The following is a 57,671-nucleotide window of genomic DNA, read 5'->3' as shown; positions in this document are numbered from 1 at the left end:
GTGAGCTTAAGCCCAATATTTGAAGATCTCTGAGCACTTTTTCATCAAAACTCCCTGTCTTGTCAATCAACCTAACAAGCACTCCATAATCCTCACGTAAATCATTTGTTTTTTCGTGAATAATGATGTTGTATCCCCTATCATAGTAAAGACCAAATAAAACAATCAAAAAAATAGCAGTTGTAATCAGATAGAGTGAGAGAATTTTAATAATGACGGATTTTTCTTTGTTATCTGACATAACAATAGCCATTCCCTCTTTGATTGATAATTTTATCCTTACCAATTAAAGTGCGTAAATTTTTAATATAAACACGCAAACTCATATCGCTAGGTTCTTCATCATAATTCCACAGAACATCAAAAATTTCTTGTTGAGAAATAAATTGATTGGGTTTTTGAAGAAAAATACTTAAAAGCATAATTTCTTTTTTGGGCAAAAAAATTAATTCTCCTTCATGATAAATATTTTTTGTGCAAAATTCAAATTTTACTCCATTTCCAAAATCCTCAAAGTCTCCATTTCTATGTGCAAAATTTCTTTTAAGAAGAACATTAATGCGAAGTAAAAGTTCCTCAAGCTCGAAAGGCTTGCGGATATAATCATCACAACCACTTCCAAAACCTTGCTCTAAATCTTGCATGCTTGAAAGTGAAGTAATAAAAATTGCAGGGGTAGTCTTGCCCATATTACGAAGTTTTGTTAGCACCTCAAAACCATCGCCCCCAAAGATCATTACATCAAAAAGATAAATATCAAAATTTTGTTCATAAGCCAAATCTAAAGCCCCGGAAGCACTTTCGCAATGCCAAATTTCAAAATGATATTCGCTTAAAAATTCCATAATAATTTCTGAAAGTAAAATATCATCTTCTAAAAAAAGTATTTTATTGGACATTTTTCTTTTTTTCCCAATTCAAACTTGCATTTTTTATTTTATAATATCGCAAATATAATTAAAGTGAAGAATATGCCAATCGCAATCATTGACTATAATATCGGTAATCTTGCAAGCGTAAAAAACGCTCTTGAAGTTGTTGGTGCAAAATCCTCAGTCGAATCTAATCCTGACAGACTTTTATCCTATGACAAGCTTATTCTTCCGGGAGTGGGAGCTTTTGGAGATGCCATAGCAAGCCTTAAGACAACGGGCATGAAAGAAGCTATATTGGAATTTGTCAAAAGTGGTAAATATATACTTGGAATATGTTTAGGAATGCAACTTCTATTTGAAAAAAGTTATGAATTTGGAGAATATCAAGGTTTGGGACTCATTAAGGGTGAAGTGATTAAATTTGAAACTGCTACTTCTGCGATCAAAATCCCACATATGGGTTGGAATCAATGTCTTATCACTCCAAAAGGCGAGCAACATCATTTACTGAAAAATATAAAACAAAAAGCTTATCTTTATTTTGTTCACAGCTACCATGTATGTTGCGATAATAGAGATAATATATTAGCTGAATGCGTTTATGGATATACATTTCCGGCTATTATCGGCAAAGAAAATATACTTGGTCTGCAACCTCATCCGGAAAAATCGCATTATGATGGTCTCCAAATTTTAAAAAATTTTGCGACACTTCCGTGATTGAATTTATGACTAAGGTTTTAATAATTACTTTTAGTAGCATCAATATTACAAAATTCGCAAAGGGGAGAAAATTTCATCTCTTAAAAATATTTTCTATGAAATAATAATCCGACAAACAGAAACAAAAAAACTTAATGAAAGGTTCTTATGACTCTAACAACACTCACCACCAGACAAAAAATTACTTCTATCATTGCAGCATCTTCAGGAAATCTTGTAGAATGGTATGATTTTTATATCTATGCTTTTACTGCTCATTACTTTGCTCATCAATTTTCCCATTCCAATAATCCCACAATAGCGCTTATTTCAACATTTGCTGTGTTTGCGCTTGGGTTTTTGATGCGCCCTATTGGAAGCTGGCTCTTTGGTTCTTTAGCTGATAAAATTGGTCGTAAAAAATCTATGGTTTATTCCATTATTCTTATGGCTGCAGGATCTTTTTTGATTGCTATCTTGCCTACCAAAAATAGCGTAGGGGATGCGGCTATTATCTTTTTACTTATTGCCAGATTGATTCAAGGTCTGAGCGTGGGAGGCGAATATGGGATTGCTGCGACCTATCTTTCTGAACTTGGGAATAAAGGACGCAGAGGGTTTTATTCTTCTTTCCAATATGTTACTCTTATTGGTGGGCAACTCCTTGCGGTGTTTTCTGCTGTTATTATGGAAATGATTTTTACCCAACAAGAGCTTGGAGACTATGCTTGGAGAATACTTTTTGCAGTTGGAGGGGTTTTGGCATTGCTTTCTTTGATAGCCAGAAGAAAAATGTATGATACAACCCAAGATAGCCATAAACATAAAGATAGAGGTACTTTTAAAGAATTGTGGAAATACAAAAAGTCCTTTTTGTTGGTATTGGGATTTACTGCCGGGGGTTCTTTATGTTTTTATACTTTTACTACATATTCTAAAACTTTTATGATCAACACCACAGGATTTGCTTCACAAACTTCAAATTATATTATGCTGGCATCATTATTTTGTTATGTGATTTGCCAGCCTATTTTTGGCGCTATTGGTGATAAAATAGGACGCAAAAATTTATTGATGATTTTTGGAATATTGGGAGTGATTTGCACATACCCAATTTTAAACACTTTGGCACATGCACAAAGTCCATATATAGCATTTTTAATCGTAACCCTATCTCTTATTATTTTGAGTTGTTATACTGCTGTTGCAGGCATTATCAAAGCAGAACTTTTCCCTGTGCAAGTCAGAGCGCTTGGAACCGGATTTGCCTATGCCATTTCTAATACACTTTTTGGAGGGACTGCGCCTTATGTTGCTTTGGAATTTAAAAGTCATGGATTAGAAAGCAGTTTTTATGTTTATGTAATTATCATGCTGCTTATTTGCTTGTTTGCTACTTTCTTTTTACCCAAAAAAACAGAGCTTGATTAAATGGCTCTCTTTTAGATAGATACTTTCTATCTAAAAGTTTTATTTAAAGAATAAAAATTTCCTTGCCATTTCCCTGTCATAGGGATTAAGTTCCATTTCTTCGCTCCCTACTCGCACATGATATTTTTGATTTTTCTGACTTTTCCCATATCCCAATACAATCCTCGCAGCCAAGATTTTATCTTCTTTACTTGCAGTTTTTTCTATCAATCCGATAGGACCTATACAATCAAGCAACATGATTTTATCCATCATTGGATGAGGTAAATCCAATTTGCAATTTTCTTCTTCATTTCTTGCTATTACACATCTGGCATTATTTTCCAACACCATATAACGCCCAACTTTTACAATTGCATTATCTTCAATAACCATTTGACGATGTGCGCTTAAATCCTTAAGTTTCAAACTTACACTCAAATCTGTAAGCAAACATCCCCCGCCGGGTTTTTCATAATATTTCCAACCATATGCCTCACACATGGAAAGTTGCCCGGTTCTTCCTCTGCCATGAATCTCAAGTAGTTTTTCTCTATTTACCCAACCTATTTTTTCAGGAAACGTAGGTTCTAAAAGTTTTGCACTCATAGGACGCAAAACCAATTCATCCAGATATTGAGGTTTTGATTGATCGCTTTTATCACGACTTAATATATCATCAAACAAAGAATCTTCCCCTATGTTTCTAACAAGTTTTCTAACTTGATCCAAGGCTTCTCTCCTTTGACTTTTGGGTCTTTGACCAATTACTTCTCCACTGATTACAAAATCAGCCTTCAATTCCAAAAGTTGATAAAAAGCATGTCTAAACATATTGGCATGACAATCAATACAAGGATTAAAGAATCTTCCATATCCATATTTAGGCTTAAAAAGCACTTGATGAAAAAACTGCTCTGCAATATCGCAAATTTTAAGCTCTACCCCCACTTGCGCTGTAGCATTCTTGAGATATTCTAATTTATCACGATTTCCTCCAAAACCTATATTAAAATGAAGTGCCACTACTTCAATCCCTTGATCTTTGAGTAGTTTCATGCTAATCATGCTATCAAGTCCTCCACTAAACAATGCCAATGCTTTTTTCATATAGCTATTAATTCTCCTTTTTTTAATCTTATTATTTCATCTTTGATTTTTCTGATTTTAAAACTTTTTTCTTCAAAACTAAAACTATGGTGATGGATTATTTTTTCAAGTTGATTTTGCTTATGCCTGAGAATAAGCGTTAAAAGCTCTGCTTCAAATCCTCCATCACACAACAACAATCCTTCATCAAGCGCAATTCCAATCAATGCAGGATCTTCAAAATCCCCTCGACAAATTGCATCAAATTCTTTTGCCCTATATTGAAAAACACTTTCATCAATATATTCAACTGCTTTATCTAATAAGCTTCTATCTTCTAAAATATATTTAATAATAAGACTTTCAAGCTTATCAGAAATATTACTTGTGGGGGTATAAACGATATTTTTGGGATAATTTTTTTTGCTACCTTGATACTTAGGGGCAATCAAATTCAATGGAATTTTTAAAATTTCAGCTATAAACCCACAATATTCTTCTTGAAGCAACGGAGTAAGAGTGTGCAAAAAATCTGCAGATTCCTTGAGGGCAATTTCTTTCTCAAGGGGATTACTTAGGTTATATTTTAAGGCAATTTGTCTGAATACAAATTCTATAAAAGGCATAGGAGAAATAAAAAGTGATTCTAATGTGTCAGTTTTTTTGCCCATAACCATATCTGCAGGATCTAGCCCACCATCAAAAATTACTACTCCCCCGGCTTTGCTGGCTTTGGCAAGCATTGCAGAAGCTTTAAAAGCAGCATTGATTCCGGCCTTATCCCCATCATAACTCAAAATTATCTTCGGATTTCCCTTATTAAGCAAAGGCAAATGTTCATGAGTAAGAGCTGTTCCAAGTGTGGCAACTGCAGTATTAAACCCTGCTTGATGAAGCATAATCACATCCAGATATCCCTCAGCTATAATAATTTGATTGTATTTATAAATATGTTCTTTGGCAAGATGATAGCCATATAAAAGTTTTGATTTATTGAATTGCTTGCTTTGAGGAGAATTAATATATTTTGCAAGCCCTTCTTTAAGTGTTCTCCCACCAAATCCAACCACTTTTCCGTTAGGAGAATGAATAGGAAAAATAATACGTTCAGAAAATCTGGCATAAATACGCGTATTATCCTGTCCAAGCACCCCCAATTCTATAAGTTCTTTCATATCAAGCTGATTATTCTCTATGAATTTTATTATTTCAAAACTTGCCCCACAAAATCCTAATTCAAATTTTTCTATAGAAGACCCGCTTACTCCCCTTTGCAACAAATAATCTTTATAATGAGGTTGGAATACTAATTGTTTTTGATAGAATTTTGTTATCTCTTCTAAAAGCTTTGAATCATTTTTTTTTCCAAGTGTATTTTTTTCATATTCAAGAGAAAAATTAGACATATCCGCAATTTTTTCGACCGCCTCAATAAAACCTAATTTTTCATATTCCATTACAAATTTTATTGCGTCTCCACCTACCCCACAGCCATAACAATGATAAAGACCTTTTGAGCGATTTACCACAAAACTTGGGGTTTTTTCATCATGAAAGGGGCAGCAGGCATTAAAATTGCTCCCTACTTTTTTAAGATCTACATAAGAACTTATCACATCTACAATATCAATGACTTGTTTTAACCCCTCAATAGAGGTTTGCGTAATCATTTATTTCCTTGAAATTTTTATTCTTCATATTTTATCTGAATAATTTTATGATAACCCTTAAATAAGCTTGTTTCAATGCCAATTTATCAAAAACTTATAAAGAATACATATATTAATATTTAGTCTATATGACTAATATATTTTGATATATTGAGCATAAATATATTGACTTGTTTATTAAAATCTAATATAATTATGGCACTTAAATTTTTTAAGTGCTAATTTTCTAAAATTAAACTTGAAATCAAGGAGAAACAATGAAATTCAAACCATTAGGTCAGAGAATTCTAGTCGAAAGATTAGAAGAAGAAAGCAAAACAAGTTCCGGAATTATTATTCCTGATAATGCAAAGGAAAAACCTTTGATGGGCAAAATTAAGGCAATCAGTAAAAAAGTTTCTGATGAATGCAAATGTGTTTCAGAAGGAGACACTATTGTTTTTGGAAAATACAAAGGTACAGAGATCAAGCTTGACAATAAAGAATATATTGTTTTAGACCTGGAAGATGTTCTAGGCGTTTTGAGTAAATAATTCAACTTAAATCCAAAGGAGTAAAAAATGGCAAGTAAAGAAATTAAATTTTCAGATGCAGCAAGAAACAAACTTTATGAAGGTGTAAAGCAGCTTAATGATGCAGTAAAAGTAACAATGGGTCCTAGAGGTCGAAATGTTTTGATTCAAAAAAGTTATGGCGCTCCTGCGATCACAAAAGATGGTGTGAGTGTTGCAAAAGAAATTGAGTTAGCTGATCCTATTGCAAATATGGGAGCACAACTCGTAAAAGAAGTGGCTAGCAAAACAGCAGATGCTGCCGGTGATGGAACAACAACAGCTACTGTTTTGGCTTATAGTATTTTCAAAGAAGGCTTAAGAAATATTACAGCAGGAGCTAATCCTATTGAAGTCAAAAAAGGTATGGACAAAGCAAGCGAAGCCATTATTGCAGAACTTAAAAAAGCAAGCAAAAAAATAGGAGGCAAAGGAGATATTGCTCAAGTAGCCACTATTTCTGCAAATTCTGATGAAAAAATTGGCAATCTCATTGCTGAGGCAATGGAAAAGGTAGGTAAAGATGGTGTCATTACCGTAGAAGAAGCCAAAGGCATTAATGATGAACTGAGCGTAGTGGAAGGAATGCAATTTGATAGAGGTTATCTATCGCCTTATTTTGTTACCAATGCTGACAAAATGACCACACAACTTGAAAGTGCTTATGTGCTTTTGACAGATAAAAAAATTTCAAGCATGAAAGATATTCTACCTTTATTAGAAGCTACAATGAAAGGAGGTAAGCCCTTATTGATTATAGCCGAAGATATTGAAGGTGAAGCCCTTACAACCTTAGTAGTTAATAAACTTAGAGGTGTACTCAATGTAGCAGCAGTTAAAGCTCCCGGATTTGGCGATAGAAGAAAAGAAATGCTTAAAGATATTGCTGTTTTAACAGGTGGTCAAGTTATTTCTGAAGAACTTGGCAAAACTCTAGAAAATGCAGAAGTTAGCGACTTAGGTCAAGCAGCTAGAATTGTGATTGATAAAGACAACACAACTATCGTTGATGGCAAAGGTAAATCTAGCGATGTCAAAGATAGGATTGCTCAAATCAAAACACAAATTGAAGCCACTACAAGTGATTATGACAAAGAAAAATTACAAGAAAGACTTGCCAAACTAAGTGGTGGTGTTGCTGTTATCAAAGTAGGCGCTGCTTCTGAAGTTGAAATGAAAGAGAAAAAAGACAGAGTTGATGATGCCCTCTCAGCCACAAAAGCTGCTGTAGAAGAAGGTATTGTAATTGGAGGAGGTGCTGCGCTTATCCGTGCTGCTCAAAAAGTTAATCTCAAACTCAGCAACGATGAACTCATTGGTTATGAAATTATCAAACGAGCTATCAAAGCTCCTCTTGCTCAAATTGCAATGAATGCCGGTTATGATGCGGGAGTAGTTGTCAATGAAGTAGAAAAAAATAAAGAAGCTTTTGGTTTCAATGCCAGTAATGGTGAATATGTAGATATGTTTAAAGCCGGTATTATTGATCCCTTAAAGGTAGCAAGAGTTGCACTCCAAAATGCAGTATCTGTATCCAGCTTGCTCTTAACTACTGAAGCAACTGTTAATGAAATCAAAGAAGATAAACCTGCTCCTATGCCTGATATGGGAGGTATGGGTGGAATGGGAGGTATGGGTGGAATGATGTAATTCCCCCTATCTTGTCATTTTCTCAAAGAGGGCTTATGCCCTCTTTTTTTCTTTAATTTTTCATAAATAAATTTTATATTTTTAATCAAATCTTAGAAATCATTCTTATTCCAATCTACCTAATACTCCAAATAAATCCGAATAAATATGTTAAAATTGTTATAAAATTTCTAAACTTCAAAACTCTCAAGAAGGACAAAAATGAAAGTTGCACTTATCACAGGAATCACAGGACAAGATGGTGCTTATTTGGCAGAATTTTTACTTAAAAAAGGTTATGTTGTTCATGGTATCAAACGTAGGAGTTCTCTTTTTAATACCGATCGCATTGATCATCTCTATCAAGATCCCCATATCACAAATCGAGATTTCATTCTTCATTATGGAGATATGACAGACTCAATGAATCTAACAAGGATTATTCAAGAAATCCAACCTGATGAAATCTATAACCTTGCAGCCATGAGTCATGTAGCTGTCTCATTTGAAACACCTGAATACACCGCAAATGCTGATGGAATAGGGACTCTTAGAATACTTGAGGCAGTGAGATTATTGGGTTTAACACAAAAAACCAGAATTTATCAGGCTTCAACAAGCGAGCTTTTTGGCAAAGTCCAAGAAATCCCTCAAAAAGAAACAACACCATTTTATCCGAGATCCCCATATGCGTGCGCCAAACTTTATGCTTACTGGATTACAACTAATTATCGTGAGGCTTATAATATTTTTGCCAGCAATGGAATTTTATTCAATCATGAAAGCCCTATTCGTGGAGAAACTTTTGTAACACGAAAAATTACAAGAGGTGTGGCAAAAATAGCACTTGGACTTCAAAATAAACTTTATTTGGGAAATCTTTCAGCCAAAAGGGATTGGGGACATGCTAAAGATTATGTCCGAATGATGTGGATGATTTTACAAGCTAAAGAACCACAAGATTGGGTCATTGCCACAGGAGTTACCACAGAAGTACGTGAATTTGTTAAAATGGCATTCTTGGAAGTAGGCATAAGTGTTGAGTTTCGCGGAGAGGGAATCGAGGAAAAAGGCTATATTACAAAATGTGAGAATGAATATTTTAAACTGCCCATTGGAAAAGAAGTTATCAGCGTTGATACACGTTATTTTCGACCCACAGAAGTAGAGCTTCTCATAGGGGATGCCACCAAAGCAAGAGAAGAACTTGGATGGATACCTGAATACGATTTAAAAAGTCTCATTCAAGATATGATGCAAGCAGACCTTAAACTTGTGCAAAAAGATAAGTATTTACAAGAAGGTGGTTATGAAATTCTAAGTTATTTTGAATAAAATTGACAAAATATCAAGGACAAACAAAAATGGATCAAAATTCCAAAATTTTTATCGCCGGACACACCGGATTAGTAGGTTCAGCAATTATGAAAGCTTTGAAACAAAAAGATTATAAATGTCTCATTGCAAAATCCCACCATCAATTAGATTTAAGTGATTTTGGACAAGTAAATAATTTTTTCAAACAAGAAAAGCCTCAATACGTATTTTTAGCCGCAGCCAAAGTTGGAGGAATAGTTGCAAACAACACTTATCGAGCTGATTTTATCTATCAAAACTTGGCTATTCAAAACAATGTTATTTATCATGCCCATCAATATGGAGTCAAAAAACTATTATTTTTAGGATCTAGCTGTATTTATCCCAAAAATGCGCCACAACCTCTGAAAGAATCATCTTTACTAAGTAGTCAGTTAGAATATACTAATGAACCTTATGCTATCGCTAAAATAGCCGGTCTTAAAATGTGTGAAGCATTTAATATGCAATATGGTTGCAATTTTCTCTCTGTAATGCCCACTAATCTTTATGGAGAAAATGATAATTTTGATTTAACTACCTCTCATGTATTGCCGGCCCTTATGAGAAAGTTTCATGAAGCAAAGCTCAAGAATATGGATTCTGTAAGCGTGTGGGGAAGCGGCAAGCCCAGAAGAGAATTTCTTTATAGCGAGGATATGGCAGAAGCTTGTATTTATATAATGGAAAATATTGATTTTAAAGATTTGATAAAAAATACTCAAGAAATACGTAACACTCATATTAATATAGGTTATGGAAGTGATATTAGCATTGCCCAATTAGCTGTTCTCATTAAAGAAGTAGTGGATTTTAAAGGAAATATTGTTTATGATACCACCAAACCTGATGGCACTTATCAAAAGCTTCTAGATACTTCCAAACTCAATTCTTTTGGTTGGAAACCCTCAATCACCCTAGAGCAAGGTATCCAAAAAGTTTATCAATGGTATAAAAATGTTTATCAAAAATAATAGTTTCTTGGGCGATATCAATAAGCTTCGTCGCTTAATCACAAAAAAAGATAAAATTATACTGCTTATTTTATTATTTGCTACAATTTTTTTATCTGTTATTGAGACTTTTGGAATTAGTGTCATTATGCCTTTTATTACTTTTGCCAGCAATCCCAATCTTATTTCTGAAAATAAAATATCAAAAATAATTTATGATTTTTTTAATTTTCATTCGACCTTAAGTTTTATGATGACTTTTAGTTTTATATTAATTATTTTTTATATTTTTAGAGCTTTTTATAATATTGCCTATACTTATGCACTTAATCATTTCGCCCTTAGAAAATACCATTATTTTTCCTATAAACTCTTTTGTAAAACCATGGACTTAAGCTATCTTGATTTTACAAATCGCAATATGGACAAAATTCGCAATAATATTCTTCAAGAATCCCTCAATGCTTCTCAATACTTCCAGCATCTCTTGATGTTATTTTCAGAGGTTTTTACTATTTTGCTTCTTTATACTCTTTTATTGTTGGTTAGTTGGAAAATGACAATTGTTTTAAGTTTTATTTTAAGTATCAAAGTTTTATTTATCACAAAAAGTATTACTAAAATTATCAAAAAACAAGGGGCTATCCGAATCCAAATGGAAGAAAAGTTTTTAAAAATTATTTCAAAAACTTTTGGTAATTTTAAAATTATTAAGCTTAAGGGCAATGAAGATGAAATCTATAAAAATTTTGATGAAACAAGCAAAAAAAAAGCAGATACACAAATCATTTATCAAACACTCAATATTTTACCTAAAAATATTTTAGAGACTGTTGGATTTTCTATTCTGATTAGCTGCGTAGCTTATATTCTCTATCGATACAACGATGCTAATGCTGTTTTGCCAATTATATCTATGTATGCCCTAGCCCTTTATAGAATCTTACCTTCTATCAACAAAATTATGTCTAGTTATGGGATGATGAATTTCAACCACAAGGCTCTTGAAAGTGTTTATAATGATCTTATTTATCAAACCAAACCTCAAAATTACCAACCTATTGCATTCAAACACACAATAAGACTCCAAAATATAACTTTCAATTATATAAAAAATAAATCTATTCTCAAAAACCTTAATCTTACTATCCAAAAAGGTGAAAAAATTGCTTTTGTAGGTCCTAGTGGGGCAGGAAAATCAACTTTAGTCGATATTATTATTGGAATTTATCAGCCTACAGAGGGTGAAATATTTATTGATGAAACAAAACTCACAGATGAAAATATCAAATCTTGGCGAAAAAAAATCGGCTATATCCCCCAAAATATTTATCTTTTTGATGGCACAGTCGCAGAAAATATAGCCTTTGGAAGTCAAATTAACCAAGACAAACTTGTTTGGGCTTGCAAAATGGCAAATATTTATGACTTTTTAAAACAAAATGAAGGCTTAAATACTTTAGTGGGTGATGGAGGTATCAAACTTAGCGGAGGTCAAAAACAACGTATTGGTATCGCTAGGGCTATTTATGACAATCCGGAAATTCTCGTCCTTGATGAGGCTACTTCCGCCTTAGATACACAAACAGAAACAAAAATTATGGACGAAATCTACAAAATAGCAGAAGATAAGACACTCCTTATTATCGCTCACAGACTAAGCACTATAGAAAAATGTGATAGAAAAATAGAAATAGCCCAAAGATAATGATAATAAAATCGATTGAGGTTGAAAAAATAATCATATTATAGCTTTATGATTAAAAATATTTAAATAATTTACTCAGCAAAACAATATAAACTATATTTGAATATTAAAATAGCCGGCTAAAAACCTCAAGTAACTTCTTTGATAGTCGATAGCCTTTTAAAAATCCATATTTAGAAATTGTCCAAATAAGGTGAGACTATTAGTATCAAATATTCATCAATGAAATTAATATAATGGGTATTAAAATAAGTTAAAAAAAGAAAATTTCAAGACACGATACAATCAATAAACTCTTTTAAAACAATCTAAAAAACTAAAATTAATTGAGAAAAATATTAAAAAACAAAGATTTTTCATTTTATAATGATTGTATCTTGAGGAATAAAACTAGACTTTATAGTCTAGTTTTGAAGGTTTTAGAAGGATAATTTGGCAAAAATAACAGCATTATTTTGTTGTTTTGCTTTGCTTTGGAAACCATTGCTCACATAACCCCCACCAATTTGAAGTCCCAACATATCTTTTAACTCAAAAACATTCCAAGATATGATGGCAGAAAATTCATTATAATTACCGTCTGCATAAAGCAAATCAAAATTGATTATATCTGTTTGCAAACCTGCAAAAGCATACCAACTGCTTGCATTTCCGGAAAAATAGTAATTATCAGAGTTTCCTGTCAAATATCTCCAACCATAGAATCTGGATTTATCGTTGATGGCATAAATGCTGTTGTTTTTCCCTGTCATATACCAACCGGCGCCTACTTTAAACATATTATTGAATCGGAGTTCTTCATCTCCCCATAGCAACACCGTATCATCTTTGTCAATGCCAAATATATTTTGCCATAAAAATCTCACTGAAGTAATAGACTTGATGCCATTATCACTCCCTAATTCTAAGGCAACTTTTGTTCCTGCTTGAATCATCGAATGGTTATCATCAACACCTAGCCAATAATGAACAAATGGATCAATCTTCAATATCCCCAAATCAACATTAATTCCCCCTCCAAATAAATCATTCTTGCCAATACTAAATTTATTAAAACTAGAAGAATAGCGAGAATAACTGCTCAATTCAGAACCAAAACGATTGGGTTGGTAACCATAAGTAGTATAATCATTTACCCATGTAGCCCATACTTTAAAATATTTGGCATCCCATTTAGCAGCAACACCTTGTGTATGCCCTATTATCCAATCAGAACCTAAAAATTCATTATCAAAACGACCTACAGCTAATTGTATCTGTCCATCATATTTGACATACAAGTCAGAAAGATCACCATAATTAGTTGAATACATTTTTTCACCATAATTATGGCTATCGAATTCTCCAATTTTCTTCGGATTTCCATATACCGGAAATGCTCCCCAACCTGCTGCCCCAATATGTAAATCACCAAAACCTACATCAATCCCTACTTGTGCAGTGATACCGGCATAATCAGCAGTTTTGTTTTTTCCATCTTTGAAATCAACCATTTTGTTGTTTTGTCCAAAACCTTTGTTGAAAAACCCTCCGACATGCCCAAAAACATCATAATCTGTCGCGCTCATACTGCTTAAAAGGGTTCCTGCTAATATTACTGATTTAAAAACCTTACTTTTCATTTTGTTGTCCTTACTGTATTTAAGTTTAATACAAACATTCCCTATATCGTCTATAAAGATTTTTTTTCAAATCAATAAGAGAATTTTCCAAAAAACAATAACGAACTGCTTCCAATTGAATTCATAGCTTTGGAAGAATAAGAATAAACATACCCACCACCGGCATTAAATTTCATATTTCGGTATTGCCATACTTTATAATCAGCCATCAAAGAATATTCTTGATAAATCCCAAAAGCAACCATTGCATCGACCTTAACTCTGTTGGTCTCCAACCCACCAAACAAATAACCTGTTATTGTAGAATTGGCAAAATAGGTTGCAGGCACACCCGGAGAGTTAATCCCTCTACCATAGAATCTGGTCCTATCGCTAAATGTCCAAAGAGATCCCTTTCCATCTGCCCCAAGGATTGCATAAAAACCGGCACCAAAGTTAAAAATTTTGTGCTTAAATGCTTGATCAATCCAAATAAGCCCTGCCAAATCATCTCCGGCTAATCCATCTGTATCTCCATATTGGAACATTCCACGCAAAAGAGTTGTAGATTTAAAAGTATTTGCAAAATTTGTTGCATAACCTGCCTTTGCTCCTACTTGGACAAGCACTCCCTTTGTCAATGTAGGCAATTGAGTATCTATCAACACAAAAGGTGAGACCCTAAAACCTTTATAGGTATAATCAACCCCTCCGGCTATAACTTCCCCACCCACATAACTTTTTTTTGCAGTCGGATTATAAGCAGCAAGTGCATTCATATCTGTAGCAATGCGATTCCCTTGATCGCCACTATATTGATAACCATTATAAAGCATGGAGTCCATATACATGCCCCAATAATTCCACTTATGATAATCAAATACTTTTACAGATACCCCCTGAATATTCCCTGCTATCCAATCAAATTCAAGAAAGTCAGTGTTGTATCTTCCTAAGGCAAATTTCAATCTTTGAGTATTGTATTTTACATATGCATCTGAAATATCTCCACTGCTCTTATAAGGGGCATTGTCATCTTTATGACTAAAAACACTCCAAGCTCCAATCGCACCAAGTCCTAAACTCCAGTTATTATCAAGCATGAAATTTGCTCCTGCCCTCGCACTAAGACCAATATAGCTATGTGGTGATGACTCAATTCCCTGATTATACAAAACGCCTAAATAACCAAATGGATCAACAGTTACTTCCAAAGCATTCAAATGATTTGCGCCAAAAAATGCGCAAGAAAGCATCGAACCTAAAATAAATTTTCTCATAAACTCTCCTTTTATTAAAAACATAAATGCAGTATTATAGTAAATAAAATCAAAAACTATACTGAATAAATCCACGACCCATCAGATAATCTTTTGTGCCTCCAAAATAACCGGTTGCCTGTGTCTGATTGAACATTCCTAAAATCCCTAATCCCAATTCAACGCCCTTTTGAAGATGAAAATTTACTCTAGCATCCCAATTTAATATATTCTTTCCTTTAATAAATGTCCCCCTAACAGCTCCATACAAAGAAGCATAATTTGTGATTTTTGTAGAGACAAAACCATACGCACTCACCGCATTTGCATAAAACATTCCTACCGTTCGTTCAAATCGTGTATGCTGCCCAAAAGCATCAATTCTATTGGCACCTGTCCCTCCGCCTACTGAAACAAAACCAAGACCTGTCTCCAGAGAATTCCAACCTATCAACCCTTCAGCCCAAATCAAGCCACTACTTCCATTTAATTTTCCATAATAAGATTCACTTCCAACATAAGAAAGCAAATGAACATGCCCATCAAAATATATTCCTGTTTTTAAAGGTAAATGCAACTCTATTTTAATTCCCGGAGAGATAAAAACTCCCGGTGCTATATATAAATACGGATTAATTTTTATGGGAGCATTTGGAATCTGTATTTGCCCGCTAAACAAAAGCGCGCCTGACCAATTAAACATCTTCCTAAATCCACTCAAATAATAATTTCTTACATAAGCATTTCTAAGCGCCCATACAAAAGAAAGAGAGATATTATCTAACTTATCGTAAGTAACACTCAATCCTTCTGTGTTATGGGTTATCCATTCTTCATCAATTTTATAACGCCCCAATGTAATACCAAATTTTTCATATTCATTATAAAAATCAGCATATAAATCAGATAAAACAAATATTTCTTGAGCTCTATTAAAATCACCACTTCTTGCCTCATAAATTCTAGGAACAAGCCAAGCTTTAGCTCCAACTTTATACCCCATAAACCTCTGACTATCATAAGATAGGGACATATTCAAATCCCCATAAGTAGGATCTTTTTTGGTCGATTGCTGAAAAAAAGCTCCAATATGCCCGTTAATAATACCTTTCATAAAAGCTTCTTGAGGCGTTTTAGCACCGGCAGCAAACAACACACCTCCATACAAACAGCATAAAACAAGCTTCCTTAGCATTTACATCCTTTGTTATTTGAATAATATTATTTATTCATCTTATAACTTAAATAACGTTACGCTATATTAGCAAAAACAATTCCAAAAAAATATTTAATAGATTTTATAAATAAAGTTGATTGACTTATACTAAACTTTTATGATACAATAAAACTCAAAATTAAGGAATTTAAATCGGGAGTATTCTATGAGTAAAAGTCTGTATAAGACACTTGGAGTTAGCGAAAATGCAACAGCTGATGAAATCAAAAAAGCTTACAGAAAATTAGCAAGAAAATATCATCCGGACATTAATAAAGAAAAAGAAGCAGAAGAAAAATTCAAAGAAATTAACGCGGCTTATGAAATTTTAAGTGATGAAAAAAAGCGATCTCAATATGATCAATTTGGAGATAATATGTTTGGTGGGCAGGATTTTAGTGATTTTGCTCGCACACAAGGAGGAGCGGGGATCAATTTGGACGATATTCTTTCGCAAATCTTTGGAAATGCAGGTGGATTTGGAGCAGGTGCTAATAGTTTTGGGTTTAACGGGGGATTTGGCGGAGGATTTGGTTTTGAACCTGATTTGGATATCCATGCAAATCTTAGCATTCCTTTTGATACTGCAATATTAGGAGGCAAACACCATATCAACTTACAAAATGAAAGTTTTGATATTAAGATTCCTGCAGGTATCAATAACGCAGAAACAATCCGCGTAAAAGGCAAAGGAAAAGGCGGAAGAAATGCAAGAGGAGATTTATTACTTAAAATAACTATCAATCAAAATCCTGAATACACAAGAGAAAATGATGATTTGACAAAAAACTTTGATCTCCCTCTCAAAATCGCACTTTTTGGAGGGAAAATCACCATCCCGACTCTCTACAAAGATGTTAATCTCAAAGTCCCTGCCAATACAAAAAACTCACAAAGATTTCGCATCAAAGAACTTGGAGTCAAAAATAGAAAAACCGGAAATATTGGCGATTTATATCTCAAAGCAAATATTATTTTACCTCATACAGATTCTTTGTCTGATGATCTCAAAAAAATGCTTGAAGAACAATTACCATAAAAACAAAAGGATAAAAACAATGTATAGTTATGATGAGCCTGTATATCTTATTAGTGTAGTAGCAAAAATTCTGGAAATTCATCCCCAGACCCTAAGACAATACGAAAAAGAAGGTTTAATAGAACCCAATCGCACAGATGGCAAAATGAGATTATACTCTCAAAGAGATATTGATAAAATCAAAACTATCCTTAGATTAACACGTGATATGGGTGTAAATTTAGCGGGTGTGGATATTATTTTACGCTTAAAAGAAAAGCTTGATGAGCTTGATATCCTTAATGAAGAATTACGGACTAATTTACAAAAAAAGCCTCAAGCTTCAAATACAAGCGTGAGTATCAAAAAAAGCTCTTATGAATTGATTTTGTTTAAAAAATAACCTTTAATGAAGAATTTAGCAAATCTTTTTCGTCCAAAAACTCTAGAAGACTTTGTAGGACAAACTCATCTTTTGGGAAAAAACTCCCCTCTTAAGCTTAGCTTACTTTCAGGAGATTTTCCTCATTCTTTTTTTTATGGCACTCCGGGAAGCGGCAAAACAACGTTTGCTAACTTGGTTGCCAAAGAATTACAAAAACCTTTTTTACAATTTAATGCAACTAATTTTAAACTTGAAGAATTGCGTAATTCTCTCAAACAATACCACCATACATTGACAAAGCCTATCATATTTATTGATGAAGTACATCGCTTAAATAAAGCCCAACAAGAATTTTTACTCCCGGTTATGGAAAACTATGAAGCCATTATCATAGGCGCAAGCACACAAAATCCCTATTATAGTCTTACAAGCTCTATCCGATCGCGTTCATTGCTTTTTGAATTTTTTCCTTTAAACAATAAAGATCTTGAAATGATTCTGCAAAAAGTATTGCATATTTACCCTATCTCCATCACTCAGGAAGCCAAAGAATATTTGATTTCATCAAGCGCGGGAGATGGAAGAGCTATGCTAAATTTGTTAGATGTGGCTATGGAGAGTGAAAAAATTGATTTGGATACCCTAAAATCTCTTCGCCCCACAAGCCTTAATGATGGGAGTATCGAAGATAATACTCATTATAATCTCATTAGCGCAATGATCAAATCTATACGTGGAAGCGATGAAAATGCTGCTATTTATTATCTGGCCAGATTAATTTGTGGAGGAGAAAATCCGGAATTTATTGCCAGAAGACTTGTCATTTTAGCAAGTGAAGATATTGGAAACGCAAATCCAAATGCCCTTAATATAGCCACTTCAACAATGCTAGCTGTCTCTAAAATAGGCTATCCGGAATCAAGAATTATCCTTTCACAATGCGTGATTTATCTATCTTGCTCTCCCAAATCAAACACTGCCTATAATGCTATCAATGAAGCCATTAAACTCATTAATGAAGGTGAAATTCTATCTATCCCCAAAAATATTCTACCCCACTCCAAAAATTACCTCTACCCACACAATCATGGAGGATGGGTTAAACAAAAATATTTACAAAAACCGCTAGTTTTTGTAAAACATACTCAAAAAGCTTTTGAAAAAACACTTTTTGAGTGGATTGGAAAAATCAAAGGCAACCAATGAAAATCCTCAAAATCATGGTATGGATTTTCTTTTTAACAAATAGTATTTTTGCAAAAGATGATTCAAATATCCCAAAAAATATGGCGCTATCAGATTTAGATATTGACACATCAAGAAGTGGGTGGCACTTGGAACTCAAAAGAATTTCTTTAAATTTTTCTTCTTCATCCTTAAAAAATCAAAATATTTACAAAAATTTTTCCAACAACTATATTAAAGGAAATTCTCAAATAGTCGGGCAAGCATTTCTAGATTTTAATGCCAACTATTATGCTAAAAGATTTGTCATTTTTAATTCTTTGCTTGCTGAATATGGCAGGAATATCATCTACCCTCAAGATGAACCCAAGATTGACAACAAAACTCTGGATAGAATTTTACTTTCTTCAGACTACACCCAAAGAATTTGGAAATTCACAGACATTCTTGGAGGTTTTGAACTTGGACCTTATGTGCAACTTGGTTACCAAACAGAATTTACCCCTCAAGTTGGTTTTAATAGAAGAAAAATATTGCGCTTTAGCACCGGATTTAAAATATTTGAAGGTACTTATATTAAAAACTTGCATTTAAATTTATTTGGTGAAGAAGATTTCACTTATCAAAAACCTGTAGAAAGTCTGGGTATTCAGACAGGATTTCATATACAACATGACATTCAAGATAATGTAAAATTAACTTATCTTCTAAATTTTAGAGATTTTCTCTTGAATAATTACAAACCTTCTCATAATCCTCAGTATGAGCTGGAATTAGAAGTAAGAATGGATACAAAAATTTATAAAAATTTTGCTATTGCTCCATTTGTTAGTTTTTATATGCTTAAAGGAAGATATTTTAAACAAGTTGGAACAAATCTGTTTATCGGTGTTTCGGTATCTTATAATCAAATTTTTATCGATGCAAGCAAAAAATAAAGTCTTTTTTTAAAACAAACTTGCTAAAATCAAAGACACTAAACAATCAGGAGCGCTTATGAAAAACAGGACCGGAAAAGTTTGGAAATTCGGCAAAAATATTGACACAGATATTATTATTGCAGCAAGATATCTAAGCACAAGCGATGCAAAAGAATTGGCAAAACATATTATGGAGGACTCTAGGAGCGGATTTGCCAATATGATTGCTAAAGGAGATTTTATTGTCGCAGATGAAAATTTTGGTTGTGGCAGCAGCAGAGAACATGCACCATTATCTCTAAGAGAAGCGGGTATTGGGGCAGTCTTAGCCCCTTCTTTTGCTAGAATTTTTTATCGCAATGCTTTTAACACAGGTCTTTTAATACTGGAAGTTTCTCAAAATGATATTGACAAAATCACCGAAGGAGATCAATTGGAGATTGATTTAGAACATAATAAAATTATCAATCACACAAAAAATGAATTTTATAATTATGCCAAAATCCCTTCTTTTATGTTTGAATTATTAAATGCCGGAGGGTTGATGGCATATGCGCAAAAACAAATAAAGGAACTGGATTGAAAACTTACCGGATTGCCATTATCAAAGGAGATGGAATTGGTCCTGAAATTGTTAGGGAAGCCCAAAAAGTATTAAATGCAGTGAGTCAAATAGAGCATTTTTCTATCCAATATCAAGAATATTTAATGGGAGGATGCGCTTATGATGCTTGTAAAAACCCTCTCCCTGAGGAAACAATTCAAGGTTGCTTGCAAGCTGATGGAATACTTTTTGGAGCTATTGGAGGAAACAAATGGGATTATCTCCCTAGAGAATTACGACCTGAAAGTGGGCTTTTAAGACTCAGAAAGGCATTAGAAATCTTTGCTAATATCCGTCCTGTAGTTGTATTTGATGAGCTTTTAGAAGCAAGTACGCTTAAACCTGAGATCATCAGAGGGGTGGATTTGGTTGTTGTGCGTGAATTGATAGGAGGAATCTATTTTGGAGAACCTAAAGGCAAAGATGAAAAACACGCTTACAACACAATGATTTATACCAGAGATGAGATTAAAAGAATTGCAAAAGTTGCTTTTGAACTTGCCCTTAACAGAAAAAAGAAACTCTGCTCTGTTGATAAGGCAAATGTCTTGGATGTCAGTTTGCTTTGGCGTGAAGTGGTTACAGAAGTAGGAAAAGATTATCCTCAAGTCTCACTAACTCATCAATATGTTGATAATGCAAGTATGCAACTTATCTTGAATCCTAAACAATTTGATGTTATCCTAACAGGAAATTTATTTGGAGATATTTTAAGCGATGAAGCCAGTATGCTTACAGGATCAATTGGACTGCTACCTTCTGCAAGCACAGGAGGCAAAGCAGCATTATATGAACCCATTCATGGATCTGCTCCGGATATTGCAGGACTAGGGATTGCCAATCCTATAGCGACTATTTTAAGCGCTTCGATGATGTTAAAAAATACATTCAAAGAAACTAAGGCAGCCTCAATGATTGAAAAAGCCATATCAAAAACCCTCCAAGAAGGTTATCGCACCAAGGATATTGCAGCCTTTGGGGCTAAAGAAATTTGTAGCACCACTCAAATGGGAGATTTAATCGTAAAATTTTTACAATAGGAATTATCATGAGTTTTAAAACAATTACACTTGCAAGCATTTATGAACTTCAAGGATTCAAAGAAGAAGCGCTTGAAATTTATAAAGAAATTCTTAAAAATGATCCTTCAAACCAAGATGCACAAAATGCCTATAAACGCTTAACGCATGTGCATAAAAGCTTCAAAGGGGTCAATACAAAAGCTAGAAACTTTTTTATCCAAGCTTCAACCCGGGAAGAACTAAAAATTTTCGAAAGGTGGTTGATGCAATGGAACTAAAAGATATGATTCTTCAAACCCTTACAGAAATAGAAGATACTCCTAAAGATATAGAGGTTTTAGCGCCTTCTAAAACTGATATTCAAATCTCCAAAGACGAATTTGCAATTCTTCATGCCTTACGTGAGAAAACATTGGTTTTATTTGAAGGCTTGCAATCATTACAAACAAAAAATTTATCCGGCAAACTTGATTTGGTTATTAACTATCTTCAATATCAATTATCAATTATTGATGAAAAATTAGGAAATTAGTTAGAAATCCATTTACTAAAATAATTTAAAATCCCCTTGCCTATACAAAAAAGGCGGGTGGCAAAACCATCCTTACAAATAACAGAGAGCTTCCCCTTCCCCAAGTTTTCTTGTTAGTTTGGTAATGATTTTTATACTTTTCTTATTTTAACAAAGTTTATTATTTTGAATTCCCCACAATAATAATAAACTTTGTTCCTTATTGCCCTTTTTTAGCAAAAAACATATGATTTATTTATTAATTTTATAGTATCATACAGGCTTAAAACTATTCTCTAGAGGTTATAAGAATGCTGGAAGTATTGATGATAGAAGACGATATAGAACTTGCAGAGATTTTAAGTGAATATCTTAAGCAACATGATATTAATGTAACTAATTATGATGAACCTTATACCGGAATGAGCGCTATAGCAACGCAGCATTATGATTTATTGTTATTAGATTTGACTCTCCCCAATCTTGATGGTCTTGAAGTATGCAAAAGAGTAGCCAAACAAAAAAATATCCCCATCATTATCTCATCAGCAAGAAGTGATTTGGATGATAAAGTTAAAGCCCTTGAATATGGCGCAGATGATTATATTCCCAAACCATACGATCCCAAAGAGCTTCTAGCCAGAATTCAATCTCTTTTGAGACGTTATAACAAAAAAGGTGGAAAAGATGAGCAAAAAGATAAAAATTCTATTTTTAAAATAGACAAAGATAGTCGTGAGGTTTATTTTAGAGATAAAAAACTTGAACTTACCCGTGCAGAATATGAAATTCTTACTCTTCTTATCAGCAAAAAAGGACATGTATTTTCACGCGAAGCCATCGCTATTGAATCTGAATCCATCAATCCGGAAAGTTCAAATAAAAGTATTGATGTTATCATTGGCAGATTAAGAGCAAAAATTGAAGAAGATCCCAAAAAACCAAAATATATCATTTCTGTTAGAGGTGTGGGCTATAAATTGGAATCTTAAAAGATAAATGAAGAGTTCAATTTTTTTTAAAATCACTGCGTTATTTGTCTTTGCGCTTTTGAGCTTTTCGGCATTTTCTTTTTATTTTATTAAATCTCAAATTGATAGCGAACAAAATAAGTCCGAATTTAAATACAGACAATTTGTCACTACCATCAATCAAATTATTAACTACAACGGAAGTATTGAAACTATAAAAAACTATCTTAAAGATCTCGGCTTTGAACCGGCTTCAGAAGCAGATATTAAAGAAGCTTTATTAAATTACTACAAACTTCCTAAAAATTTTGATGGCATCCTTGCTAAGACAATCAAACTCAATAATGAAGTTTTTATCCTTCTGGAGACCAATCATAATGCCACTCTTTATAAAGACACTTTTAAGACTTCTTATCAAAATTACTATCTCATTACTTTTGCAGGTATTTTGTTACTTATCTTTTTATTCACTTTGGTTATTAAAAGTTTATTGCCACTTAAAAATTTACGCCAACAAATCCGATATTTTTCAAATGGTAAACTCAATATCAATTGCAAAACTAACCAACAAGATGAAATTGGCGAACTTGCCAATGAATTTGATAATGCCATCAAAAAAATTGTTGCACTAAGCAAATCCAGAACTCTTTTTTTGCGATCGATCATGCATGAACTCAAAACCCCTATTACCAAAGGTATGATCACGGCTGAAATGGTAGAGAATCCTTTGCAAAAAGAAAGATTAGCTTCTGCATTTGGACGTCTAAATACTCTGATTAATCAATTTGCTAAAATTGAACAACTCTCATCAAAGAATTATGATCTCAATAAAAGGGAATTTCTGGTAGATGAGCTTATTGAATATATTAAAAAAATGCTTTTAATAGATAAAATGAGTCCGGATTCTATTATCCTTCTATCCCCCAATGATCTTATCAAAGCTGATTTTGATCTTTTTGCCATGTCAGTAAAAAATCTCTTAGATAACGCTATTAAATATGGATCTGATGGCAAAGCAACCATCAGCACAGATAAATGCGATTTGATTATCTCCAACAAGGGAGAAGCACTCAAAATGGATTTTAAAGAATATTTTAAACCCTACTTCAAAGATTTTACCAAATCGCACTCCCATGGATTTGGACTAGGTATGTATATCATCAAAAATACCCTAGATGCACAAGGATTCAATATTACTTATAAATATGAAAATGACACTAATTGTTTTATAATTCATGATTGTGTGGTCGAAAACTATTGTAATGTTCCTAACAAAAATATAAAGATTTAAAAACAAAAATCAAACATGGATTTGTTTCTTACATTATGGAATAATGCCAAAAGCAAAAGGGATTTATATGAAAGACTGGAATGAAAAATGTGCAGTAGTAGGTATTTATAATGCTTATAATGCCTCAATACTTAGTTATTATGCTCTTTTTGCTATGCAACATAGAGGGCAAGAAGCTAGCGGTATCAGCGCGTCTAATGGACAAAAAATTTCTACTTACAAAAATAATGGTTTAGTTACAAAAGTCTTTAATGAAAATATTCTGGAAAAACTTCAAGGCAAATCAAGCATAGGTCACAATCGCTATTCTACTGCCGGAGAAGACTCTATGAATGATTCCCAGCCCATTTTTGCAAAATATAGCTTAGGCGAAATAGCACTTGCCCATAATGGCAACCTGACAAATGCCAAAGAAGTTAGGAAATCTCTTATTCAAGAAGGTTCTATATTTCAAAGCCATCTGGATACAGAAAATCTCATTCATCTTATTGCCAAAAGTCATAAAAATCAACTTGTAGATAGAATTGTTGATGCACTTACACAAATAGAGGGGGCTTATGCTTTTGTATTTTTATCACGCACAAAAATGTTTGCTGTTCGCGATAAATATGGATTAAGACCTCTGAGTTTAGGAAAAATTACAAATCCTGATGGCACGGAAGGTTATATTGTAGCAAGCGAGAGTTGTGCGTTTGATTTGATTGGAGCTGAATATATTCGAGATATACAGCCCGGTGAAATGCTGATTTTTGAAGGCGCTTACTCTAAACATATTCCAACGCCAAAATCTATAAAAATTTTTCCTCACAATCCGTATCCTTGTATTTTTGAATATGTATATTTTGCACGTCCTGATAGCAAGGTTTTTGGAAAAAACGTTTATGAAATTCGCAAACAAATGGGAATCCAACTTGCCAAAGAATACAAAATTGATGCCGATATGGTTATTCCTGTCCCTGATAGCGGTGTGGCTGCTGCAATTGGATATTCCAGAGAAAGTGGCATACCCTTTGAATTAGGAATTATTCGCAATCACTATATTGGCAGGACTTTTATTGAACCTACTCAATCAGCCAGAGAACTCAAAGTAAGGCTAAAACTCAACCCCATTGCAGAACTCATCAAAGATAAAGAGATCATTATTATTGATGATTCAATTGTGCGTGGGACTACCAGTAAACAAATTATCAAAATCCTAAGACATGCCGGAGCTAAAAAAATTCATCTTTTTATTAGCTCTCCTCCAACAATTTCACCTTGTTTTTATGGTGTAGATACACCCAATAAATCTGAACTTATCTGCGCGAATCATACGCTTGAAGAAGTTAGGGATTTTATTGGGGCAGACTCTTTGGTATTTTTATCTCTTGAAGGGTTGCGAAAAAGCATTTCTTGTGATGATAGTGAAAATTTTTGTCAAGCCTGTTTTGATGGAAACTATATTGATGATTTTACAAAGGCAAATTTGTGAAAAAAATCCTCACTATTGGTCGGTATTTTAAATCAAAATTTGGTCAAAGAGTAAGAAAAATACCCATTTCTTTAGAGGGTTTTACTTGTCCAAATATTGATGGAAGTGTGGCAAAAGGAGGGTGTATTTATTGCAAAAATGAAAGCTTTTCTCCAAGTATTGCTAAAATCACTCCTTTAAACTCAACAGCCATTACAATGAATTTCAAAATGACTCAAAATCCACTTTTAGAGCAACAAATCAAGAGTCTCAAAGAACAATTCCAATGGCATTCCCAATTTCACAAAGATAAATTTGAGATTAGAAAATATATGGTCTATTTCCAATCTTACACCAATACTTATGCGCCCTTTGATACACTCAAGCGCCTTTATGAAGAAGCTATCATACTCCCTAATGTTGTAGGGATGAGTATTGGAACAAGGGTAGATTGTATAGAAGATAGAGTCCTTGATCTTTTAGAAAAATATGTTAAAGATGGCAAAGAAATATGGCTGGAATATGGCATCCAATCTGTTTATGACAAAACACTCAAAATAACCAACAGAGGACATCTTACAGAAGGCATGGAAGAACTTTTTGTCAAAACAAGACAAAGGGGGGTTAAACTTTGTGCTCATCTTATTTATGGTCTTCCTAATGAATCCCCTCAAATGATGATTCACTCACTTCAAACAATATTAAAATGGGGAATTGATGGACTTAAAATTCACCCCCTTTATGTCGTCGCAGATACACAATTAGCAAAAATATATCAAGCAGGAAATTATACCCCCATTGAGCTTGAGGAATATGCAGACTTAATTGTGGAATCCATGCAACTTATCCCCCCGGACGTAGTCGTCCAAAGAGTCAGTGCAGGAGCGCATGATGAAACATTATTAGCGCCCAAATGGTGTTTTGACAAAAATATTCAAATGAGGTATTTACGCGATAGACTCAGAGCTGTAGGTATTGAATACTAAATCAACAAAAGGAGAAATTATGTTTAGGAGACTACGACGATTACGATTAAAAGAAAACTTAAGGGAATTAGTAAAAGAAACAAGGTTGGATATAAGAGATTTTATTTATCCGCTTTTTGTAATACCGGGAAAAGGGATCAAAAATGAAATCCCCTCAATGCCCCAAGTCTATCAAATGAGTTGTGATTATATTTTACAAGAATGCCAAGAATTGCAAAAATTAGGCATTTATCATATCCTCTTATTTGGAATTCCTTCACACAAAGACTCTTGTGGGAGTGAGGCACTTAGCGATCAAGGTATTGTCGCTAAAACAATTCGAGCCATCAAAGCACAATACCCTAAAATTACCATCACTGCTGATTTATGTTTTTGTGAATACACAGACCATGGGCATTGTGGTATTGTTGATACTACACTCCAAACAGTTGATAATGATGCTACACTTGAAATTCTGGGGCAACAAGCCGTAGTTCTTTGCAATAGCGGAGCAGATATTATTGCTCCAAGCACGATGATGGATGGCATGGTGCTTACTATTAGAACTTATCTTGATAAAGCAGGGTTTAGCCATATTCCTATTATGAGTTATTCTACAAAATTTGCCAGCGCTTATTATGGTCCCTTTCGTGATGTCGCCCAATCAACCCCAAGTTTTGGCGATAGAAAAAGCTATCAAGAAGATCCTTGCAATCGCAGAGAGGCAATTTTAGAGAGTCTTAATGATGAGATTGAAGGGGCTGATATTTTGATGGTAAAACCCGCTTTGGCTTATTTAGATATTGTTAGAGACATTAGAGAAAGAACACTTTTGCCTTTAGCAATCTATAATGTTAGTGGAGAATATGCTTTATTAAAAGCTGCACAAAATGCTCATGTAATTGATTATGAAAAAGTAATGCTAGAAACAATGATTGGGTTTAAACGTGCCGGAGCAGATATTATTATCTCTTATCATGCTAAAGAAATTGCAAAATATTTATCCAAAAATTCCAAATCATAAATTAAATAAAAATATATAAGAAATCCCATAATAAAGATTATTAAATTGTCTTGTAATTGGGATATTTTTATACTTTAAAGAATTATACCTTCCTATAGAAAAAAAAGGTATCCCTGTGCCAATTTCTAAACGATGCTTGGAATCAATAGTCATATTTAAGCCCAAAATGCCCAATACTTGATTGGCAACAATATTTTCATCTTTTCTTTTATAATAATTATTAAAATAATCCACACCTCCAAAGAATCCAAAATCAAATCTGTCATCGCTATAGTAATTCAACAAATAATGCAGCCCTACTCGTGTCCCCACGCCCGAATATGAATCAAATCTATTAGATCTATTCAATAATTTAATATTTGCATAACCTAACCCGACAAATGCCCTCAAGCCATTTTTTTGATTAAAAAAATATTCAACTCCAAATTTACTGCCAATAAACCCCTCATACCCATAACGCCTCTCATCTTCAATCCCAACACCTTTTTTATAATACTTAGAATCATAAATGCTATCTGTTCCTCGGGTATCTACTCCTAAAAATAATTTCAAACTTTGCCCACCAAGCAAATTACCAAAACCAAAAACAACTATGATTAACAATTGCTTTAAAATTTTCATCATTATCCTTGAATCTTTCGACATTAAAATATTATAACAAAACCTCTTGATTAAGCAAAATTTTTTTCAAACTTATCAAAACACTATCGGCATAAAGTGCTATCACCAAAAATATTTTCAAATACATTTGATATAATTCAAATTAAAAATTTAGGAGTGTTTATGGGAAGAGCATTTGAATATCGTAGAGCTGCCAAAGAAAAACGATGGGACAAAATGAGTAAAGTTTTCCCCAAACTTGCCAAAACAATCACTGTGGCAGCCAAAGAAGGTGGTAGCGATCCTGAAATGAATGCCAAATTAAGAACTGCTATTGCTAATGCCAAAGCGCAAAATATGCCAAAAGATAATATTGAAGCTGCCATTAAACGCGCAAGCGGCAAAGATGGTGTTTTTACTGAAATCACTTATGAAGGCAAAGCTCCCTATGGAGTATTGATCATGATTGAATGCACAACAGATAACCCCACAAGAACAATTGCAAATATTAAAAGTTATTTTAATAAAATATCCGGGGCTTCTATTGTGCCTAATGGTTCATTGGAATTTATGTTTTCCAGAAAAAGTGTTTTTGAATTTTATAAACAAGATTTACATACAGCCCAAATAACACCGGAAGAATTAGAATTAACCCTGATTGATTATGGTCTTGAAGAGCTTGAAATAATACAAACACAAGAAAAAGAAATAGGCATTGCTTATGGTGATTATGTGAATTTTGGCAAGTTAAATGATGGTTTCGAATCTCTTCATATTCCTATCAAAAATGCCCTACTCAAACGCATACCCAATACTCCAATTATCCTCAATGACGAACAACTTAATGAAATCGAAAAACTACTGGATAAAATTGAAGATGACGATGATGTCCAGGCAGTTTATACCAATATCAACTAGATTATTCAATCAAAACACCCTCATCAGCTTGGAATGCAATTTGAAACACAAGACAACATAGAATATTGGAGAAATCAACTTAGATTTTATTTCAGTTATCAATCAATTTTAAGCACAGCTAAAAATGCTTCTTGGGGAAGCTCTACTTTTCCAATGGCTTTCATCCTTTTCTTGCCTTCTTTTTGTTTTTCTAAAAGTTTTCTTTTCCTTGTAATATCCCCTCCATAACACTTAGCCGTTACATTTTTTCCCATTGATTTTACAGTTTCGCGTGCAATTACTTTGTTCCCAACACTAGCTTGAATAGCTACTTCAAAAAGTTGTCTGGGAATGATTTCTTTCATAGATTCTACCAATGCCCTGCCCTTTTGGTATGATTTGTCTTTATCAACAATCACGCTCAGCGCATCTACAACCTCTCCGGCTACACGCACATCTAATTTGACAAGATTTCCTTCTTTATACCCAATAGGTTCATAATCAAAACTTGCATAGCCTTTTGTGCAAGATTTTAATTTATCATAAAAATCCATTACAATCTCATTACTAGGTAAGGCATAAACAAGCATTACTCTTGATTGGGTCAGATATTCCATTTTCTCTTGGACACCTCTTCGAGAACTCAAAAGCGTGATGATATTTCCTAAATATTCACTTGGTGTAATAATACAAGCCCTAACATAAGGTTCTTCAATGAAGGCAATTTTTTGTTCAGGAGGGAGTTGGCTGGGATTTTGGACAAGTATTTTTTCTCCATCTGTAAGGGTTACCTCATAAACTACCGTAGGGGCAGTGGCTATCAAATCCAATCCAAATTCTCTCTCCAATCTTTCCTTGACCACTTCCATATGCAACAAACCCAAAAATCCTACTCGAAAACCAAAACCTAAAGCAACACTTGTTTCGGGCTCAAAACTCAAAGCCGAATCATTCATTTTCAACTTATTGAGAGCATCTCTTAGTTCTTCAAATTTATCTGTATCAATTGGATAAATCCCTGCAAATACAAAAGGTTTTGCGGGTCTAAACCCCTCTATGGCATTTGCAATAGGATTTTTCGCATCTGTGATTGTGTCTCCTACTGCCATGTCCGTAACACTTTTAAGACCCAATGAAATAATCCCAATCTCACCACAACAAATTTTTTGAGTAGAGATTTTACGCACAGGATGAGGATAATATAAAGCCAAGACTTCATGCTTTTTTCCGGTGCTCATCACCAAAACTTCTTGTCCTATACAAATCTCTCCATCTTTTACCCGCACCAATGCTAATGCTCCTAAATAATTATCAAACCATGAATCATAAATTAATGCCTTCGTGGAAGCATTTTCATCGCCACTTGGAGGAGGAATTTGCTTAATAATCCTCTGTAATAATTTCCCAATCCCTACCCCACTTTTTGCACTGACTTCAAGGACATCTGTACAATCGATCCCAATCGTATCTTCAATGTCCCGGGCCACTGCAATCGGATTGGCTGCGGGTAAATCAATCTTGTTGATTACCGGAATAATTTCCAGATTATTCTCAAGGGCAATATAAACATTAGCAATTGTCTGCGCCTCAACTCCTTGTGAAGCATCAACTACAAGTAATGCTCCCTCACAAGAACTTAGAGAACGAGAAACTTCATAACTAAAATCCACATGACCGGGAGTATCAATCAAATTAAGCACATAAGTTATCCCGTCTAACACATATTGGAGACGAACAGATTGTGCTTTGATTGTAATCCCGCGTTCTTTTTCAATATCCATTGTATCCATAATTTGGCTAGTCATTTCTCGATCACTTACCCCCCCACATTCTTGAATAAGACGATCTGCCAGAGTGCTTTTACCATGATCAATATGAGCAATAATAGAAAAATTCCTTATATGTTGCATGATAGCCATGATTAAATACCTTATTTTTTAATATATTGTATCAAATTATTGATTCAAAACTAAAATCTATGTAATTTTAAAGGTTAAATTTGTATGATTACTCAAATTTTTTGGAGTCAAATGTGAAAATCTCAATTATGTGTGAATCAATGTTATTACAAGAAGCGCTCAATCATTATCTTTTAGATGATTTAAGTAGTTTTGAAGAATGTGAATTTGTCATCTCTGATACCCCTCTTCATGTTACCAAACCTGTGTGTCTCATCAATTCTTCTCCCCAATCAGATATCAAGAAACCCTTTAGTCAAAAAAGCTTATTAGAAGATTTGCAAGAGTTTTATCATTCTAAAGTCAAAGCAACAAAAATAACAGCCAATCTCCTACCTCATCATCTTTTGGATATTAAAAATCCGGAATTAAAAATGCAAATTGACTCTTTGTTGGAAGAGTTTTCAACCAAAATCTATCAAACTCTCAAAAAACATGAACAATAAATCCGGTATCAAAATCATTGCAGGCAAATTTAAAGGTATTCATTTACAAATGCCCCACTCATCAATCACACGATCAACTAAGGCAATTTTGAAAGAATCGCTTTTTAACACATTAGGGACAGATATTATGAAGAGTTGCTTTATTGAAGCCTTTGGAGGGAGTGGGTCTATTGGACTGGAAGCCCTCAGTAGAGGAGCAGATGAGACATGGTTTTTTGAACAGGACAAATCTTGTTTTGAAATTTTATGCAAAAATATCAAACTTCTGGAATCAAAAGATCCCTCATTGATAACTCAAAGTTTTTTAGGAGACACTTTTCTTCTTCTTCCTCAAAATATATCTAAGAACAAACAAAAAAAGATTCTCTATCTGGATCCACCCTTTCATATAAGAGAACATTACATAGATATTTATCAAAAATGTATCACTTTAGTAGAGCTTATTTGGGAATATAATTTATTTTTAATAATTTTTGAGCATTCAAGTGATTATAAATTACCTCAAAATATTGCACATTTTAGTATAATAAAGCAAAAAAAATTCGGCAAAAGTTCATTGACTTATTATGCCCCATCTCAAGAATATAAAGGAAAAAAATGACTGAAGAAGAAAAAAAAGAGACTAGTGAGACTCAAACTCCAAAAAAAAGTAAAGCCTTACTTTTTATCATTATTATTGTTGTTGTTTTTATACTGATTGTAGGGGGTGTGGTTACAGCATTTCTTCTAAGTGGAAATACTGAAGAATCTGTAGATCAAAATTCACCAAACAATCCGGCTTCTGCGCAAACCCAGAGAAAACCAACCGGTCCATCAGGGAACAGACAAGCTGATTATTTAAATATAGGACCGCTTTATCCGATTCCCCAACCATTTATTGTCAATCTTGTTACCCAAAGTGGGAGAAGATATCTAAAAACATCCATTACCTTAGAGTTAAGTAACCCAAAACTTCTTAATGAAATTAATGCCAAAATTACCATCATTCAAGATACGATTATTGAATTACTCTCATCAAAATCTATTGAAGAAATTGCCACCACCAAAGGAAAAGAACGACTAAAAGATGAAATTGTCAATAAAATTAATGATTTTTTAATTGATGGGTATGTTAAAAATATTTTCTTCACTGATTTTGTAATCCAATGATTGGTATTGATATTGTTGCTATTGGACGAATTGAAAAAAATATTCAAACACATGGCAAGGATTTTCTTAAAAAATTTCTTTCAGAAGATGAAATCAGACTTGTCCAAACTCCATATGGCTACAAAGCCTCTGGTGTTGCCGGGTTTTGGGCAGCCAAAGAAGCTTGTTCAAAGGCTTTGGGAGTGGGGATTAGTGATAAACTTCGATTCTTTGATATGTGTTTGTCAAAATCTTTGCAAAATGCCCCGCTTATTAAACTCCAAGAAGACAAAATGAGCTTTTTCAATATTGATTCCATTAGTCTAAGTATCAGTCATGATGGTGGATTTGCCATTGCTGTGGTGATAATAAAAATTAGAGAAAATTAATGTCTTAATTTCTTAATTATTGATAAGAATTTATTTTAGAATAAAAATACAGAACAAACTTTTCAACTAATTAAAGATAATAATATTCAATTCATCTTATTGTAAAAAATTCTACTGATTATTTTGTTTTTCTTGGAATTTCAAACAACTAAAATTTCAAAATAATATTTTGTCTAATATATGGCTTTGGACAAGATACATATATAAGATTGTCCCACTTAATATGCTTAAAATAGATATTTTCAACAAGGATTGCAAAACCACTACGCATAAAAAAGCTACTACCTCATTTAATCCATAAGGGATTTGACTTATATCTGTTTGTTTAAAACAATACACAACCAACATTCCTATAATCGCCGGAGGAAGCACTTTTCCAAGATAGAGTAAAAAATGAGGTACACAACGTTTAGAATTAAAAATCATAAAAGGCAACGCACGCATTAAAAATGTAACCACAATAATCACCAAAATAATCTCTATTGAACCGGCCATCATTATTCCAATTTGCTCCGGAGTTTCCCCAAAACTAAAGTCATCAAGACAAGTGAGGGCAATAAAAAATTCTGCGCTCCAAACAAAAATAAACAAATCAAACTCACTATTACTCCAATCACAGCAGGAGTATGGGGGGATGCGCTCTTCCATTGATCCATAAAAATCACTATATAAATAGCTGTCATAATAAAATCAATCCCTTGAGTATCAAATGAAATTTCAGATCCAATCATAGCCCCCATTACACATCCGATAATCCAATAAAGATGATTAAAAAATGCAATAAAAAACATAAAATACGATTCATCTATGTCTTTTGAAGGTTTTTTGAGATTAAATAAAGCAAAAGTTTCATCAGTGAGAGAATGGATCATGTAGGGAAGCTTTTTTTTCATTTTTGAAAAAGATCCAAGCATGCTGATACTATAAAATATCTGCCTTGCATTTACCATCAAAGCAATAAGAAACACGCTCCAGATTCCTGCATTACTTGCTAATAAACCCACAGCAATAAATTGCATTGTCCCTGCATAAATAAACACAGCCATAAAAAATGCCCATAAAAAGTTATAACCACTTTTTTGCAACAAAATTCCAAAGGCTATCCCCATTAAAATATAACCTAACATAATAGGTATTGTATGGGGAAAGGCATCTTTTAGGGCGAGTAAAATTTTTCTTTTTTTATCCATGTTTTTCTCTTCAAAGAAATTACAAAAACGCTTATAACCAGACTTGAAATAAAAAGTCCCAACAGCCAATAAAAATATTCCATTACCAAAACAAGATCTGCCCCCATTTGATTGATTCTCACAAGCCCATTAATGCCACTAAATGCAGGAATAAACCGCACAAACCACACTACCCAATCAGGCAACAATTCCACAGGCCAAATAAATCCCATCATAAAAACCAAAGGCAATGAAGAAATTAAGACAATTTGTGTAGGCAATACAGGATTTTTAACCAATAATCCAAACAAAACTCCAAAACTTGCGCAACACAAAATAAACATAATTCCAAAACACCAAAATGAAATTGCATTAGCTTGAATATGGATACCATATAGTTGAAATAAAACACCAAAGTATAACAAAAACAATAAAATATAAATCATAAAAAAAGCACTTATTCTAGCTAAAACTAACTTTAATGCCCCTGCTTCATTCCAATACCCATAAATACCTTGAGAATTTTTTTCGTTTTGGGAAGCACCCAATATACCCGCTCCGGCAATGAGGGTTTGGTGGAGAATAAAAATCAAAATTGCAGCTAAGGCATAATTAATATACCCCACACTAGGGTTAAATAAGGGTATGGAATGATGCATTATCAAATCTGTACTCTCATTTTTTACGCCTCCTTGAAGAAAAACTCTTTTAAGCTTAATCCGGCTACTTATCTCCTCAATAGCACGATAAATCCCATCAACTATTGCTCCATAAATCAAAAAATAAGAAGCATTAGCAGAATAAACAAGTTTTGTAGGGATTTTTTTATGGATATTGGCTTGGAAATTTTGAGGAATTTCAAGAATCCCATACACAATCCCATGCTCTAAGAGTTCTTTGGCTTGTTTCACAGAAAAAGTTACTTCTTCTACATCAACTTGAGGAGTTGCTTGAATTAAAAAAATAAGTTCCTTGGACAACGAAGTATTATCCATATCTACAACTGCAATTTTTTGAGAGACAACAACATCATTTTTATAAGCAGAAGGATATAAAAACCCATACAAAATAGATCCAACAATGACTACAAAAATCACAGCAATATTGCTAAAAATCGCTCGAAACTCTTGATAAAGTATTTTCAAAAAACTCATTGTTTGCCTCGAAAATATTCAATCAAAAAGCCCAAAGGCAAGAATAACAAAAATGGCAACATCTGTGCTATTATTTTTAGAGCATCTGCGATTTCAAGACTATAATTAGCCTGTTGCAAATAAAGCTGTATAAAATAAGAAACAGGCAAAATATGACTCCAAAACAAAGCAAATCCATCCATATTATTTTGAGGGTAAGTAATCCCAACAAAAGCAAGACTTGGAGCAGTATACACAGCAATAACACTAACTGTTTTTGTCAAATCACGCAAAATTGATTGGAAGCAAATCACCATTCCGCTGATACCGGCAACCATCACCAAAACGCCCAAAAACAAAATATAATAACTCCCGGTCATGGGGTATCCTAATGCTTGAAATAATTGCAACATAGCCATGCCCCAGCTTACAAAAATAACTATATTTATTCCAAATCCTATCAACAATTCTCTGATAGTGCGAGTTTTGCTGAGTATATTAAGCATTCCTAATGCCATGAGAATCTGCCAAATACAAGGCAAAATCAAAGTCAACAAAAATTGCTTATAGTTATTGTTGCTATTATAGAGGGCATAAATCTTAGAAACAATAGGCATTGCTTGAGATATAGCTTCATTTATGTTGGAATTCTTAGACATTTCTCTTGTGGCATCACTTTTAGCATTCATTGTAGCTATCACTCCTAAAAAAGCGCTATCAATAGCCTTGCCAATCAAAACAAATTGCGCATTATAATAAAGTATTATTTTTGTTTGGATACCCATTTTGGTATTGCGCTCTAAGGCATGAGGGATCACTACAAGCCCATAAATTTTACCATCACTTAAATCATCTTTAGCAGCATGTATGGAGCTATACTTTTGTTCAACTTTCAAAATAGAGGTTGCATTCAAATTAAATATAATTTCTTTGCTTATTGTGGTGTTATCTTCATCTAATATACCAATGGGAAGCTCTCTAGGGAGTTCTTTATAAAAAATATTTGTCATAACAAAACTTAATATTAAAGGCAAAATGAAACAAACTAGTGTTAAAAACTTATTCTGCCATAAATATAAAAAAATTTTTTGATATTTATGCATATCTAATGTAACCTGACAAGAACACTCATTCCAACACGCAATCCTTTAATTTCTTGCACGGGTTTTGCCTCAATTTCAAAACTCCTCATATCATAACCTTTCGTGCTTGAAGTTGCTTTCCAAGTAGCAAAATCTCCCATAACTGAAACATAATTGACTTTAAAATCAATATCTTTTTTTAAGGCCGGGATATAAGCTTGAAATATTTTTCCTTCTTCAAAATCCTCAAGATAAGACTCCGGGATACTCAATTTTAAATAAGCCTCCTTCATATCTATCACTAATACAACAGGAAAACCACTAGGACTTAATTCGCCTTTATATAACAACACATTGCTTACTTCGCCATCTATGGGAGAATAAGCTTGGATATCTTGGGCATATGCTTTGACCTCGCTTACTTGCCCTGCTGCAGCTTTTTGTTTTTCTGTTAGGGCTTTTTTTGTTTCTGCTCTTGCTCCATCCATGGCAATTTTATATTGTTGGTATGCAGTATTTTCATTATATTTTGCACTTTTATAAGCAGCAAAAGCTTCATCCCTTTTTTGCAAGCTTGCTACCCCTCCATCATAAAGCTCTTGAATTCTTTGATAGGTCTTTTCTGCTAAATCCGCCATTGCTTTGGCGCTTCTGTATAAGTCTCTAGCTGAAATAATAGTTTCTTCTCTTGCGCCCTTATGGGTTTCATCACTAATAGCTTTGGCTGCTTCATAACCTGCTTGTGCTTGAGCAAGTTTGGCTTCTATCTCAGGACTTTTGATAGTATAAATCAATTCTCCTTTTTTAACTTTGTCTCCTTTTTTGACAAATACCTCATCAATTCTACCGGCAAGTTTGGAACTCACGCTATATTCTCTTGCCCCAATTTGTCCTTGCAAAATCTGGGGTTTTGGTTTATAAGCATAATAAAATGTACTTCCTAACCAAATCAAAATAGCCAATCCAATGACACCTATGAGTAAAATTCCTGTATTTTTTTTCATTATATTTTCCTAATTTTGATACTCATAAAACATATCTACATGATTACTTAATGCCATGAGATTTGCCAAAAAAACAATATATTTATAAATAACGCTTTTTTGCTCTATCAAAACACTTGCAAGTCCGTTTCTGGCATCAATGACTTGAGTGCTTGTCCCTACGCCTTGGGCAAAAGCCTGCTCTTGGAGTTTTAAATTTTCTCCGGCAAGCTCAATGCTTGAATCCAGACTTTGATATTCTCTGATAGCAGAAACTACTTGTTTATAAGTTTTTTCTGTCAAAAGTTTCATGTCTTTAATTGCTTGAGTGTTCAAAGCATTTAAACGAAACTCTGTAAGCCTTGCAGCTTGATACTTTTGAATCCTGCCCTCCGGCGTTATCAAAGGAAGCCTTGCTCCAACACCAACATACCAAGTAGGGATCATTTTATTGATGATAGAATTTTGATCTTTGAATATATAAGATCCAAAAAGTCCTACTTGAGGTAAAAATTTACTTATTTGAAGCTTCTTGGCTTCCTTGGCACTCAATGATTGATAATGCAAGGTTTTTAAAACCGGATAAGAAGCTAATGTTTCATCAACAAAAAACTGCATTGATGGCAGAGACTTAGAAGTGTCGATAAATAGCCCGGAAATGGGGATCATGTCTTTTTGAGAAGAAAGAATTGTATTGAAGGCAAGCTTGGAAATTTCTAGGGTATCTTTTGCCTTTTTGGTTTTATTTTTTGCTCTATCATAAGCAACCTGGGCATTCAAAACCTCAATTCTTGCAACTTGTCCCGCTTTTTGCATTTTAATAGCATTTTGATAATGGGCATAATGCCCTTTTTCAATCCCTTCTAAAACTTTCAAAACCTCTTGATTGAGAACCACGCCGTAATAAATTCTTACCAATTCCTCAAAAGTTGCTAATTTTTTAAGCTTGAATGCCTCTGCGGCATCTTTTGCTTGCAGAGAGGCTATTTTGCTTGCATAAATTCTTGCTCCACCTACATATAAAGGATAAATAATATTGAATGCCCCCATGATAACATCTTGCTTAGATAAGGCAATTGGAGAACCCAAAGTCTGCAAGAATCCACCCATTTGAGGAGGCAATAATCCCAAGGGTATTGAATTGGACATATTTTTATCTTGCATCAGGTTGATTTGAATTGGGCTATCTAAATGCACATAAAAAGCACTTACATCAATATTGGGCAAAAAAGAAAGTTTGCTTGCCAAAGCCAGCTTGGCTGCGCTTTGTGCTCCAAATTCTTCTGATTTAATCCCCTCATGATTGCTCAAAACTCTTTTCCAAGCCTGCGCGATACTAATATCTTCTTGATTGGGAACAACTAAATGTGTGCTTATATTTTGAGCAAATACATCTATCATGCAAGAAACAACAATTACAAAGATTTTTTTCATCAATAACCCGGTTAGTAAGATTGTGTCTGTGATTGTAAAATTTCGCAACTATAGCATATTTTTGATAATACCCTGCAACACAAATATACATTGTATTTCTTATACCTTAGATTTATCAAAAATGAAATTATTTTTCTGCTATAATCAAATCCGAAAATAAAATCTCAAAAGATTAACAAGGGTTTAAAAATTAATGAAAGTTGTTATTTTAGCAGGGGGACTGGGAACAAGGTTATCCGAAGAAACATATCTAAAACCAAAGCCAATGGTAGAAATAGGCGAACACCCTATTTTATGGCATATTATGAAAATTTATAGCTACTATGGGTATAATGATTTTTTGATACTGACAGGTTACAAATCACAAATCATCAAAGAATATTTTATCAACTACTATACACGATACAATGATATCACAGTAGATATGCGCAACAATTCTGTTGAAATACACACCAAACGCAATGAACCTTGGAGAGTTACCCTGCTTTATACAGGAGAAGACACCATGACCGGAGGGAGAATTCTTAGAGCAAAGCCACATATTGATAACCAAACATTTATGCTTACTTATGGCGATGGAGTCGCGGATATTAACTTAAAGGCTTTATTAAAATTTCATCAATCCCACAAAAAGACCATTACACTAACTTCTGTACAACCTGAAGGTCGATTTGGAGCATTGCAAATTAACCCCAACACACAACAAGTTATTAATTTTACTGAAAAACCAAAAGGCGAAAAAACTGAGGGGGGGGGGGCTGGATAAACGGCGGATTTTTTGTTTGCCAACCGGCTATATTTGATTATATACAAGGAGACAAGACTACTTTTGAAGAAGAACCTTTAAAAAATCTATCCAAAAATGGGGAGCTTTTCACCTATCAACATAGTGGTTTTTGGAAATGTATGGATACCCTAAAAGACAAAACCCAACTATCACAAATGTGGCTAAACAATCAATCACCTTGGGCTATGTGGAGAAAATAGCATGGAATTTTTAAAACTAAAAATCAGCCCAAAAATCAAAAATAACACTCTTGAATATAAAAGCATCTTTGAAAATAATAAACTTAGCTCAATCCCCAATGTGGCTAAAAATTCTCTCCGAACCCTCAAAGCACAAAAAAATCTTCCCTCAAATTCTCTAGATTATATTGATTATAATATCCCCATTGATCCTGTTGAGATCATGCACTTTCCTCAGGCTATGATAGGGGATTGTGGAGGGATTTTTGTCGATGATAAAATCATCTATGAAAGTCTGGATGGCTACAACAACCAAAGTGTATATGCAAAAAATAAATATGCTTATCTTAAAGATTTATCCCTCCTGAATCTTCATTCCAAACAAGATATTAAAAATTATCTCAAACTTCAATACTTCAAAATAAAACGCTTTATCATCAGAGATAAACGTCTCCAAAGTCAAAAACCAAAAATATTATTTTTTGAACCTTGGTTTGGCAATATGTATCATTTTATTTTTGAATCTTATCCCAGATTAATAATCGCATTAGATTATTTCAAAGAACAAAATATTAAAGATTTTTACATTATATGCCCACCTATTTATAGCCGTTACGAAACTTATTACAAAGCTTATATTCAAGATATTCTTGATTTGGAGAAAATTCATAAAAATCAAATCATTTATTTAGAATATCAAAATGCAAAAACTTGCAATCTTTATATGCCCACCTGCCCCAGACTCAATGCCAAATATGTCTTGCCGGCTCTTGATAAACTCAAAGATCATTTCTATGATCCTACCTTTATTGCCCCATCAAGTCGGATTTATATTAGTAGGCAAAAATCCAATTATAGATTTCTAAGCAATGAAGAAGAAATTTATCAGATTTTACATGATGATTATGGATTTTTAAGAGTTTATATGGAAGATTTGAGTCTCAAAGAAAAAATCAATCTTATGCTTCAAGCTGAAATAGTTATGAGTGTTGATGGAACAAGTCTCATTAATGGTTGTTTTATGACAAAACCTAATTCTAAACTCATTGCCTTGCGTCTTTATGAAATGTCAGAATTACAACTTTTTGTTCCAAGTCTATTCCAACATATAGAATATCTACCTATTGTGTGTGAAATTGCAGAAAAAATAGGAGAAAATATTTGGACACAAAGTAACTTATATCTCCATAAAAATACTCTGATTGCAAAACTTAATGATTATGATGTCAAACCCATAAAATAAAATTATGAAAACACCTCTGGAATTCTATAAAAACAAAAGAGTATTTATTACAGGACACACAGGATTCAAAGGATCATGGCTGTGTGCATGGTTGCAAGAATTGGGCGCTGAAGTCATGGGATATGCCCTCTTGCCCCATACAACGCCCAATCATTTTGATTTATTGGATTTACAAACACATTCTATTTTTGGCAATATCAAAAATTTTTCAAAACTTCAAAAATCCCTTAAAGATTTTCAACCTGAAATTATCTTTCACCTTGCTGCCCAACCTCTGGTAAGGAAAAGCTATACAGACCCTATTGATACTTACAAGACAAATGTATTGGGCACACTCAACTTACTTCAAGCTTCAAGAAAAATCTCATCTATAAGATCCATCATCAATATTACTACGGATAAAGTCTATGAAAACAAAGAATGGGTTTGGGGCTATAGAGAAAATGATCCTTTAGGAGGCTATGATCCCTATAGTTCTTCTAAAGCCTGTAGCGAAATACTAAGTGCCTCCTTTCGATCGAGTTTTTTTAATATCAATGATTTTAACAAAACTCATCAAACCCTCATTGCAACTGCAAGAGCAGGAAATGTTATTGGTGGTGGTGATTGGAGTGCGGATAGATTGATCCCGGATATTATAAGGGGTATGCAAAAAAAATCCAAAATCATTATCAGAAATCCTCAAGCAACTCGCCCTTGGCAACATGTCTTAGAGCCATTATACGGATATTTATTGCTAGGGATCAAACTATATGAAGGAAAAACACAATTCGCTCAAAGTTTTAATTTTGGACCTAATGCTAAAAATAACCTGAGTGTAGCTGCCATGCTTGAGATTATCAAAAAAAATTGGAATATTTCTTATCAAATTACTCCCAACCCCCATTTTTCTCATGAAGCAAATTTATTGATGCTAGATAGCTCTAAAGCCCATTCTTTTTTGCATTGGCAAGGAATTTTAGATGCTCAAAAAAGCATTCAAATGACACTTCAATGGTATGAAAAAAATTTATCGCACTCTTATTTGATGACTTGGGAACAAATCAAATCTTATAGCGATATCTTAAAAACAACAAAAGGAAAAATATGAATCGTTTTGAATTTTCCCCTACATCCTTTAATAATCTATACGTTATTAGCCCCCAAAAAATTCAAGATCACAGAGGTTATTTTGAGCGTTATTTTTGCTCACAAGATTTTCAAGCCATAGGACTTGATAAACCAATTGTTCAAATCAACCATTCCCTCACACAACAAAAAGGTTCTATTAGGGGGCTACATTATCAAAAAAAACCTTTTTGTGAAACAAAAATCATCCGATGTCTCAGGGGCAAAATTCTTGATGTTGCTCTAGACATAAGAAAAAACTCTCCAACATTTCTGCAATATTTCGCTATTGAATTAACTCAAGAAAATTCCCTCTATTTGTATATCCCTGAAGGCTTTGCGCATGGATTTCAAAGCCTTAGTGATGAGGCAGAAATTTTATATCTTCTCACAGCGCCGTTTTCTCCCCAAAACGATCAAACTCTAAATCCTCTTGATCCTATAATCAATATTCAATGGCAACTCAAACTTACAGATATTTCGCATAAAGATAAAAATGCCAATTTTATTGATTGTAATTTTAAAGGGATCGAAGTATGAAGCGTCTTTTACTCACAGGTGCAACCGGTTTTGTAGGCAGGAATTTCATTGATTTATTACATAAAAAATATTCTATTACAGCCATTGTTAGACAAAATAGTCATGTAGAATCTATAGAGTCTCAGTGCGAAATTTTTGTCTATGATAATGATATTTCCAGATTAAGCAGTTTTTTAAGAAATAAAAAATTTGATGGAATTATTCATTTGGCAACCTTTTACAAACCCTCTCATACGCCTAATGATATTTTAAATTTTATTGACTCTAACATTACCTTTGGAGCAAGCATTCTAGAAGCAATGAGCGCTTCCGGTGTGGATTTTTTTATCAACACAACTACTTTTTCCCAATATACCCACCCCACATCAGATATATTTTATCCTGCAGGCTTTTATGATAGCACCAAAGAAGCTTTTGTAGATATAATGCAATATTATTCTATTCATTTGCCTACAAAATTCGCTAATCTCATGCTATACAATACTTATGGCAAAAACGATACGCGTCCAAAAATATTTAATCTATGGAAGCAAAATATTCAAAATAAACAAACACTCCAAATGAGCAAAGGCGAACAACTCATTGATATCACTCACATACAAGATGTCATCGCAGGATTTGATAATTTGATAGATTTTTTATCAAAAATGACTAAAAAGTCATCTCTTATTCCAAATTTTACTCTTGAAAACAATCGCTTATCTTTGAAAAATTTGGCTAAAATCTATGAAGACACTCTTGGAGTCAAATTGAATATCTCATGGGGAGCAAAGCCTTATCGCAAGGGAGAAATTATGAACCCTATTTCTACCCAAATATCTCAAAATTTCACAAAAGTCCCCAATTGGAAGCCAACAATTGACATCACAGATGGGATAAAAAAACTTTATGAAAAATAAAATTGCCGTCTTAGGAGCAGGAATAGCAGGGATTAGTGCTGCTTATCATTTAAAACAAAAACTCAATGACGACGAAATTATTATTTTTGAAAAAGAATCTTCTTGGGGCGGGTTGTGCGGAGGATTTTATTTGGATTCCCCAAAAGGTAAATTTTGGTTTGATAATTGTGTGCATTTATCATTTTCTGATGATGATTATGTCAATCAAATATTTTTAAAATCAACTCCTCCTATTATCCATATTCCGGATATGAATAACTATTATCAAGGTCTTTGGATCAAACATCCCGCACAAAATAACCTCTACCCCCTACCTATTGAAGAAAAAATAAACATCATAAAAGATATGGTTCAAAATAATAATAAAAAACAAAATTTAAAAAACTTTGAAGAATGGCTAAAAGCCCAATATGGAAACTACTTTACAGAAAAATTTTCTTCACAATACACGCAAAAATATTGGACTACGCACCCAAAAAACTTAACAACTCATTGGATAAGCAACAGACTCTATACTCCCGGTATTGAAGAAATTCTTTATGGATCAATGTGTGAAGACACTCCTAATACTTACTATATCAAAGAACAAAAATATCCAAAATGTGGTCAATACCGATCTTTTTTAAAAAATTTAGTAAAAAAATGTTCTATAAAATACCACCATCAAGTTACAAAAATTGACACCAAAAATAAAATATTGTATTTCAAACAAAAAGATCCATATCAATACAATACTCTTATTTCTTCTTTACCTTTACCTAAAATTATTAAATTATTTGACCCCCCCCCCCCAAGTTCTATTCAAAAATCAGGATCAAAATTGTGCGCAACATCTGTAGCAATCATATCGCTTGGTTTTAATAAACCTGACATTGCCAAGCGCCTTTGGTTTTATGTTTATGACTCTGATATCCCTTTTGCAAGAGTTCATAGCCCATCTAAAAAATCTCCCGCAAACGCGCCAAAAAACTGCTCAAGCCTTCAAGTAGAAATTTATTTCTCAAAATATCGCTCCCTAGAAGAAATCACTCAAAAACAAACTCAAGAAATTCCAAATTTCCTTGTTCGTGATACGATCAAAAACTTCATAAAAATGGGAATATGCAAGCAAGAAGACATTATCGCAAAAGATTTTAGAATTTTGCCTTATGCAAATGTTATTTTTGACAAATCCCTACAACTTCATAGAAAAAAAGTTCTGCAATATTTAAAAAATTCAGAAATACATTCCATTGGCAGATTTGGAAAATGGGACTATCTATGGAGTGATCAAAGTTTTTTAAGCGGGAAAAACTTGATAATCTAATGCAAAATATCATTTTGCAAACAAAATTACCCTCTCCTCTAATATTCTCAGGCCATCATTCTTATCCCGTGATCTTCAAAATCTGCAATATTTTCATCCAAATAATAAATATTCTCTAATCCTGCAAGAACCAACTCACTCCCATAAACAGATGCTGTATGCCCACTATAACAATGGAGGAGAATTTTTTTGTCTGCATTATTTTTTGCGATTGTAGCAATGGATCTCAAATCTGTAAGATTTAAAGCGCCCACTATGTGAGCTTCTGCAAAATCATAAGGATGACGAATATCAATAATGAGATAATCTTGGGGTTGAAATTCATCTAAATACACCGGATTTGCATAACTTTTATGATGTTTGCCTAACAATTTTTTATTTCTTAGAGTTTTTTCACTCATGAATTTTTCCTTTAGCTAATAATTTTTATGGCATTCTAATAATATTTTGATAATGAAGTTCCAAATAGATAGGTTAAAATTATAAAATTTTTTCAAGTAAGGGATAATAAATGCAAGACTATCAACTCTTCAAACAAAAAGCGCAAGAATTTTTGGGCGATAGAATTTATGATGATTATTTAAGAAGATTTGCATATGGCACTGATGCCTCATGTTATCGTTATATCCCAAAGTTAGTCATTAAAGCCCACAATGAAGAAGAAATTATAAAAATCTATTCTCTTTCACGCACCTACAATATTCCTATCACCTTTAGAGCTGCCGGAAGTTCTCTCTCAGGACAGGCTTGCACACAAAACGTGCTTGTGATTGCTTCTGCCCAATGGCAAGATATAAATATCTCTGAAGATAAACAATCCATTCGCTTATCTTGTGGAGTTATTGGATCTAGCGCCAATGATGCCCTCAAACCCTACAACAAAAAAATAGGTCCTGATCCTGCCACTATTTCTACAGCCATGATTGGGGGGATTGTTGCAAATAACTCCAGCGGTATGTGTTGTGGGGTCAAACAAAATAGTTATAATACCATACGATCTATACGTGTTATCCTTGGTGATGGAACATTATTAGACACTTCAGATAAAACAAACATACAAAGTTTCTTGCATACTCACTCCCATCTTATTAATGCTCTCTTAGAACTTCGATCCCATATTTTGCAAGATGATGAACTCAAATCCCTCATTACCAAAAAATATAGAATCAAAAATACAACAGGTTATAGTATCAACGCTTTGATCGATTTTTGCGATCCTATTGATATTATCAATCATATTTTTATCGGAAGTGAAGGGACATTGGGGTTTATATCTGCTTGCGAATATGAATGCATAGAAGATTTTTCACACAAAGCTTGCGCTCTTTTATTTTATAAAAATATCGCAGATGCCACCAGAGTTGTCAAAATACTTGCAAATATGGAGTCTATTATCGCTGCTGCAGAAATCATGGATTATGCCTCATTAAAAAGTGTGCAAAAATCCAAAGATGTCCCGGAAATTATCCGTCAAATCAAACCGGGCAATGCTTGTATCTTGCTCCAAACACAAAGCAATGACAAAAAAATCCTTCAAGACAATCTGGAGATTATTTCTCAAAATATTCAAGATATTCCCACTGTTCTTCCTCCTCAAATCAGCGCACAAGAAGATATTTATAATCATTGGTGGAAGATTCGCAAAGGTCTCCTCCCCATAGCTGCAAGCTCCAGAAGAAAAGGGAGTTGCGTCATTACAGAAGATATTTGCTTTAGGATTGAGGATTTACAAAAAGGCGTAAGCATGATTGGGGATCTCTTTGAGAAATATGGATTTAGTGAAAATGGTATTATTTTTGGACATGCCCTCAGTGGCAACATACATTTCATCATCACACCTATCTTAAGCGATAAAAAAGAATGTGAAAACTTTGAAAAACTCATAGAGGAGATGGCACAAAATGTAGCAGCTTTTGGCGGCAGTATCAAAGCTGAACATGGCACAGGAAGAATGGTCGCTCCTTTTGTAGAGCTTGAATGGGGCAAAAAAGCCTATGAAATCAACCAAAAAATCAAACAAATTTTTGATCCCTATAATCTCATCAACCCTGATGTAATCATATCAAATGATCCAAGCATACATACCAAAAATCTAAAATCAACCACGCAAATACAAGACTATCTTGATGCGTGCATGGAATGTGGATTTTGTGAAAAAATTTGTCCCAGCAAGAATCTCACTCTCACCCCAAGACAACGTATCACGATTCACAGAGAAATCCAACGTCTCCAAGAAAACCTTCATTCAAACAGCCAACAAGATTCATTGCTTTTAGAAGAACTCAAAAAAGGATATCCTTATTTAAGCGATGAAACATGTGCAGTTTGTGGAATGTGTGCCACACTTTGCCCTCTTGAGATCCCCGCAGGAAAAATTGCACTCACAACCCGTGCCCAAAACGCACAAGGCATACAAGAAAAGTTTGCCCGTAAAATTTTAAATCACATGAATACAACAACCTCTTTAATGCGTTTTGGACTAAAAATAGCCGATTTAGGATCAAATTTATTGGGTCAAGATACATTCCTTGCTTGCAATAATTCCTTAAGAAAAATCTCCCACATAATCCCCAAACTGAGCAAAAACTTACCCCGCAAAAATATTTATAAACTCCAAAATAAACCACTTAGTAATCATCATTCTGAAGTGATTTATTTCACAACTTGCATCAATCGCTCTTTTAGCCCTGCTAAAAATATGCCTGATTCCAGAAGTATTCAAGAAGTTTTTGAATCGCTATGTCAAAAAACAAATACCCAACTCATCTATCCTGACAAAATCCATTCAATGTGTTGTGGTAAGGCATTCATAAACTATGAAAAGCTTTTAAAAGAAAATACTCATAAAAATTATCTTTTACTTAAGACTCTCAGCAAAAATGGCAGGATTCCCATTGTGCTTGATCATACAGCTTGCAGTACTCATTTTATACAAATGCTTGAAAAAACAGAACTTCAAATTTATGACTTAAATCTTTATATTCAAAAATATTTGATCCCTCATCTTAAGATACAACCGATTTCAGAAAATATAGGGCTCTATACAATGTGCGCAGGGAAAAAAGCAGGACAAGAAAAAATTATGTTGTCTTTAGCAAAAGCTTGCACAAAAGGAGGAATTTTTATTCATAAAGATACAGGTTGTTGCGGGTTTGCAGGTAATAAAGGATTTTTCACCCCTGAACTCAATAGAAGCGCATTGGAAGATTTTGGTAAATTTTATCAAAATAAGAATATTCAAAAAGGCTTTGGAAGTTCCGGCACTTGTGAAATAGGACTTAGTGATATAACCGGATTTGGTTGGCAACATATTGCCTATCTGGTGGATTCTTGCACTTCAAGGAGTAAAAATTGAATACATTAAATCACCTGGCCATTATTATGGATGGGAATGGCAGATGGGCAAAACAAAAAGGAAAAATGCGCACACAAGGACACAGACAAGGTATTCACACAGTAAGAGAAATTACAAAATGGTGCGCAAAAAATAATCTTTCTCATCTCACTCTATATGCTTTTTCCACAGAAAACTGGAATCGCCCCAAAGCTGAAGTCGATTTTCTAATGAAACTTTTAGAAAAATATTTACTTCAAGAAAAAAAAACTTACCAAGAAAATAATATCCAATTTCGTGCAATTGGAAATATAGAAGCATTCAACAGCCCTCTTAAAAATCTTATTCAAAATCTTCAAGAAGATACACAACACAACAATGCTCTCACACAAATTCTAGCGCTTAATTATGGTTCAAGAGATGAGATTAAACGTGCTTTTGAAAAAATTATTCAAACCAACACCTATCAAACAAATACTAATCTATCACAACTCATTGAAGACAATCTGGATACAAAAGGAATTCCTGATGTTGATCTTTTGATTCGAACAGGAGGGGAAATGCGATTATCAAACTTTTTGCTTTGGCAAGCAAGCTACGCAGAGCTATTTTTTACTCCAACCTTATGGCCTGATTTTACCCCTGAAGAACTTCAAAAGATTATCCATGATTTCAAATCCAGAACAAGGAGATTTGGATCTCTTTAGCATTTACTTGCTTTGATAATAAAATTATTGACAATTATAACATTCTACTGATCGATCCATTACGTTTTCATCAACACTGGGACTTTCGCTGCGTAAATAATAGGTCGATTTAAGCCCTAATTTCCAAGCAAGCATATAAATTTCATTCAAAAGTTTCCCACTTACCTTTTCAAGTCTCATAAAAATATTAGTACTTTGACCTTGATCGATCCATTTTTGTCGCACTGCTGCTGCTTTTATCAAATCAGACTGATCAATATCATAAGCAGAGGTATAATAATTCCATGTATCTAAATTCAAATTAGGCACTACCACAGGGATCAGCCCGCTAAGATTTTCTTCATACCATTTTTTCTTATAAACAGGCTCAATAGTCTGGGTTGTCCCTACAAGAATAGAAATCGAACTTGTAGGGGCAATAGCCATCAAATAACCATTACGCATACCCTGTGTTTGAACAATTTTTCTCAAAGACTCCCAATCACAACTGCTACCAAAAAGCCCCCCTCTATCGACTAATTTCAAGGCTTCTTTATTGGCACAATCAATAGGAAAAATACCCCTACTCCAATGAGATCCTTCATATTGAGGATATTTACCTTTTTCTTTGGCTAGATTTGAGCTTGACAAAATTGCGTGATAACTAACAAGCTCCATCACTTCATCAATTTTTTCAAAATGCTCTTTCGATCCCCAATGGATTTTTGAACTCGCAAGCATTTGGGCTTCTCCCATTATCCCAAGTCCAATAGCACGATTGAGAAAATTAGTTACTTTTACTTTTCTATTGGGATAAAAATTCAAATCAATCACATTATCAAGCATACGTATTGCAATAGGAAGGACTCTTTGAATATCTTCTTTTGTATGGATTTTACTCAAATTTATACTCGCAAGATTGCATACAGCAGTGCTTCCACCTGTTTGAGTTCTCGTTGTGATAAATATTTGTTTCCCATTAAGGGCATCGATGCTTGTTAGCTTGTTTGCTTTTTTCTTTATGCCTGCATCTGTTTGGACTTCCTTGAACTCTTCAAAATTCTCCTTGCTTCCATCAACATATTCAACCTCAATAACATAATGACTGGGATTTGTATTTTGAAATATTTCGGTACAAAGATTCGAACTGCGTATAATTCCGGCATGAGCGTTAGGATTAGCACGATTCGCATTATCTTTAAAACACAAAAAAGGCAATCCTGATTCAAAATAATTAGTCAAAATCTTTTTCCACAAATCCTTTGCGCTAATGTGTTCCTTGATGACATCAGGGTTTTTTTCATATTCTAAGTATTTTTTCTCAAACTCTTCTCCATAAAGCTCTGTAAGTTCGCTACATTGATAAGGATCAAATAACGTCCATAAAGCATTTTCTTCAACCCTCTTCATAAAAAGATCACAAATCCATACTGCAGGGAAAAGATCATGAGTTCTGCGTCTTTCTTCGCCACTATTTTTACGTAAATCAATAAAGTCATTAATATCTGTATGCCAAATTTCAAGATAAGTAGCTATAGCACCCTTTCTTGTGCCCAATTGATCCACGGCAATGGCTACATCATTGGCAATTTTCAAAAATGGCACTACACCCCCTGCTGCATTTTTGTGCCCATCTATGAAACTTCCTAATCCTCTTACGCGGCTAAAATCCCATCCAATACCACCCCCATACTTTGATAAAAGTGCCATTTCTTTATAGGCATCAAAAATCCCCTCAATATTATCCGGAGTGCTTCCAATATAACAAGAGCTTAATTGATGCCTTGTCGTCCTTGCATTTGCCAGGGTAGGTGTTGCTGCAATCACTTCAAATTTGCTAATAATATTATAAAATTTTACTGCCCATTCATTGGGGTTAGCTTCATTTTGAGCCAAAAACATTGCAATAGCCATAAACATATGCTGGGGTAACTCAATGGGTTTGTTTTGTTTGTCTTTTATGAGATAACGATCATAAAGAGTTTTGATTCCCAAATAATTAAATTGTAAATCTCTTTTTTGATCAATTTGAGAATTCAAAAAATCCAGGTCATATTTATCTTTGAGACCTTTAATGATTTTACCTTCATTTTCACCTCTGTCAAAATACTCTTGAAGGCTATTATAACCGGTGAAACCGCTCACTTTGTGATAGAGATCATATAAAAATAATCTGGCAGCTACAAATGTCCAATTTGGCGTATCAACATCTATTTTATCTACAGCAGTCTTGATCAAGGTTTGCTGGATTTCTTCAGTGGTAATTTTGTCTTTGAAATGAATTTTTGCATCAACTTCTAATTCACTTTGACTCACGCCATCTAAATCCATCACAGCATTTGAAGTATATTTTTGTATTTTTGAAATATCAAGAACTTCAACCCGACCGCTACGTTTTATTACTGTTATCACAAAAACTCCTTTGATTATTAAATATTTTTTATTTATATTCTATAAGTTCATCTTTGCTGAGACGATATTTTTGAATTGGTTGCTCATTGAAACGATAGCCAAAGGCGACTATCAACACAATCCGCTCTTTAAATGAATCAATCTCAAAAAATTTCTCCAAAAGCTTTTGTTCAAATCCTTCCATTGGGCAAGAATCAATACCCATAAAAGCTGCGCAATTCATCATGGAACTTGCCATTAAATAAGCTTGTCTGGCTGTCCAATTGATAATATTTTCTCCTAACAAATCATTATCAAGCAAATATCCTTTAATCCTCTCTTGGTAAGCATCGCATTTTTCTCCTTCCATTCTTCTGGCGACCATTGTGCGGGTATAATTTGTAGGGGCTTTCATATCTGCAACTTTTGATTTAAATACTACCAACTCACTTGCTGTGGTTATTTGTTCTTGATTCCAGCATAAAGGCTTCATTTTTTCTCTCAAAGCGCTATTTTTGATGACAAGCATTCTTGTAGGCTCTAATCCCAAAGAACTTGGACTCAATCTTCCTGATTCCAATATGATTTCAAAATCTTCCTTAGAAATTTTCTTATTTTTATCAAATATTTTACAAGCATGTCTGAAATACATTGCATCAATAAAAGCATTTATTTTCATTTTTGTCCTTTATTCAAGAATATAATTAATTTATAACTACATTTTATTATAAATAATTCAAAAACATTTTAAATTATAATATTTTACTCTATTAAATTTAATATAATCTTATTTGAAAAACAAATATAAAAAATTATTTCTTTGTCATTCTTTTTCGTTGATTTGGATCGAGATATTTTTTACGAATCCTGATATTTAAAGGCGTAACCTCAAGAATTTCATCATCTTCTATCCACTCAAGAGCACGCTCCAAAGTGAGATCTCTTGGGGGCACAAGCTTAATAGCATCATCACTCCCGCTTGCACGCATATTGGTGAGATGTTTAGACTTGATAGGATTGACATCTAAATCATTGTCTCTACTATGTTCGCCAATTACCATACCCATATAAACTTTTGTTTGGGCTTGAATAAAAAGCACGCCTCTTTCTTGAATATTAAAAAGAGAAAAACCTGTTGCTTCACCATTTTCCATACTGACGAGAGCTCCATTTTTACGTGATTCTACCGTACCGCTATGGGGTCTAAACTCCAAAAAAGAATGGTTCATAACACCTTCGCCTTTTGTATCTGTAAGAAACTCACTTCTATACCCAATCAACCCGCGTGCAGGTATTTCAAACTCTAATCGGGTATAGCCATCGCCCATTGGATTCATGGCTTTCATCTCAGCTTTCCTGCGCCCTAGTCGCTCAATAATAGAACCGCTAAAATCTTGTGGCGTATCAATAACAAGATGCTCAAAAGGTTCAAGTCTTTTCCCATTTTCTTCTTTGATAATCACTTCGGGACGAGAGATGCTAAATTCAAACCCTTCACGTCTAAGATTTTCTGCCAAAATCGTAATTTGAAGTTCGCCTCTTCCTGAGACTCTATATTTTCCCTCTCCCATTTCTTCGCATTTCATGGCAATATTGGTTTGCATTTCTTTAAGCAATCTATCTTTGAGTTTATTAGCCGTAACATGCTTGCCTTCCAGTCCTGCTAATGGCGAATCATTGACAGAGAAATACACACTCATTGTAGGCTCTTCTAAGTGCATCGGATCTAAAGGCATAGGGTTATTAGGATCAACCACGCTATCTCCCACATCTATGGCATTAAATCCGGCAATAGCCACAATATCTCCGGCTTCTGCTTCTTCAATCTCTGTGCGCGCTAATCCCAAAAAACCAATCAATTTAGTAATCCTGCCATTCTCCTTAGTGCCATCACCCTTGGCAAGCATGACACTTCCTCCTTTTTTGATCCTGCCGTTAAATACTCTGGCAATCCCTATCTTACCCACATAATTATCATAATCAAGTGTAAAAATTTGCATTTGCAAAGAATCAGCACTGCTCCCTGTAGGCAGAGGTACATATTTCAAAATTGCCTCAAATAACGGTTCGAGACTTTTTTTCTCATCGCTAAGTTCTTTGATAGCATAACCATCTCTAGCTGCTGCATAAATGACCGGAAAATCAAGTTGATGATCATTAGCCCCCATGGCTACAAACAAATCAAATACTTCATCTACAACCCTATCAGGTTCTGCTGCAGGCTTATCAATCTTATTAACAACCACAATGGGGCAAATACCAAAGCTCAAAGCCTTTTTGACAACAAACTTTGTTTGAGGCATCACTCCTTCTTGGGCATCTACAAGCAACAATACTCCATCTACCATCTTAAGCACTCGTTCTACTTCACCACCAAAGTCGGCATGTCCGGGAGTGTCAATAATATTAATTTTTGTATCTTTATAATGAATAGCAGTATTTTTTGAAAGTATGGTAATCCCTCTTTCTTTTTCCAAATCATTGCTATCCATCACCCTCTCATCAATTTTTTCTCGCTCTCCAAAAGTTCCTGATTGCGTGAGTAGTCCATCCACTAAAGTAGTTTTACCATGATCGACGTGAGCAATAACTGCGATATTTCGTATATTTTGCATTTTCTCTCTTCTTTGATTTAAAATTATTTTGAAAGTATAAAATCTTCTTGCTTATAGGTAGATTTATTGTAGCAGAATTATTTTTATTCTTTTTGACAAGGCATATCTCTTCAAAAATCCCCAAATTACCAAACTCAATATTTTAGTTCTCTACAACGAACACACCATTTAGAGATCTAAAAATAAAATAAATGGATATAATTACAATTTATTATTTCCGGTTTTTAAAGGTAAAAATGAATAGAATTTGGAAAATCTATGGTTTTAGTTTTTTTGTATTTGCAACTTTTGTTCATGTCTTCTTAGATTTGGGTCATAAGATTTTGATGCACAATACAATCTTAAAAGTCTATAGTGGCTCACATCAATTGTTTTATTCATCAATTATCAATGCTTTTATGATTATACCTTTTATTTTGATTTTTTCTCCTTCGGGATTTTTGAGTGATAAATTTCCAAGAAATAAAATAATGAAAATTATGACTATAAGCAATATGATTTTGATTTGTCTTTTAGTTGTATTTTATTATTTGGGCCGGTATTGGGCAGCATTTGGAACTACTTTTTTACTTGGAATTCAAGGGGCTATTTACTTGCCGGCAAAATATGGATATACCAAAGATTTAGTTGGTACTGAATTTTTAGCTTGGGGGAATGGCATCATCCAAGCTTGCACAATTGTCGCTATTCTGGCAGGAATAAGTATTTTTTCTTTTTTGTTTGAGCATTTTTATTCTATTGTTTATACGCACAACAATCCTAAATTGATTCTTCAAGCCATGGTGCCATTAGGAATATTGTTTGTATTGCTTTCTTTTTTGGAAGTATTTTTAACTTGGCAGCTTCCATCTATCACAAAAACCCTGCCTATTAAGTTCTCTATGCGTCAATATTTAAATATGGGATTATTCAAAACAAACATAAAAAATATTTATCAAAACAAAATTATTCTAATGTCTATTCTTGGCATCACAATGTTTTGGTCTATTTCTCAATTGATATTAGCTATTTTTTTTATACGTACTAAAAATATTTTAAACATTGATAATACTTTTGAAATTCAAGTTTCTATTGTATTTTCCGGTTTGGGGATCATTATAGGATCTATTGTTGCAGGACGTTATTCCAAAAACTATATTGAAACAGGTCTTATACCCCTTGGAGCTTTATTAATATTGATTGCTCTTATTTTTATACCATTTTTAGATTCACTAAAATTTTATGCTATTGTATTTTTTATTTTTGGTTTGGGTGGGGCGATCTTTATTGTTCCTCTAAATTCTCTTATTCAATTTCACTCTAAAAGCAACGAATTAGGGAGTATCCTGGCTGGGAATAATTTTATCCAAAGTGTTGGGATATTTGGATTTTTAATCCTTGTAAGTTTATTTGGATATTATAATCTAAAAGTAGAGTGGTTGTTTGGAGTTTCTATTTTGGTGAGTTTATTTACTACAATTTATATTATTCGATTAATGCCATTTTCTCTTGTGCGAATCCTTATGAGTATTGCATTTTTTCAGCGATATAAACTCAATGTCGATGGATTTGAAAATATCCCTCAAAATGGTGGGATTTTATTGCTGGGAAATCATATTTCTTTTATTGATTGGGCAATGATACAAATGGCAATGCCCTATAAAGTGTATTTTGTAATGGAAAAAAGCTATTATTCTAAATGGTATATCCGTTTTTTTGTTGATTTTTTTAGCATCATTCCCCTCTCAAATATCCAAAGCAAAAGCACTATTGAAACTATATCCGATAAACTCGCTCAAGGCAAAGTAGTTTGCATGTTTCCTGAGGAGTTTATTTCAAGACATGGACATCTCAATGAATTCAAACGTAATTTTGAGATTATCGCCAAAAATCTCACATCCAAAGAAGCTGTTATTTTGCCTTTTTATATTTCCGGTCTTTGGGGAAGTATTTTTTCACATAGCAATGAACAATTCAGGGAACGTCATCGTAGCTTTTCCAAACGCAATATCACCATTGCCTTTGGAAAAAGCTTAGATATCCATACCACAAAAGATACTCTGAAGAAAAAAATATTTGAAATGTCCTTTAGAGCATGGCAAACCCAATGCAAAAAAATGGAAACACTTGGGCGATCATGGATTGTAAGCGCAAAAAAAGGAGGAAGCGCCATAGCCACTATCGATACCCTAACAGGCAGCATGAGTTACACAAAAATGTTAGCTCTTACCCTAATGCTTTCAAAACTCATTTCCAAACATACTCCTGCGACAAAATCTTCTCCTGCCGAAGAACTCAAACCAACATCCCAATGCATTGGCATCATGCTGCCTGCATCAACTGCAAGCTCGCTATGCAATTTGGCTACCCTTATTGCCAATAAAGTAGTAGTTAATCTTAATTTTACCGCTGGGGAAGAATCTATCTTCAACACCATAAAAATGGCTGAAATCAAACAAATTTATACTTCAAGAAAATTTCTAGAAAAGCTAAAAAATAAAAATATTATTTATGACTTTAAAGATGTGGAAGTTTTTTATATGGAAGATATTTTTCAAAATTTTAAAAATCAAAAATATATTGTTATAGGCTATTTACTCTTAACAAAAATCTTGCCTGTATTTGCTTTGAAAATGCTTTTTTCTCCCAAAAACGACACTCAATGTATTGGGGCAATTCTTTTTAGCAGCGGGAGTGAAGGGAAGCCCAAGGGGGTGATGTTAAGTCATCTTAATATTATGAGCAATATTGCTCAAATTGCCGATATTGTGCATGCAAAAAATGATGATTGTATTCTCTCCTGTTTGCCTCCATTTCATGCCTTTGGATTGACGGTAACAACATTGATGCCATTACTTGAAAATATGCTTTGTGTTACACATGCTGATCCCACAGAACCAATTGCTATTGCCAAAGCAATAGCGCAAAATAATATTACAATTATGTGTGCAACCTCTACATTACTGGGCATTTATGCACGCAACCCCAAGCTTGAAAGCATTATGTTTGATAGTCTGAGATTCATAGTCGCAGGAGCTGAGAAACTCAAAAAAGACATTGCCCAATCTTTTTCACTAAAATTCAATAAGCCCATTTATGAAGGCTATGGCGCCACAGAAACAACACCTGTAGCAAGTGTCAATCTACCTGATGAATTTGATGCAACTTGTTGGGAAATCCACAAAGCCTCACAATATGGCAGCGTAGGGATGCCTTTACCGGGAACAGCTATAAGGATTGTAGATCCTCATACACTTCAAGAGCTTCCTACCAATGAAGATGGACTTATTCTCATAGGTGGTCATCAAATCATGAAAGGCTATCTCAAAAATATACAAAAAACCAATGAAGTTATTGTTGAAATTGATGGTATCAGATGGTATAAAAGCGGAGACAAAGGACATTTGGACGATAATGGATTTTTGTTTATCACAGATAGATATTCAAGATTTGCCAAAATTGGTGGAGAAATGATTAGTTTAGGAAAAATTGAAGAAGAAATAGCAAGAATCGCTCAAAGTATTGGTATTCAAAACATTCTTGCTGCAGCCACAGCATTAGAAAATGATAAAAAAGGTGAAATGGTTATTCTCTTGCTTCAAGATGAAGGGCTGGATTATTCTTGTCTTATTGAAACAATCAAATCTTCAAATATTCCCCCTATTTTTAAACCAAGCCAATATTTTATAGTAGATAAAATCCCCACACTAGGATCAGGAAAAATCGATCTCAACAATACAAAAATCTTTGCCAAAGAACTTCTCACAAACCAATCCAACTCATAATGACACTCACTATAAGAGGTAAAAACACTCAAAGGAATAAAAAATAGTATTTCAATAAGAGGGATAGAGTTAGGATAAAATGACTCTGAGAAATCGATGTTTTTTTAAAGATGTTAGTTTGATTTTGAATGTATGTCAATTTTTTACAAATAAATCACAAAGATCATCAGAGATAAAATACAAAGAGCTAAACCCATCTTTTGGTAACAAAAAACCGGGCTTTTAGCGCTTTTTTG

The 57,671-nt window shown here is 33.7% G+C and carries 51 protein-coding genes and 2 pseudogenes (1 of these 53 running past the window's edge); 34 read left to right on the top strand and 19 right to left on the bottom strand.

Annotated features, from left to right (window positions below):
* Both BKH45_RS07865 and BKH45_RS07860 read right to left on the bottom strand, forming a co-directional pair.
* Nucleotides 1–253: the beginning of a HAMP domain-containing sensor histidine kinase gene (locus BKH45_RS07865; RefSeq protein WP_095274931.1), read on the bottom strand. 971 nt of this gene lie to the left of the window's left edge; the window shows 253 of its 1,224 coding nt (coding positions 1–253); its start codon is at nucleotides 251–253; its stop codon lies off the left edge, out of view.
* The gene (locus BKH45_RS07860) at nucleotides 231–899 is read right to left on the bottom strand and encodes a response regulator transcription factor (protein ID WP_095274930.1); all 669 of its coding nucleotides are present in this window, start codon (nucleotides 897–899) and stop codon (nucleotides 231–233) included. Before BKH45_RS07860 ends, BKH45_RS07865 begins: the two co-directional genes overlap by 23 nt.
* 72 nt (nucleotides 900–971) lie before the next feature.
* Between BKH45_RS07860 and hisH the strand changes: the two genes are divergently transcribed.
* Together hisH and BKH45_RS07850 are read left to right on the top strand one after the other, a co-directional pair.
* Nucleotides 972–1,595 carry an imidazole glycerol phosphate synthase subunit HisH gene (gene hisH, locus BKH45_RS07855; RefSeq protein ID WP_095274929.1) on the top strand — a complete coding sequence of 208 codons (624 nt, stop codon included), beginning with the start codon at nucleotides 972–974 and terminating at the stop codon, nucleotides 1,593–1,595.
* A gap of 150 nt (nucleotides 1,596–1,745) precedes the next feature.
* On the top strand, nucleotides 1,746–3,008 hold the full coding sequence (locus BKH45_RS07850; protein ID WP_095274928.1) for an MFS transporter: 1,263 nt from the start codon (nucleotides 1,746–1,748) through the stop codon (nucleotides 3,006–3,008).
* A 39-nt stretch (nucleotides 3,009–3,047) separates the two neighbouring features.
* Here the strand turns inward: BKH45_RS07850 and BKH45_RS07845 are convergent, their stop codons facing one another.
* Together BKH45_RS07845 and dnaG are read right to left on the bottom strand one after the other, a co-directional pair.
* Complete coding sequence (locus BKH45_RS07845) at nucleotides 3,048–4,097, bottom strand: 7-cyano-7-deazaguanine synthase (protein ID WP_095274927.1); 1,050 nt, start codon at nucleotides 4,095–4,097, stop codon at nucleotides 3,048–3,050.
* Nucleotides 4,094–5,746, bottom strand: coding sequence for a DNA primase (gene dnaG, locus BKH45_RS07840; RefSeq protein ID WP_095274926.1), 1,653 nt, complete (start codon nucleotides 5,744–5,746; stop codon nucleotides 4,094–4,096). The genes BKH45_RS07845 and dnaG overlap by 4 nt, the downstream gene beginning before the upstream one ends.
* A 257-nt stretch (nucleotides 5,747–6,003) precedes the next feature.
* Between dnaG and groES the strand changes: the two are divergent.
* The 5 genes and pseudogenes from groES to BKH45_RS07815 all read left to right on the top strand — a co-directional run.
* Nucleotides 6,004–6,273: pseudogene (groES, locus tag BKH45_RS07835) on the top strand (co-chaperone GroES); the annotation flags it as partial.
* Nucleotides 6,274–6,306: 33 nt separating this feature from the next.
* Nucleotides 6,307–7,947: a chaperonin GroEL gene (groL, locus tag BKH45_RS07830; RefSeq protein ID WP_095274924.1), complete on the top strand. Its 1,641-nt coding sequence runs from the start codon at nucleotides 6,307–6,309 to the stop codon at nucleotides 7,945–7,947.
* 201 nt (nucleotides 7,948–8,148) lie between these two features.
* Entirely contained in the window at nucleotides 8,149–9,261 is a 1,113-nt protein-coding gene (gene gmd / locus BKH45_RS07825) for a GDP-mannose 4,6-dehydratase (protein ID WP_095274923.1), read from the top strand.
* 29 nt (nucleotides 9,262–9,290) lie between these two features.
* Nucleotides 9,291–10,256 (top strand): GDP-L-fucose synthase, encoded by a 966-nt coding sequence (locus BKH45_RS07820; RefSeq protein WP_095274939.1) that lies wholly within the window; start codon nucleotides 9,291–9,293, stop codon nucleotides 10,254–10,256.
* Complete coding sequence (locus tag BKH45_RS07815; protein WP_095274922.1) at nucleotides 10,240–11,943, top strand: ABC transporter ATP-binding protein; 1,704 nt, start codon at nucleotides 10,240–10,242, stop codon at nucleotides 11,941–11,943. Before BKH45_RS07820 ends, BKH45_RS07815 begins: the two co-directional genes overlap by 17 nt.
* Nucleotides 11,944–12,362: 419 nt before the next feature.
* Here the strand turns inward: BKH45_RS07815 and BKH45_RS07810 are convergent, their stop codons facing one another.
* The 3 genes from BKH45_RS07810 to BKH45_RS07800 all read right to left on the bottom strand — a co-directional run bounded on the left by BKH45_RS07810 (nucleotide 12,363) and on the right by BKH45_RS07800 (nucleotide 15,998).
* Nucleotides 12,363–13,565 carry a hypothetical protein gene (locus BKH45_RS07810; RefSeq protein WP_095274921.1) on the bottom strand — a complete coding sequence of 401 codons (1,203 nt, stop codon included), beginning with the start codon at nucleotides 13,563–13,565 and terminating at the stop codon, nucleotides 12,363–12,365.
* A gap of 71 nt (nucleotides 13,566–13,636) precedes the next feature.
* Nucleotides 13,637–14,824, bottom strand: a complete 1,188-nt coding sequence (locus BKH45_RS07805; protein ID WP_257874538.1) for an outer membrane family protein — start codon at nucleotides 14,822–14,824, stop codon at nucleotides 13,637–13,639.
* A 49-nt stretch (nucleotides 14,825–14,873) separates the two neighbouring features.
* On the bottom strand, nucleotides 14,874–15,998 hold the full coding sequence (locus tag BKH45_RS07800; protein WP_095274920.1) for an outer membrane family protein: 1,125 nt from the start codon (nucleotides 15,996–15,998) through the stop codon (nucleotides 14,874–14,876).
* Nucleotides 15,999–16,185: 187 nt separating this feature from the next.
* On the opposite strand from BKH45_RS07800, the gene BKH45_RS07795 reads away from it, so the two are divergent.
* The 13 genes from BKH45_RS07795 (at nucleotide 16,186) to hemB (ending at nucleotide 27,365) form a co-directional block, all read left to right on the top strand.
* The gene (locus BKH45_RS07795; RefSeq protein WP_095274919.1) at nucleotides 16,186–17,058 is read left to right on the top strand and encodes a DnaJ C-terminal domain-containing protein; all 873 of its coding nucleotides are present in this window, start codon (nucleotides 16,186–16,188) and stop codon (nucleotides 17,056–17,058) included.
* Between the two features lie 19 nt (nucleotides 17,059–17,077).
* The gene (locus BKH45_RS07790) at nucleotides 17,078–17,440 is read left to right on the top strand and encodes a helix-turn-helix transcriptional regulator (protein ID WP_095274918.1); all 363 of its coding nucleotides are present in this window, start codon (nucleotides 17,078–17,080) and stop codon (nucleotides 17,438–17,440) included.
* A gap of 6 nt (nucleotides 17,441–17,446) precedes the next feature.
* On the top strand, nucleotides 17,447–18,628 hold the full coding sequence (locus tag BKH45_RS07785) for a replication-associated recombination protein A (RefSeq protein WP_095274917.1): 1,182 nt from the start codon (nucleotides 17,447–17,449) through the stop codon (nucleotides 18,626–18,628).
* Nucleotides 18,625–19,545 (top strand): DUF3078 domain-containing protein, encoded by a 921-nt coding sequence (locus BKH45_RS07780; protein ID WP_095274916.1) that lies wholly within the window; start codon nucleotides 18,625–18,627, stop codon nucleotides 19,543–19,545. The genes BKH45_RS07785 and BKH45_RS07780 overlap by 4 nt, the downstream gene beginning before the upstream one ends.
* Before the next feature lie 58 nt (nucleotides 19,546–19,603).
* Nucleotides 19,604–20,110 carry a 3-isopropylmalate dehydratase small subunit gene (locus BKH45_RS07775; RefSeq protein WP_095274915.1) on the top strand — a complete coding sequence of 169 codons (507 nt, stop codon included), beginning with the start codon at nucleotides 19,604–19,606 and terminating at the stop codon, nucleotides 20,108–20,110.
* Nucleotides 20,107–21,171 carry a 3-isopropylmalate dehydrogenase gene (leuB, locus tag BKH45_RS07770; protein WP_095274914.1) on the top strand — a complete coding sequence of 355 codons (1,065 nt, stop codon included), beginning with the start codon at nucleotides 20,107–20,109 and terminating at the stop codon, nucleotides 21,169–21,171. Before BKH45_RS07775 ends, leuB begins: the two co-directional genes overlap by 4 nt.
* An 8-nt stretch (nucleotides 21,172–21,179) precedes the next feature.
* Nucleotides 21,180–21,431, top strand: coding sequence for a tetratricopeptide repeat protein (locus tag BKH45_RS07765; protein WP_095274913.1), 252 nt, complete (start codon nucleotides 21,180–21,182; stop codon nucleotides 21,429–21,431).
* Nucleotides 21,422–21,685 carry a hypothetical protein gene (locus BKH45_RS07760; RefSeq protein ID WP_095274912.1) on the top strand — a complete coding sequence of 88 codons (264 nt, stop codon included), beginning with the start codon at nucleotides 21,422–21,424 and terminating at the stop codon, nucleotides 21,683–21,685. The genes BKH45_RS07765 and BKH45_RS07760 overlap by 10 nt, the downstream gene beginning before the upstream one ends.
* Nucleotides 21,686–21,975: 290 nt before the next feature.
* Complete coding sequence (locus tag BKH45_RS07755; protein WP_095274911.1) at nucleotides 21,976–22,656, top strand: response regulator transcription factor; 681 nt, start codon at nucleotides 21,976–21,978, stop codon at nucleotides 22,654–22,656.
* 7 nt (nucleotides 22,657–22,663) lie between these two features.
* Nucleotides 22,664–23,926: an ArsS family sensor histidine kinase gene (locus BKH45_RS07750; protein WP_095274910.1), complete on the top strand. Its 1,263-nt coding sequence runs from the start codon at nucleotides 22,664–22,666 to the stop codon at nucleotides 23,924–23,926.
* A gap of 67 nt (nucleotides 23,927–23,993) precedes the next feature.
* Entirely contained in the window at nucleotides 23,994–25,397 is a 1,404-nt protein-coding gene (gene purF / locus BKH45_RS07745; protein ID WP_095274937.1) for an amidophosphoribosyltransferase, read from the top strand.
* Nucleotides 25,394–26,362 carry a TIGR01212 family radical SAM protein gene (locus tag BKH45_RS07740; protein WP_095274909.1) on the top strand — a complete coding sequence of 323 codons (969 nt, stop codon included), beginning with the start codon at nucleotides 25,394–25,396 and terminating at the stop codon, nucleotides 26,360–26,362. The genes purF and BKH45_RS07740 overlap by 4 nt, the downstream gene beginning before the upstream one ends.
* A 19-nt stretch (nucleotides 26,363–26,381) precedes the next feature.
* Nucleotides 26,382–27,365 (top strand): porphobilinogen synthase, encoded by a 984-nt coding sequence (gene hemB, locus BKH45_RS07735; protein WP_095274908.1) that lies wholly within the window; start codon nucleotides 26,382–26,384, stop codon nucleotides 27,363–27,365.
* Here hemB and BKH45_RS07730 read toward each other — a convergent pair.
* Complete coding sequence (locus BKH45_RS07730) at nucleotides 27,360–27,986, bottom strand: outer membrane beta-barrel protein (protein ID WP_180675707.1); 627 nt, start codon at nucleotides 27,984–27,986, stop codon at nucleotides 27,360–27,362. The genes hemB and BKH45_RS07730 overlap by 6 nt on opposite strands.
* A gap of 162 nt (nucleotides 27,987–28,148) precedes the next feature.
* On the opposite strand from BKH45_RS07730, the gene BKH45_RS07725 reads away from it, so the two are divergent.
* Nucleotides 28,149–28,883: a YebC/PmpR family DNA-binding transcriptional regulator gene (locus BKH45_RS07725; RefSeq protein WP_095274906.1), complete on the top strand. Its 735-nt coding sequence runs from the start codon at nucleotides 28,149–28,151 to the stop codon at nucleotides 28,881–28,883.
* 98 nt (nucleotides 28,884–28,981) lie between these two features.
* Here the strand turns inward: BKH45_RS07725 and lepA are convergent, their stop codons facing one another.
* Complete coding sequence (gene lepA / locus BKH45_RS07720) at nucleotides 28,982–30,772, bottom strand: translation elongation factor 4 (RefSeq protein ID WP_095274936.1); 1,791 nt, start codon at nucleotides 30,770–30,772, stop codon at nucleotides 28,982–28,984.
* Nucleotides 30,773–30,894: 122 nt separating this feature from the next.
* Here lepA and BKH45_RS07715 point away from each other — a divergent pair, with 122 nt between their 5' ends.
* The 4 genes from BKH45_RS07715 to acpS are packed head-to-tail and all read left to right on the top strand — an operon-like array spanning nucleotide 30,895 to nucleotide 32,783.
* The gene (locus BKH45_RS07715) at nucleotides 30,895–31,266 is read left to right on the top strand and encodes a hypothetical protein (RefSeq protein ID WP_143428398.1); all 372 of its coding nucleotides are present in this window, start codon (nucleotides 30,895–30,897) and stop codon (nucleotides 31,264–31,266) included.
* Nucleotides 31,256–31,867, top strand: coding sequence for a 16S rRNA (guanine(966)-N(2))-methyltransferase RsmD (gene rsmD / locus BKH45_RS07710; protein WP_095274904.1), 612 nt, complete (start codon nucleotides 31,256–31,258; stop codon nucleotides 31,865–31,867). The genes BKH45_RS07715 and rsmD overlap by 11 nt, the downstream gene beginning before the upstream one ends.
* Nucleotides 31,864–32,415 (top strand): flagellar basal body-associated protein FliL, encoded by a 552-nt coding sequence (gene fliL, locus BKH45_RS07705; RefSeq protein ID WP_095274903.1) that lies wholly within the window; start codon nucleotides 31,864–31,866, stop codon nucleotides 32,413–32,415. The genes rsmD and fliL overlap by 4 nt, the downstream gene beginning before the upstream one ends.
* Nucleotides 32,412–32,783 (top strand): holo-ACP synthase, encoded by a 372-nt coding sequence (gene acpS / locus BKH45_RS07700; protein ID WP_095274902.1) that lies wholly within the window; start codon nucleotides 32,412–32,414, stop codon nucleotides 32,781–32,783. The genes fliL and acpS overlap by 4 nt, the downstream gene beginning before the upstream one ends.
* A gap of 156 nt (nucleotides 32,784–32,939) precedes the next feature.
* Here the strand turns inward: acpS and BKH45_RS07695 are convergent, their stop codons facing one another.
* Genes BKH45_RS07695 through BKH45_RS07670 form a run of 6 tightly spaced genes read right to left on the bottom strand, consistent with a single transcriptional unit; the run spans nucleotide 32,940 to nucleotide 38,584 of the window.
* Entirely contained in the window at nucleotides 32,940–33,281 is a 342-nt protein-coding gene (locus BKH45_RS07695; RefSeq protein ID WP_095274901.1) for an AzlD domain-containing protein, read from the bottom strand.
* Nucleotides 33,281–33,973, bottom strand: a complete 693-nt coding sequence (locus tag BKH45_RS07690; protein WP_095274900.1) for an AzlC family ABC transporter permease — start codon at nucleotides 33,971–33,973, stop codon at nucleotides 33,281–33,283. The genes BKH45_RS07695 and BKH45_RS07690 overlap by 1 nt, the downstream gene beginning before the upstream one ends.
* Nucleotides 33,940–35,106, bottom strand: coding sequence for an ABC transporter permease (locus BKH45_RS07685; protein ID WP_095274899.1), 1,167 nt, complete (start codon nucleotides 35,104–35,106; stop codon nucleotides 33,940–33,942). The genes BKH45_RS07690 and BKH45_RS07685 overlap by 34 nt, the downstream gene beginning before the upstream one ends.
* Nucleotides 35,103–36,188, bottom strand: a complete 1,086-nt coding sequence (locus BKH45_RS07680; RefSeq protein WP_095274898.1) for an ABC transporter permease — start codon at nucleotides 36,186–36,188, stop codon at nucleotides 35,103–35,105. Before BKH45_RS07680 ends, BKH45_RS07685 begins: the two co-directional genes overlap by 4 nt.
* Nucleotides 36,189–36,190: 2 nt before the next feature.
* On the bottom strand, nucleotides 36,191–37,171 hold the full coding sequence (locus tag BKH45_RS07675) for an efflux RND transporter periplasmic adaptor subunit (protein WP_095274897.1): 981 nt from the start codon (nucleotides 37,169–37,171) through the stop codon (nucleotides 36,191–36,193).
* 9 nt (nucleotides 37,172–37,180) lie between these two features.
* Nucleotides 37,181–38,584, bottom strand: a complete 1,404-nt coding sequence (locus tag BKH45_RS07670; protein WP_095274896.1) for a TolC family protein — start codon at nucleotides 38,582–38,584, stop codon at nucleotides 37,181–37,183.
* Nucleotides 38,585–38,777: 193 nt separating this feature from the next.
* Between BKH45_RS07670 and rfbF the strand changes: the two are divergent.
* The 6 genes and pseudogenes from rfbF to BKH45_RS07640 all read left to right on the top strand — a co-directional run bounded on the left by rfbF (nucleotide 38,778) and on the right by BKH45_RS07640 (nucleotide 44,645).
* Nucleotides 38,778–39,571 (top strand): annotated as a pseudogene (rfbF, locus tag BKH45_RS07665) (glucose-1-phosphate cytidylyltransferase).
* A 1-nt stretch (nucleotide 39,572) separates the two neighbouring features.
* Nucleotides 39,573–40,793, top strand: a complete 1,221-nt coding sequence (locus BKH45_RS07660; protein WP_095274895.1) for a glycosyltransferase family 61 protein — start codon at nucleotides 39,573–39,575, stop codon at nucleotides 40,791–40,793.
* 4 nt (nucleotides 40,794–40,797) lie between these two features.
* The gene (gene rfbG, locus BKH45_RS07655; protein WP_095274894.1) at nucleotides 40,798–41,883 is read left to right on the top strand and encodes a CDP-glucose 4,6-dehydratase; all 1,086 of its coding nucleotides are present in this window, start codon (nucleotides 40,798–40,800) and stop codon (nucleotides 41,881–41,883) included.
* Entirely contained in the window at nucleotides 41,880–42,440 is a 561-nt protein-coding gene (rfbC, locus tag BKH45_RS07650) for a dTDP-4-dehydrorhamnose 3,5-epimerase (protein ID WP_095274893.1), read from the top strand. Before rfbG ends, rfbC begins: the two co-directional genes overlap by 4 nt.
* Nucleotides 42,437–43,339, top strand: a complete 903-nt coding sequence (locus tag BKH45_RS07645; RefSeq protein ID WP_095274892.1) for an NAD(P)-dependent oxidoreductase — start codon at nucleotides 42,437–42,439, stop codon at nucleotides 43,337–43,339. The genes rfbC and BKH45_RS07645 overlap by 4 nt, the downstream gene beginning before the upstream one ends.
* On the top strand, nucleotides 43,329–44,645 hold the full coding sequence (locus BKH45_RS07640) for an FAD-dependent oxidoreductase (protein WP_095274891.1): 1,317 nt from the start codon (nucleotides 43,329–43,331) through the stop codon (nucleotides 44,643–44,645). Before BKH45_RS07645 ends, BKH45_RS07640 begins: the two co-directional genes overlap by 11 nt.
* A 47-nt stretch (nucleotides 44,646–44,692) precedes the next feature.
* On the opposite strand, the gene BKH45_RS07635 is transcribed toward BKH45_RS07640, so the two are convergent.
* Nucleotides 44,693–45,046: a rhodanese-like domain-containing protein gene (locus BKH45_RS07635; protein ID WP_095274890.1), complete on the bottom strand. Its 354-nt coding sequence runs from the start codon at nucleotides 45,044–45,046 to the stop codon at nucleotides 44,693–44,695.
* Between the two features lie 110 nt (nucleotides 45,047–45,156).
* Between BKH45_RS07635 and BKH45_RS07630 the strand changes: the two genes are divergently transcribed.
* Nucleotides 45,157–48,000, top strand: coding sequence for an FAD-binding and (Fe-S)-binding domain-containing protein (locus BKH45_RS07630; protein ID WP_095274889.1), 2,844 nt, complete (start codon nucleotides 45,157–45,159; stop codon nucleotides 47,998–48,000).
* Nucleotides 47,997–48,686 carry a di-trans,poly-cis-decaprenylcistransferase gene (locus BKH45_RS07625; protein WP_095274888.1) on the top strand — a complete coding sequence of 230 codons (690 nt, stop codon included), beginning with the start codon at nucleotides 47,997–47,999 and terminating at the stop codon, nucleotides 48,684–48,686. The genes BKH45_RS07630 and BKH45_RS07625 overlap by 4 nt, the downstream gene beginning before the upstream one ends.
* A 24-nt stretch (nucleotides 48,687–48,710) precedes the next feature.
* On the opposite strand, the gene BKH45_RS07620 is transcribed toward BKH45_RS07625, so the two are convergent.
* The 3 genes from BKH45_RS07620 to typA form a co-directional block, all read right to left on the bottom strand.
* On the bottom strand, nucleotides 48,711–51,077 hold the full coding sequence (locus tag BKH45_RS07620) for a ribonucleoside-diphosphate reductase subunit alpha (RefSeq protein ID WP_095274887.1): 2,367 nt from the start codon (nucleotides 51,075–51,077) through the stop codon (nucleotides 48,711–48,713).
* A 28-nt stretch (nucleotides 51,078–51,105) separates the two neighbouring features.
* Entirely contained in the window at nucleotides 51,106–51,735 is a 630-nt protein-coding gene (locus tag BKH45_RS07615; RefSeq protein WP_257874537.1) for an NAD(P)H-dependent oxidoreductase, read from the bottom strand.
* A gap of 133 nt (nucleotides 51,736–51,868) precedes the next feature.
* Nucleotides 51,869–53,671 carry a translational GTPase TypA gene (gene typA, locus BKH45_RS07610; RefSeq protein WP_095274886.1) on the bottom strand — a complete coding sequence of 601 codons (1,803 nt, stop codon included), beginning with the start codon at nucleotides 53,669–53,671 and terminating at the stop codon, nucleotides 51,869–51,871.
* Between the two features lie 236 nt (nucleotides 53,672–53,907).
* Here typA and BKH45_RS07605 point away from each other — a divergent pair, with 236 nt between their 5' ends.
* A complete protein-coding gene (locus BKH45_RS07605) occupies nucleotides 53,908–57,435 on the top strand; it encodes an acyl-[ACP]--phospholipid O-acyltransferase (RefSeq protein ID WP_095274885.1) in 3,528 nt (1,175 codons plus the stop codon).
* Nucleotides 57,436–57,671 lie beyond the last annotated feature (236 nt).

Origin of the sequence: Helicobacter sp. 11S03491-1 (genome assembly GCF_002272835.1) — a bacterium.
In the GTDB taxonomy this organism is placed as follows: Bacteria; Campylobacterota; Campylobacteria; order Campylobacterales; family Helicobacteraceae; genus Helicobacter_J.
The sequence above is the reverse complement of the archived record's forward strand: the minus strand, read 5'-3'. Positions and strand labels throughout refer to the sequence as shown.

What these genes read in the sequence shown, in the direction of transcription:
- rsmD (WP_095274904.1), top strand. Translation starts at nt 31,256, where the DNA reads ATGAACAATAAATCCGGTATCAAAATCATTGCAGGCAAATTTAAAGGT.
- BKH45_RS07820 (WP_095274939.1), top strand. Translation starts at nt 9,291, where the DNA reads ATGGATCAAAATTCCAAAATTTTTATCGCCGGACACACCGGATTAGTA.
- BKH45_RS07680 (WP_095274898.1), bottom strand. Translation starts at nt 36,188, where the DNA reads ATGCATAAATATCAAAAAATTTTTTTATATTTATGGCAGAATAAGTTT.
- BKH45_RS07790 (WP_095274918.1), top strand. Translation starts at nt 17,078, where the DNA reads ATGTATAGTTATGATGAGCCTGTATATCTTATTAGTGTAGTAGCAAAA.
- hemB (WP_095274908.1), top strand. Translation starts at nt 26,382, where the DNA reads ATGTTTAGGAGACTACGACGATTACGATTAAAAGAAAACTTAAGGGAA.
- BKH45_RS07780 (WP_095274916.1), top strand. Translation starts at nt 18,625, where the DNA reads ATGAAAATCCTCAAAATCATGGTATGGATTTTCTTTTTAACAAATAGT.
- hisH (WP_095274929.1), top strand. Translation starts at nt 972, where the DNA reads ATGCCAATCGCAATCATTGACTATAATATCGGTAATCTTGCAAGCGTA.
- BKH45_RS07690 (WP_095274900.1), bottom strand. Translation starts at nt 33,973, where the DNA reads ATGGATAAAAAAAGAAAAATTTTACTCGCCCTAAAAGATGCCTTTCCC.
- rfbG (WP_095274894.1), top strand. Translation starts at nt 40,798, where the DNA reads ATGAAAACACCTCTGGAATTCTATAAAAACAAAAGAGTATTTATTACA.
- BKH45_RS07765 (WP_095274913.1), top strand. Translation starts at nt 21,180, where the DNA reads ATGAGTTTTAAAACAATTACACTTGCAAGCATTTATGAACTTCAAGGA.
- BKH45_RS07605 (WP_095274885.1), top strand. Translation starts at nt 53,908, where the DNA reads ATGAATAGAATTTGGAAAATCTATGGTTTTAGTTTTTTTGTATTTGCA.
- BKH45_RS07640 (WP_095274891.1), top strand. Translation starts at nt 43,329, where the DNA reads ATGAAAAATAAAATTGCCGTCTTAGGAGCAGGAATAGCAGGGATTAGT.
- fliL (WP_095274903.1), top strand. Translation starts at nt 31,864, where the DNA reads ATGACTGAAGAAGAAAAAAAAGAGACTAGTGAGACTCAAACTCCAAAA.
- dnaG (WP_095274926.1), bottom strand. Translation starts at nt 5,746, where the DNA reads ATGATTACGCAAACCTCTATTGAGGGGTTAAAACAAGTCATTGATATT.
- BKH45_RS07805 (WP_257874538.1), bottom strand. Translation starts at nt 14,824, where the DNA reads ATGAGAAAATTTATTTTAGGTTCGATGCTTTCTTGCGCATTTTTTGGC.
- BKH45_RS07850 (WP_095274928.1), top strand. Translation starts at nt 1,746, where the DNA reads ATGACTCTAACAACACTCACCACCAGACAAAAAATTACTTCTATCATT.
- lepA (WP_095274936.1), bottom strand. Translation starts at nt 30,772, where the DNA reads ATGCAACATATAAGGAATTTTTCTATTATTGCTCATATTGATCATGGT.
- BKH45_RS07785 (WP_095274917.1), top strand. Translation starts at nt 17,447, where the DNA reads ATGAAGAATTTAGCAAATCTTTTTCGTCCAAAAACTCTAGAAGACTTT.
- BKH45_RS07775 (WP_095274915.1), top strand. Translation starts at nt 19,604, where the DNA reads ATGAAAAACAGGACCGGAAAAGTTTGGAAATTCGGCAAAAATATTGAC.
- BKH45_RS07750 (WP_095274910.1), top strand. Translation starts at nt 22,664, where the DNA reads ATGAAGAGTTCAATTTTTTTTAAAATCACTGCGTTATTTGTCTTTGCG.
- rfbC (WP_095274893.1), top strand. Translation starts at nt 41,880, where the DNA reads ATGAATCGTTTTGAATTTTCCCCTACATCCTTTAATAATCTATACGTT.
- BKH45_RS07660 (WP_095274895.1), top strand. Translation starts at nt 39,573, where the DNA reads ATGGAATTTTTAAAACTAAAAATCAGCCCAAAAATCAAAAATAACACT.
- BKH45_RS07860 (WP_095274930.1), bottom strand. Translation starts at nt 899, where the DNA reads ATGTCCAATAAAATACTTTTTTTAGAAGATGATATTTTACTTTCAGAA.
- gmd (WP_095274923.1), top strand. Translation starts at nt 8,149, where the DNA reads ATGAAAGTTGCACTTATCACAGGAATCACAGGACAAGATGGTGCTTAT.
- BKH45_RS07670 (WP_095274896.1), bottom strand. Translation starts at nt 38,584, where the DNA reads ATGAAAAAAATCTTTGTAATTGTTGTTTCTTGCATGATAGATGTATTT.
- BKH45_RS07800 (WP_095274920.1), bottom strand. Translation starts at nt 15,998, where the DNA reads ATGCTAAGGAAGCTTGTTTTATGCTGTTTGTATGGAGGTGTGTTGTTT.
- BKH45_RS07845 (WP_095274927.1), bottom strand. Translation starts at nt 4,097, where the DNA reads ATGAAAAAAGCATTGGCATTGTTTAGTGGAGGACTTGATAGCATGATT.
- BKH45_RS07645 (WP_095274892.1), top strand. Translation starts at nt 42,437, where the DNA reads ATGAAGCGTCTTTTACTCACAGGTGCAACCGGTTTTGTAGGCAGGAAT.
- BKH45_RS07675 (WP_095274897.1), bottom strand. Translation starts at nt 37,171, where the DNA reads ATGAAAAAAAATACAGGAATTTTACTCATAGGTGTCATTGGATTGGCT.
- acpS (WP_095274902.1), top strand. Translation starts at nt 32,412, where the DNA reads ATGATTGGTATTGATATTGTTGCTATTGGACGAATTGAAAAAAATATT.
- BKH45_RS07730 (WP_180675707.1), bottom strand. Translation starts at nt 27,986, where the DNA reads ATGAAAATTTTAAAGCAATTGTTAATCATAGTTGTTTTTGGTTTTGGT.
- BKH45_RS07815 (WP_095274922.1), top strand. Translation starts at nt 10,240, where the DNA reads ATGTTTATCAAAAATAATAGTTTCTTGGGCGATATCAATAAGCTTCGT.
- purF (WP_095274937.1), top strand. Translation starts at nt 23,994, where the DNA reads ATGAAAGACTGGAATGAAAAATGTGCAGTAGTAGGTATTTATAATGCT.
- BKH45_RS07725 (WP_095274906.1), top strand. Translation starts at nt 28,149, where the DNA reads ATGGGAAGAGCATTTGAATATCGTAGAGCTGCCAAAGAAAAACGATGG.
- BKH45_RS07635 (WP_095274890.1), bottom strand. Translation starts at nt 45,046, where the DNA reads ATGAGTGAAAAAACTCTAAGAAATAAAAAATTGTTAGGCAAACATCAT.
- BKH45_RS07685 (WP_095274899.1), bottom strand. Translation starts at nt 35,106, where the DNA reads ATGAGTTTTTTGAAAATACTTTATCAAGAGTTTCGAGCGATTTTTAGC.
- BKH45_RS07615 (WP_257874537.1), bottom strand. Translation starts at nt 51,735, where the DNA reads ATGAAAATAAATGCTTTTATTGATGCAATGTATTTCAGACATGCTTGT.
- BKH45_RS07695 (WP_095274901.1), bottom strand. Translation starts at nt 33,281, where the DNA reads ATGATGGCCGGTTCAATAGAGATTATTTTGGTGATTATTGTGGTTACA.
- groL (WP_095274924.1), top strand. Translation starts at nt 6,307, where the DNA reads ATGGCAAGTAAAGAAATTAAATTTTCAGATGCAGCAAGAAACAAACTT.
- BKH45_RS07810 (WP_095274921.1), bottom strand. Translation starts at nt 13,565, where the DNA reads ATGAAAAGTAAGGTTTTTAAATCAGTAATATTAGCAGGAACCCTTTTA.
- BKH45_RS07795 (WP_095274919.1), top strand. Translation starts at nt 16,186, where the DNA reads ATGAGTAAAAGTCTGTATAAGACACTTGGAGTTAGCGAAAATGCAACA.
- typA (WP_095274886.1), bottom strand. Translation starts at nt 53,671, where the DNA reads ATGCAAAATATACGAAATATCGCAGTTATTGCTCACGTCGATCATGGT.
- BKH45_RS07755 (WP_095274911.1), top strand. Translation starts at nt 21,976, where the DNA reads ATGCTGGAAGTATTGATGATAGAAGACGATATAGAACTTGCAGAGATT.
- BKH45_RS07760 (WP_095274912.1), top strand. Translation starts at nt 21,422, where the DNA reads ATGGAACTAAAAGATATGATTCTTCAAACCCTTACAGAAATAGAAGAT.
- BKH45_RS07630 (WP_095274889.1), top strand. Translation starts at nt 45,157, where the DNA reads ATGCAAGACTATCAACTCTTCAAACAAAAAGCGCAAGAATTTTTGGGC.